Below are 57671 nucleotides of genomic sequence, written 5' to 3'. Positions count from 1 at the left end.
CCTGCTTTTCGATGAGCCGACCAACCACCTCGATCTGGAATCGATCACCGCCCTGAACAACAGTCTGATCAGCTTTCCTGAAGTGATCCTGTTTACCTCCCATGACCATAAGTTTGTCGCGACAACCGCCACCCGTATTGTTGAACTGACCCCGAACGGGGTTATCGACCGGGTCATGAGCTTTGACGAATATCTCGACAATCCGGACATCGCCGCCCTGCGGGCCAGGCTGTGCCAGGGTGTTGTCGATTTAAAATTATAGGTGATTATTCAGTACCTAGGGAAACTTAAAAGAAAAAGCCTGCAATGGGTATGCTTGAACGCTGCGAAAATTGTTTGAGCGAAGCGAGTTCTTTTCGCAAGAGAAAACATACCCATTGATAGGCGCTCGTTATACTTAAGCTGAATAGTTACAATTATAGAAGGAAATCACGCGTGGCCCTGCCCTGGAAAACCCTTGATCATGTTTTGACCGAGAGCGGTGAAACCCTCGAACTGCGGCAACGCGGCACCGGGGATTTTCTCATCACCATTGGTAACCAGATCCTGATGAACAGCAAAGCCCAACGCTCGGAAATCGCCCTGGGCACGCTCGGCTGTCAGGGCCTGCAGCAGCACCCCGCTCCGAAAGTGCTGGTCGGCGGGCTGGGGATGGCCATCACCCTGCGCGCCGTGCTCGATCAGCTTCCCGCTACGGCACAGGTGATTGTCGCGGAGTTGAACCCCATCGTTCACACTTGGTGTCTCGGCCCGCTGGCTGAATTAACCGCTGCCGCGACCGCCGACCCGCGGGTTGAGGTGGTGATCAGCGATGTTGCCGAGCTGATTCGCCGGTCTCCGGCAGCCACTTTTGATGCCGTCATCCTCGATCTCTATCGTGGCCCTCATCCCCGCACCGATGGTTGCAATGATCCGCTCTACGGCAGCCACGCGATTGAACGCACCCGCACCTCCTTAAAGCCGGGGGGAACCCTGGCCGTCTGGGGAGAAAATCCCGATAGCGCCTTCGCACAGCGTCTTGCTGCTGCCGGGTTTTCTGTCCGGGTTGAGCGCCCCGGTAAAGGTGGTTATCGCCATGCCGTCTGGGTGGCCCGAAAAAAAGGATAACCAGTGGAAATATTTGATTTGAATGGACGCCCCTTTGTCGAACTCTGCGATCTGCTTAAGTTGACGGGAGCATGTGCGAGTGGCGGCAGCGCCAAACTGGCGGTCGCCGCCGGAGAAGTGAAGGTTGACGGCCAGGTCGAGCTACGTAAACGCTGTAAAATCCGCACCGGTTGTATCGTTGAATATGGCACAGAGCGGCTAAAAGTTGTTTAGCTTCCTGCGTTTCCGTCCTTAAAAAAACCGTATCTGTTCAGCACCGGATCTTCGGATCCGATGTCAAGGGACGCGATTGTTTCCCGTTGGGTCATCCATAACCGCTTGTTGTCGCCATTCATGGCGACAAACATCCCTGCCACAGGACCCCTGACCCTGCGCAAGGATAGTGCTGAATAGTTACAAAAAACCATCATAACGGGTGAAAGATCAGGGCCGCTGAATTGATACAGTGGCGCTTGCCCGTCGGCAGGGGCCCGTCATTAAACACATGCCCCAGGTGGGATTCACAGCGACGGCAGATCAGCTCGTTACGGGTCATGAACAGACGCCGGTCGAGGCGGGTAGCGACATTTTCCGGCGCAACGGCTTGATAATAACTCGGCCAGCCACTGCCGGAATCGTATTTGTGGTCGGAGTGGTAAAGGTCATTGCCACAACCGGCGCAGCGGTAAATTCCGCGCTCCTTGTTCTCGAGCAGGGCTCCAGTAAAGGCGCGTTCGGTTCCCTCTTCGCGCAGAACCTTATACTGCTGTGGCGTCAGCAGCAGCTTCCATTCAGCCTCGTTGCGGATCATTTTTTCCACCTCGATATAGGCACTCTTTTCAACGGAAAAAAGCCTGACGGTTGAACTGCTGGTGTCCATTGTTTTATCCTTTGGCGGTTGTTGTGAAAACCCCTGTGTTGCTAACCACAGTATCCCCAACTGCGACACCAGTAGCGTCAACAGCTGTCGTCTGGTCATAGAAATGTTCATGGACCAAGTCCTTTGCGTAATAATTGACCTTTGTGGTCATATTATCCTGCACCAATTCACTTAAATGCAAGTCATCAAATAAAAGTGGCCTCCCCGGAATTAATATTAAAAATAATGACCTCTGTTCCTGAACTGTGTTAGTTCCTGTCAAAACCCCGTCCGGCAAGGAGAGAGCCATGCCACCCAAATGTAAAGTGATCGCTTCGTTGGCTGCCGTCCTGTTGTTTTTGTTCACCCTGAGCTCAACCGCTGTTGCTGATGAGTTGCTGTCGATCAAGGCAGGCTATCAGTTCCTTAGTCTGAAAGGCTCTATCGCCGGAAACGGTAACGATAGCGGCCAGAAAATCGACGTTCGCCGCGACCTTGATTTGGACGATAGTACGGATTTCACCGGAGAGGTTGCCCTGAACATGGGAAAATCCCGCCTTTCTTTCAATTATCTGCCCATCAGTTTTTCCGGCACGGGTACCCTCAAGGTTGCGAAGAAGTTCAATGAGAATACGTTTGCTGCGAATGATCGGGTAAAAAGTGAACTGGATATCGCTCTTTACGATATCGGTTACACCTATTTTCCGGTCAATCTGGACGATCTGCCAACCAGGCTGCAACTTGGTTTGGAACTGGCAGTCAAAGTTGTCGATGCCGAAGTCATGTTGAGGAATCTTGGGTCAACAGGGAATGGACTGGTATTTGAGGAGAAGGCATCTGCTCTGGCACCCATACCGACCATCGGGCTGCGCGCACGTGCCGCTTTGGCCGATTTTATTGGCCTGGTTGGGCGGGTTGGCTACATGGAATACGATCGGAATTATTTTCTTGATGCCGAAGCGCAAGTAGAGTTTTCACCCCTGCCGATGATGGGTATTTACGCCGGTTATCGTTATTTTGATCTGAAGATTGATGAGAGTGACCTGCTCGTGGAAACAGAATTTTCCGGTCCTTTTGGTGGGTTGCTGGTGCGTTTCTGATCCAGTTTGATGCGATTATTGCTTTGTATGGCGCGGCCACTCCAACTCGTTTTGGGGCGGCCGTTTTGCATCCGTCAGCCATTATCCGTTATGCTGTAGCCGTTGGAGGTTGTTGTCTGAATAACCGAGCGTAGCAAAAAGGATCCGATGATGGCGGCAAAAGTGATTCCGATAAAAAAATCGCAAGTGCAGGTAGCAGATATTATTGATGAGGCACTGGCGAAGCATCCACCCGATCAGAACCCGGAAGTGATCAATTGTTTGAAAACAGAACTTGAAAAAATTATCGAAACGTATTTTATTGAGGATGTCCCCGAATTGTCGCTGAAACTGCCTTCTGATTTGACCCAGCATCAGTTCGATGAGATTAAAAAAGGCCTGGGCCAGTTATTCGGTAGTTATAATCAACAGATGCTCGAACGGTCCAGTTTGATTTTTCGCGATCTCTACCAGGCTAAACTGGAAATTTGCCAGTTGAGACATCAGCACCAGAGCACGGATAACTGAGTAGATCTACCCTGTTGATCCCCTTGCCTTGTTGACGGAAAGAAACCATGCCCACTGCTTTTGATCTGATTGTTCTCGGTGCCGGTACCACCGCTTTTGCCGGTGCACGTATTGCCGCCGCTGCCGGTAAAAAAGTTCTCATGCTTGAGCAATCACACCTGGGCGGCACCTGTGTCAACTGGGGGTGTATCCCCAGTAAAACCCTGATTCATAAGGCGGAGATGTATCATGGCGCGCGCAAAGGGGAAAGCTGGGGTCTGAATCTGCAGGCTGGCTCCCCCCATTGTGGGACCCTGATGCCGTTAAAACAGAAGGCGGTTGTTACGGTGCGTGAAACCCACTATCAGCGTGAGGTGGATCAATCACCCAATATTAAGGTCATCAAGGCACGGGGGCATTTTGTTTCTCCACATGAAATTGAGGCCGGTGGTAACACCTATACGGCTCCGCACATTTTGATTGCCAGCGGTGGTGAACCTCGCGTTGTGCCGATTCCCGGTCTTGATACCGTCACTTTTCTCACCAGCTACAATGCCCTGCATCTTCCCTGTTTTCCCCAATCGATTGTCATTCTCGGTGGTGGTGTCATTGCTCTGGAGATGGGGCAGATGTTTGCCCGCTTCGGTACCCGGGTCACCATCCTCGAGCGTGGTCCGCGGCTGTTGGCTGAGTTTGACCTGCGCCTGACCGAGCAGTTCCGCATGATGCTCGAGCAGGAAGGAGTCGAGATTCTCTGCAATGTCGAAGCTCAGCGGATCGAGAAACACGGCGATAGCACCTGCATTTTTGCCTTGCTGAACGGCGCCGAAGTGGGTTTTTTCGCAGAGCGACTGATGCTCGCCATCGGCACCCAGCCAGTCACTAAAAATCTCGGGCTGGAGGAGATTGGCGTGGAAACCGATGCGGGTGGATTTATTACAGTTGATCGCCAATTGCGTACCAGTGTGCCGGGTATCTGGGCCGCCGGCGACGTGACCGGACCGCCGATGATTGCGCCGGCCGGTGCGCGGGAAGCCCAGATCGCCGTTAAAAATATGCTGGATCCGAGTGGTAACCATTCCATCGACCATCGTTTTTCACCAATGGCCGTGTTTGTCGACCCTGAATTTGCCACCGTCGGTCTCACCAAAACCCAGGCCGAAGCACAGGGCTACACAGTGGTAACAACCTACGTTGACCTGGAGCGGGTACCCAAGGCCCATGTCATGGGAGAAATGCTCGGCGGCGTACTGCTCACCGCTGAACAGGGATCAGGCAAGATTCTAGGTGTGCAGATGCTCTGCCCGCGCGCGGCGGACATCATCCACGAAGCGACTCTGGCGATCCGTTTCGGTCTGTCCGTGGTTGATTTAAGTACAACGGTGCATGTTTACCCGAGCATCAGTGATGGCCTGCGTCAGGCAGCGCGTGATAATGCCCAGGTGCAGGGATTGCTCTAAAGCAGCATGTTATCACAAGCGGAGCTTCACTCCCCCTCTCTGCTTTATTTAATCGGGTGTTCGCGCCACCTGATCCTTTCTCCATTTGCCAACTCATGTTATAAAGTCACAGATTTTGTTCGGCAATTCTGACTGACAATGAGGCTTCATGATTCGACGTTTTTCCAGGTTTCTCAGCAATCTGAAAATTCGCTGGAAAATGCTGGTGGTTATTCTGCCTTTAGTGATCGTGCCGATTTTTCTGCTTGGTGCCATTATCGGTTACGTCGCCACTCGTCAGGCTTATGAAGGGCTGACTGAAGTCAGTCGCGCTGACCTCGACCATATGGCAAGCTTTACCCTCGATCTGCTGGAAAATCATCACCGCCAGTTTGAAGTGTATCGTGACGACAAGAAGAAAATCGTCGAACAGGAGATGAAAAGCCTGGTTGAACTGGCCTTTGGTGTTATCAATGAGCAGCAGCGCCGGCAGAAGATTGGCCAGATCGACCTCGCGTCGGCGCAACAGGCAGTGAGGAACAGTTTCAAGGAAGTGAGTATCGGCACCAGTGGTTATCTGTTTGCTATGACCGGCGGCGGCACCCTGACCGTTCATCCTGCGCGCGAAGGAGAAGATATCAGTGATGTGCAGGATGAAAACGGCTGGTTTTTTATCCGTGATATGAAACGGCGCGCCCTGGCGAGTGAGCCGGGGGATGTTCTCTACACCATCTATCCCTGGTACAATGAATTGCTTGGTGACCGGCGTCCGCGCCGCAAGATTGTCGCTTTTCGTTATTGTCATGCCTGGGATTGGATAGTCGCTGCCGGTGGCTATCTGGATGAGACCTATGATGATCCGATCTTTGAGCAGGGCGCTCTGAAGCTGTTGGGCGAGCAGATCAAAAGTAAAAAGGTTGGTCAGACCGGCTACATCTACGCCATGACCGGTGACGGCACCCTGACCATTCATCCGGATGCCGAAGGGGAAAATCTCCTTGCCGCCACGGATGCGGAAGGTCGGGCTTTTATTGCCGAAATGACGCAGCAGCGCGACGGCTGGATTCGCTACCCATGGCACGGCCCGCAGGATAAAAAAGCTCGGATGAAAATCGTCCGTTACCGTTATTTTGAACCTTGGGACTGGATTATCGCCGTCGGCAGCTATGAGGACGAATTCTATCGTACTGCCAACGATCTCAAGTGGCGGATTGCCTTGCATGTACTGCTACTGCCGTTGATTATCGGCCTTGTCGCCACTGCCTTGCTCGCCCTGGCCGCCAAGGTTCTGACCGATCCGATCCAGCGCATGATCAGTGTGATTCGCAGGGTACGTCAGGGGCGGCTCGATGAGCAGATGCCGGTGGAAAGTCAGGATGAACTCGGGGAGCTGGCTATCGCTTTTAACCGCATGACCCGCATGCTGCGTAAAAATAAGGAGATGGAAGCAGCCCTGGCGCAGCAGGGGAAAATGGCATCCCTCGGGGTGTTATCATCGGGTGTTGCCCACGAAATCAACAACCCTTTGGGAGTGATTCTTGGTTATGCCGGTTATCTCGAAAAAAAGATTTCTGAAGATGATCCCAACTACAATTTTATTCACGAGATCAAAAGGGAAAGTAAGCGCTGCAAAAAGATTGTGCAGGATCTGCTCAGCTATTCCCGTACCCCCAAACCGGCTCTGGAGCCGACCGATATCAATCGTCTGCTGCGCCAGATAATCGATTTTGCCGGAAACCATATCGATATGAACCATGTCAGCATTGTTCAGGATTTCGCCGAGCATCTGCCGATGATTGCAGCTGATGGTGATCAGTTGCGCCAGGTCGCCATTAACCTGCTGCTTAATGCCGGAGCGGCTTCGCAACCGGGAAAACAGATCAGGGTGTCAACCCGCCTCGAAGATGGCCAATATATCCGGATTGAGTTTGCTGATCAGGGGGAAGGGATCAGCGAGTTGAATCTGGACAAGATTTTTGAACCATTTTTTACCACCAAAGCGCGCGGAACCGGCTTAGGGCTGGCAATTACCAAGCAGATCATCGACATGCACCAGGGACAGGTTGCCATCGATTCGGAGCTTGGCAAAGGCACCCGGGTGATTATCCGCCTGCCGCTGGTGCGTGAGGAATATTGATATGATACGTCAGGGGAATTAGGAATGTCGGTAAAACAGATCATGATTATCGATAATGAGGAAGGGCTGTGCCGCATGATGGCAGCCGTGTTGATGGATGACGGCCATGCTGTGCGCACCTTCACTGATCCCCTCGAGGCGGTTGAGATGTTCCGTCCCGGGGTTTGGGATCTGGTTATCAGCGACATCAAGATGCCGGGCATTGATGGCCTCGAAGTGTTGCAGCGGATCAAGGCCCGGGAACCCGATACCCCGGTTATTATGATTACCGCCTTTGCCACCGTCGATATGTCGATTCAGGCCCTGCGTAGGGGGGCCTATGATATGCTGACCAAGCCCTTTGAGCCGGATGAGCTGCTGTTCCGGGTACGCAACGCCCTTAAGCATAACCAACTGCTCAGCGAGAATGAGCAGTTGCGCCAGGAGCTTGCCGGCAAGTTCAATTTTGACAAGATCATCGGAACCTCGACGATTCTTCAGCAGTTGCTTGAGAAGGTGAAAAAGGTCGCAGTGCGTGATACCTCGGCCCTGATTACCGGTGAATCGGGCACCGGCAAGGAGTTGATTGCCCAGGCGATTCATTACAATTCGCCGCGCAAGGACAAACCCTTTATTGCCATTAACTGCGGCGCTATTCCCGACTCAGTGATGGAGAGTGAGCTGTTCGGTCACAAAAAAGGGGCCTTTACCGGTGCTGATGCCGACAAGGAAGGACTGTTAAAGGCCGCCGACGGGGGCACCTTATTCCTCGATGAAATCGGCAATTTACCTCTCAATGTCCAGAAAACCCTGCTGCGCTTTCTGCAGGAGCAGGAATTCCGGCGCATCGGCGATACCACCCCGACGCGGGTGGATGTCAGACTCATCTCCGCAACCAATTCCGATCTGGAAAAAGAGGTGCAAAAGGGCACCTTTCGCGAGGATCTGTTCTATCGCCTTAACGTTATCAATCTGCACCTGCCGCCCCTGCGCCAACGCAAGCCCGATATTCTGCTCCTTGCCTCCTACTTAATCCGTGAACAGAACCGCAAGTTTGGCACCAATATCAGCGGATTGTCGGCAGAGGCACAGCAGGCAGCCAGTGCGTACAACTGGCCAGGCAATATCCGTCAACTGAAAAATGTTATCGAGGCCTGTATTACCATTGAAACTGAGCAGCAGATCAGTCTGGCCACCCTGTCACAATTTATCGATATTGAAGAGGGAACCGCAGGCGGTGATGATTACAACAATGCCCTGGCACGCTTTGAAATCGACTATCTGCGGCAGTTGCTCAATGCTGCCGGGGGAAATATTGAAGAGGTGGCCGCCAAGGCGGGGATGAATATGGCGACGATTTATCGCAAGATGAAAAAATACGGATTACGCAAGGAGGATCTGATAGGCGACAAGAGCCGCTAATCCTCACAGACTATTCATCGGATCAGCCGAACCCAAACATCTCAAAAAAGGTTACACCCACCGGTTTCATAATCCACAGCCCCAGGGCACACATGATCAGCACAACCATCACCCAGTTGAGAATCTGGGTACGTCGTGCCCAGTCCGGCTCCGGGCGGGGTTTGCCGTTGACGTCTTTGCGCTCTTCTTTGACATGATTGCGTGCCATACCGCGCAGCAAACGTCCTGATGACAGAAAAATCACCGCCGAAACGACAAACTGGGGCATGACATCGGTGCTGACAGCACCTGATGCCACAAGAACGGCATAGTAGGCCAGAGCAACCAGCCCCAATAGTGTCATTTGTTGTGCAGGACTCATTCTACCCCGTTATGCTCATAAATATGCTATTTGCCGCCGGTGAAAAAGAAATCAATAGCAGATGAGATCGTTACAAAAAAATATCTCAAAACATCGTTTGAGGCAAGAGCGTCATTCACTCTCCTCCTGCCACTAGTCGTTCCAATGCCCTAAAGGGAGGATTTCCCGTCCGATGTTTTTATTGATAGTTTGAGCAACGGCGATATACAGAGCAGTCAGCGCAGCGATAAGGCCGCATAGGCAACCGAGGAATAAAAAGATCTGATCGTCCCTTAAGTGGTTCATCGATAGGGCCAGCAAAGAGCACATGAAGGTACCGTACAGGGTTTGCACCGCGATGCTGCGGCGAAAACTGCCAAGAAACAGAATAGCGGCAAACAAAGCCCACAGGCTTAAATAAGAAAACATGGTAATGGCATTAGGATGACGACCGATCCCCATTTCCGGGAAGATTTCATAACTGATCAGCGATAGCCAGAAAAACCCGAAGGGGAGCAGTGTTGCCGCCGCGCGCGGGTGCCCCTGTTGTTGGCTGAGTAAGCCATAGGTGAGTTGAATCACACCACCACACATCAGCAGGATGCCGCTTAACAGCACCGGTGGACTGTAGGGTCCCAACAGGCTGAACAGGTAGATCAGCAGAGAAACAGCCAGAGCCAGGAGGGCCGGACCCGGCAGTTCGTGCTGAATAGCCTGGGGCGATGGTGCCATCATGTTGTCTCCACTCAAAGGCAAGACAGCCCTATTCTCAAGAGGGCTGTCCAATTATTCTTGTTTCCCGACTCGAAAATTGCATTAGTGATCATCCGGGTATTCCGGATGATCACTAATGAGCACCAAGAAGCGTGATGACTAATCCCGTACTTTTTCCAGAACCAGATCTTCTTCCTCGATAAACACCGGTTCGGTGACAGGTACGGCCACTTTTTGTGGGCGCAGGGACGTGGCCATCATGGCTCCGACCAGCAGTAGCACTCCAGCGACCATGAAGGAGCTTTCCATGCCACCATACTTGGCATTGAGAATCGAGGAAGCTTTGACCAGAACAAAGGCACCGATGCCCCAGGAAGAAAAGAGAATACCGTAGTTCATACCGTAATTTTTGGATCCCCAGAAATCCTTGGCAAAGGAGGGGAACAGGGACAGGTTGGAACCATAGTTGAAACCGATAAAGGTTGCCAGAAGGGTCACCAGCAAAGCTCCGGAACCGGAACTTGAGACAATCGGAATAGCGGCAAACATCAGGACCGCCTGGAAAGCCAGCATCAAAGTCAGGGTGGTGGCGCGGCCAAACTTGTCTGACATGAGGCCGGCAACAATTCGACCGGCAGCGTTACCGAGGGCCATGACGGCGACGGCGATAAAGGCCATTTCACCCATGCTCTGCTTGGCGATGCCGGCGATGCTGCCGATGACCATCAGGCCGGCACCGGCACCGATGAAGAAGGTCAGCCACAGGGTGTAAAAACGCCCTTCTTTGAGTATCTGAGCCGGCCCCACATCTGCCGCCACAGCAGCCGGAGGAACTTTGGTGGTGTTTGCTGCGTCTTTCTGGGGAGCGGCTGAAAAACCTGCCGGTGGGTTGGTGAGCAGCATCGACATGCCACAGACAGAGATGATAAAGGCGATGCCAAGAATCATCATGGTGCTATGCAGGCCATATTGACTTAGCAAGTATTGAGACAGGGGCGCGAGGTAAACCGGTGCAATACCGAAACCGGAGACGACGATACCGGCAATCATCCCGGTTTTGGCCGGCGAAAACCACTTCAGCGCCGGGGGTGTAGCGGCCGAGTAACCGAAGCCGATGCCGAGACCGGCCAGCACCCCGAAACCAAAGATCCAGCCCCAGTAGCTTGAAGTCAGGGAGCAGACAATAAATCCGGCACCGACCAGCAGGCCACCGAGGATGGCCGTCATCCGTGGACCAACCTTGTCCTGCATCTTGCCGCCAAGTATCATCGATAAGGCAAAGGCCAGACAGGCGGTAGCATAGGGGTCGCCGGATCCGGCGAACATGTTGTCGATTTCACCCTTGAGCATACTGTAAGTGTAAAGAATGCCCAGGGCCAGGTTGATTCCGAGTCCAGCCAGGACGACTTGAAAGCCGCGGTTCTTGATCGGTTGGGTTTGCATCTCTTCTCTCTCCTTGGGTGTTATCACATTAGAATGCTGAATGGATATGACACGATTTAGGCGATGGAACAAAGGCCATTTGTTGCCGAATTTGATGGTCAGGGGGTGGTGAGCTTTTGCGTTGGTTGCGGTTTGCGCCGGTTCGGCATGACAGTAAGCCGTTTGCATGGTGGCAGGGGGCTGTGGTGTTCTGTCGTACAGTCCTGCATGTGTCAGCACATCCGGATAGCGTTCCGTCAGGCGCGGAAACTTTTCACACTCCCGGTATCTACTCGAACAGTAATGGGACATGGCAACAACGTCGTAAGGGGAAATATAGTCTTCGCCGACATCACAGAACTTTTGGTCTTGGTCGAAGTATGGGCAGATTGCCATGGCAGTTCTCCTGGGTGTGTGATTGGATGTCCTTGTTTAAGGCAACCTACGTGCCAATCTGTGAAAATAAAAAAACGATGTTATAACAGGAGGTTGTAGCGTTTTTTCCGGCTGCGTGAAAAAGGCTCCTAAACGAATTTTTCGCAGATTTGCAAGTTTTTTCAGGAATAGAAGGGGGTTCTTTTTATGCTGAAAAGAAAAAAGGTTATATTTTTAAATATTTGAAATTATTGAAAAATTTAAAAATATTGAATTTTCAAGTCGTGCAATAAAAACACTGGTTTGTATTCGTGAAGCTCCTTGACCAGTTTTTTGCAAAATTGCAAATTTGTGGGGCTGGTCACGACGCCGATATTTACGTAGACTGATAAGTCGTATGTTTGTCCAACACGGATTCTCAAGGAGATTCAAGATATGCCAACACTCGATCAGATCATGACCCGCGGTGGCGACAAAGGGCAGACCAGCCTGGTTGATGGCACGCGGGTATCTAAGGCATCACAGCGGGTAAAAACCTACGGTACCGTCGATGAGCTGAATTCAGTGCTGGGGTTGGTTCGTTGTGAGGAGTTGCCGGCAGGGATCAGGGACAAGCTGCTGCGCCTGCAGAATGAACTGTTTAATCTGGGTGGTGAGCTGGCAACCCCGGCTGACAGTGAGCAAGCCGCACGGATTCCCAATGTGCATCAGGGGCAGATCGATTGCCTTGAGACCTGGCTTGAAGAGGATCGGGCAAAATTGACACCGGCACAAAACTTTGTGTTGCCCGGTGGTACCCGCGCTGCTGCCCTGCTGCACTTGGCGCGGACCGTGACCCGGCGTTGCGAGCGCGAACTGGTCTGCCTGGCAGAGATGGAAGATATCAATCCACTGTGCCTGGGCTTTCTCAACCGTCTTTCCGATCTGTGTTTTGTCTGGGCGCGGTTGAGTAATGATAACGGCAACACTGATATCTTCTGGCAACCGGGGGAGCATCGATGACGCAGCTATTATGAATCTGGTGTTGCTGGAGGATGAGGATTTTATTGATGATGACCACGTCAGGCTAGGTGGCCGGCGCTTCGATCACATTACTACCTGGTTGGGCAAGGACAGCGGCGACAGCTTGCGCGTTGGACGGATTAATGGCCGCCTTGGCCGGGGGGTGATCAGCGCCATTACTTGTGATTCCCTGACGGTCGAGGTCCATCTTGAAGAAGATCCACCGCTGCCCCTGCCGGTGACACTGCTTCTGGCATTGCCGCGGCCGAAAATGTTGCGCCGTCTATTGCGCGGGATCAGCAGCATGGGGGTCAAGTCCCTTTATCTGATTAATAGCTACCGGGTTGATAAAAATTACTGGAGAAGCCCTTTGCTGCATCCTGAAAAGATCAGGGAACAGCTTTGTCTCGGCCTCGAGCAGGGGCGCGACACAGTGCTACCACAAGTGGTTTTGTGCCCGCGCTTTCGCCCCTTTGTTGAGGACGACCTGCCTGCTATCAGTGCCGTCACCACTAACCTGGTGGCCCATCCGGGCGATGGTTGCATCTTTCCCCACCAACCGCAGCTTCCTGCCTGCCTGGCGGTTGGCCCGGAGGGAGGGTTTATCCCCTATGAGATCGATAAGTTGAGGGAAGCCAATTTTATCGCGGCGCATCTTGGAAAACGGATTTTAACTGTGGAGACAGCGGTGCCGGCGCTGTTGTCGCGTTTTATCAACTGAATTTGATATGTTTTTGTATCTGTTCAGCACCGGATCGGGGGTCCTATGTCAAGGGACGCGATTGTTTCCCGTTGGGTCATCCATGACCGCTTGTTGTCGCCATCCATGGCGACAAACACCCTTGTCACAGGCCCCTCGACCCTGCGCAAGGGCATAGCTGAATAGCTACATATTTTTTTCGATCAATGGGGCTGGTAGCATGATCAGCAGCCCATCAACCAATGGAATGTGATGATGATATTAGAAGAATGGGGCTGGTCGACAGATTTTGCAGAAGCCTTTGCCTTTTGGAATGATGGTCATCATGTGCCGGCACGGGTGATCCGTGGGGAGAAAAATTACTTCCGGGTGCTTTCCTCGGTTGGCGAATTGACTGTCCGTTTTACCGGAAAAATCCGCCATCATGCCGGTGGTCGCCCGGATCTGCCGGTGGTCGGTGACTGGGTAGTAATTGCCCCACAAGGGCAGCAGCGTGGCACCATTGTTGCCCTGCTTCCGCGCCGCAATTCATTTTCGCGCAACATCTCCGGCCGGCGCAAAGGCAAGGAGCAGCGCGCCGAGGAACAGGTCATCGCTGCCAATATCGATCTGGTCATCATCGTCAGTGGTCTCGATCAGGATTATAACCTGCGCCGTATCGAACGTTACCTGACCCTGGTCAGCAGCAGTGGCGCCGCTGCGGTGTTGATTCTCAATAAAGCGGACCTGCACCCTGACCCCGAAGCTTGTGTGAAAGAGGTCACACGTATTGCCGGCACGACTCCAGTGTTTGTCTGCTCGGCGCTGGAGCCGCTCCAGTTGCTGCCGCTGCAGCACTATCTGAAACCGGGTCAAACTGTGGCGCTGCTCGGTTCCTCCGGAGTTGGGAAGTCAACGATCGTCAATGGTTTGCTCGGAGAGGATCGTCAGAAAATCGCCGCGGTCAGTAGTTCCGACGGCAAAGGGCGTCACACCACCACCCATCGTGAACTGTTTCTGCTGCCACAAGGGGGGATTTTGATGGACAATCCCGGCATGCGTGAATTGCACCTGTGGGGGGAGAGTAACGACCTCGAGGAGTCTTTTGCCGATATTCTCACCCTGGCACAGGGGTGCCGCTTTCGCAATTGCAGCCATGACCATGAGCCGGGTTGCGCCGTTCAACAGGCGACCGCTGCCGGAGCTCTTGACCGTGACCGTCTGGCCAACTATCTCAAATTAAAGCATGAGTTGCAGGCACTGCAGAAGTCGAGGGCCTCATAATTACCAGACAGGAGCTTCTCCCTGCCGTTTTTTATCCTCAACACTGCGGATTTTATCGGCCATGGTCTGTTCCCGATCGATGCGTGATCCAAGCTTGATGGTGGTACTGATGCGCGGGGCGCCGGCGGCGTGAATTTCCTCATGGCAACGCTTGATTGCTGCAAATACCTGATCGTAGTCGCCTTCAATATTGGTGCCATAAGCGTGCAGATTGATGTTTAATCCCGCTTCTTCGAGGATTTTCTGACAGCGTGCGATATAGCTGGAAACAGAGACCCCCACCCCCAGGGGGACAACACAGAGATCGACAATCACCTTCATGATATGGGGCTCCTTTTCTTGGTCGGGTTTGTGCTTTGATACTGACAGTATAGCTATCCCCTGAAGCGCTGACCAGCACCTGAAGTGGCAAAAAGCACACGTAAGGTACCGAAAATCCCCCACCAGAAACAAAAATCTGTTATATTGGCCTGTTCTTGGCAGACTTAAATCACAGAAAAGTCATCGTTCATCAACCCTGACACAGATAAAAAGAGGTAGCAATGCAGAATTGGGGACAAGGTCCTTCCGGGGAAGACCTGGAAAAAAAGGTTATCGAAATAACCAATCGTTTCAAAGAGAAAATGCAACTGGATCCGAAAAAGAGCGCTCGACCCATTATCCTGATTGTGGCTGTGCTGGCGATCATTGTCGGTGCTTACAGTAGCATGTACGAGGTCAACACCGAAGAAACCGGTGTGGTGCTGCGATTTGGCAAGTTTGCAAGCTTCTCCGAGCCGGGGCTGCATTTCAAGGTACCTTTCGGCATCGATCAGGTTTATCTGGTGCCAACCGGCCGGGTACTCAGGGAAGAATTCGGCTTCCGCTCGATCGAACCGGGAGCGCGTCCTGCCCTGTCCAGCCGCGGCCTGGAAGAGGAATCCCTGACCTTGACCGGTGATCTTAACGTGACCGACATCAAATGGATTGTCCAGTATCAGATTCGCGATCCCTATAAATATGTGTTCACGATTCAGGACCCCATCGGCACGATACGGGATCTCTCCGAAGCCATGGTACGTAGAGCGGTAGGTAACGCCAACGTTACACAAGTCCTGACTACGGAAAGGGTCTCTCTGGCGGCAATCATTGAAAAAACCTTGCAGGAGACCCTTGATCTTTACGATGTTGGTATCCGTATTGTCACCGTTCGTTTCCAGGACGTTACTCCGCCGGATCCGGTCAAAGGGGCCTTTAACGAAGTCAATGAAGCTGAGCAGCAAAAGGAAAGTATGATTTTCCAGGCCCGCGCCCAGTATAACCAGGAAGTCCCCCGGGCTCGCGGTGAAGCACAACGGGCCCTTCAGGAGGCTCAGGGTTACGCCGTTGAACGGATTAACCGCGCCAGTGGTGAAACCAATCGCTTTCTGGCCCTGCTGGCCCAATATCAGCAGGCACCGGAAGTTACCCGCCAGCGCATCTTCATCGAAACCATGGAAGCCGTCCTACCCCAACTCGATGAAACTTACATCATGGACGATATCAACGGTGGCGCCCTCCCTTTGCTGCCACTGCGTAAAAATATGGAAGGAGCCCCTCGATGAAAAACGGATTGCTCATAGTCATCGTTCTGGCCGTCATTCTCATCGGTCAGGACGCTTTTTATACAGTGAATGAAGCCGAACAGGTGGTTGTAACCCAGTTCGGCGCCCCGGTAAGCACCATTACCAACGCAGGTCTGCACTTCAAACTTCCGTTTGTACAGAATGTCAATCGCTTTGAGAGCCGGATCCTGAACTGGGACGGAACGCCTAACCAGATACCAACCAAGGATATGCGCTTTATCTGGGTCGATACGACCGCGCGCTGGCGCATCTCCGATCCCCTCGAATTTTACCGGACAGTAGCCAATATCCGCGGTGGCCTGAGCCGGTTGGACAATATCATCGACTCGGTTGTCCGCGATGCGGTCTCCAGTCATTTGCTCGCTGAACTGGTACGCGGCAGTGACTACAAGGCGGAGGCAGATGAGGCTTTTGAGGTTGATGGGCGGGAAATCACTGTGGAAGAAATGACCGGCCGCGAGACCATTATTAGAGGCGTTCTTGAGCGCGCCAGCGCCAGCACCCCAGCCTACGGTATCGAATTGATCGATGTGCAGATCAAGCGCATCAACTACGTTGAGCAGGTCCGCCAGCGGGTTTATGAGCGGATGATCAACGAAAGGAATCAGGTCGCTTCCCGCTATCGTTCCGAAGGTGAAGGGGAAAAAGCCAATATTCTCGGTGAAATGGATCTTGAACTTCAGCGGATTCGCTCCGAGGCTCATCGTAAGGTGCTGGAAATGCGCGGTAATGCCGACGCCGAAGCAGCCGCTATTTACGCTCAGGCCTACTCCAAAGACGCCGAGCTGTACGCGTTTTTACGGACCATGGAGTCCTACCAGAAAACCCTGACCAAAAATGGTAAACTGGTGATCTCCGCTGATTCCGATTACTATAAATACCTGCGTACGCGCGATGCCGGTTTTTAGCCTGTATCCTCATTAACACCACCCTAAAGCGCCGCCGTATCAGCCTTTGCTGGTCGGCGGCGTTTTTTTAGAGATCGCCCCCCTGTTGTTGCACAAAGTCACAAATAATCTTCTGTTTATTGAAATAGTCAGGAAAATTCCATGCCTGAAATGATTGTCACCGCCACCGAGTCCGGATTGCCGCTGGAGGTTTTTCTCCAGCAGCGGATTGCTGCCGCTCCGGTGGCCTATCTGCGCAAATTGCTCAACGACGGTAAATTCCGCAGGCCTGACAATGTTGTAACGGGAAATGAGTCCCTGGTTGCAGGTGAACGCATTCTGCTGCCTGACAGCCGGCGTCTGATGGATCTGCTCGTGCAGAGTGAAAAAATGTCGGTATCGGTTCTCTACGAAAGCGAGCAGCTGCTGATTCTTGACAAGCCGTCCGGCTTGGCGACCCATGCCGGACAGGGACACGAGGAGGATAACCTCACCGCCCGGGTGGCCGATTTGCTCAAACGCCGCGGGGAACATTTCATCGCGGCCCCGATTCAACGCCTTGATCGTGAAACCTCCGGGGTCGTGCTGTTCGGCAAGGGAAAAAAGAGCTGTTCGATCCTGGGCAAAATGATGATGAGCGCACCGGTTGGAAAAATCTACCTGGCGTTGGTGAAAGGGAAAATAACCACTGCCGGCACCTTGATCGATGATATCCCGGCCAAGGGGAAGAGTAAAACAGCGGTCACCAGTTATCAGCTAGTGGCCGCAAATGACAGCGCATCCTTGCTGCAGATCGAACTCGGCACCGGACGCCAGCATCAGATTCGCCGTCAGTTTCAACAGATCGGTCATCCCCTCTATGGCGATAGCCGTTACCGTGGTCCCTGTCCCGATAATCTGTCCCGGCTGTTCCTGCATTGCCGGCAGCTGGCATTTGTCGATCCCTTCACCGACACCCCTGTGAAAATCACATCACCCTTGCCGCAAAACCTCAGAGCTTTTCTTGAAGATCTGGGCGTTGAATTTTAGAAAGGCGGGACGCTCCTAAGGAGTTCAATAAAAAAGGGGTACCTGTTCGCACGTGATCTTGCCGAGCGACACATCTTTTCCGTTTGTTTAGACTGGTCAGCAAGAAACGTAGGGGTTGCAGGAAACTAGCACCCTCTGCCCGTCCTCGGCAGGTTGAGCCCCTGCAGCCATTCGTTGATCATGCCGAGGGCGCAACCGACGCCGGCAGCGACGGTAATGGCAGCAACGGCGCAGTTTTTCGAGCAGGCGCCGCACTCCATACAGGCGTCAAGGTCGGTAATCCGCGCTTTTCGATTCTCTATGGTAAAGACGCCGTGGGGGCAGACCTCCATGCAGCGGCCGCAGCCGATGCAGATCTTGCCGTCCAGGCGGAGTGTCACTACATTTTTCAGATACCGGAAATCTTTCATCACATTTTCTTTTCACCTATCGTAACTGTTCAGCACCGGATCTTCGGATTCTATGTCAAGGGACGCGATTGTTTCCCGTTGGGTCATCCATGACCGCTTGTTGTCGCCGTCCATGGCGACAAACACCCTTGCCACAGGATCCAAAGACCCTGCGCAAAGATAGCGCTGAATAGTTACCACCCATCAACAGCACACCATCACCTAAAGGAACGCCGCCCATAGCCAAAGAAGCGTCGCTCCGACAAGAGTTGCAATCATCGCCGGCAGGGCGATACGCATTTCCTTCTTGACCCCCGAGCGGGAGGTGAAGGGGGTGCTGCCGGTGAAATTGAGGGCGTAGAAGGAGCTGACGGCGGTGAGGGCGAGGAGTGTTCCGGCGCCGGCCGGGACCCCGATGTCCCCGCCGGCGAGAGCGAGCCAGACAAGCCCCCACCCCATCCCGCAGGTCGCCCCCTTGACGGCGAAGCTTGAGCCGGGAAGCCACGGCAGGAGAAGGGGTGTCGCGATCGTTCCCGCGGCTACTGCCCCGAGGAAGGCTGCTGCTGCTGTGAATCCGGCCGCCGCTTCGTTAAAGGCCGTTCCGACAAGGAAAAGAAGGGCGGTAATGAAGATGGTCGGTTTCAGGGCCAGGACGATCTCCACCGGGACGAGGACGAGGCGCTCGCGAAAGGTAAAGGTCAGCTCCCGCATGGCCGCAGTCGTCACCATGCCTTTGTCGAGGAATTCCGGCAGGTCTGTCGCCTGGATCGTTGCGAAGTGGACACGAAACCCGGTCCGGCGGGTCACCTCGTGGGCGGCGATGCCAGGGGCGGCGAGGATCGGCAACAGGAGCGTGCGGTGGTTGACCGCCTGCGTCAGATGTGCCGCGTCTATCCTGTGGATCAGTTCGTCAGTCCCGAACGTCCCTTTTCCGGCGGCGCACCAGACATTGATGCCGAAGGTCTCCAGGACCAGAATCCACACGTTGCGGCCGTGGAGAGCGCTGCGGACGATGTCGTAGCTCATCTTGTAGTTGGCCGTGACAATCACTGGATCGTCACTACCCGGAGAGCCGATGGCATAGAGGCCGGGTGGGGTCAGGTATGACATCCTTCCGATCCCCCAGCGGGCTTTCCAGGCGCCGAGGCGGTCACGGCAGCCAAGCTGGGTCGAAAGCAGTGGCACCTTTCCCGCTCCGGTTTGCAGCCAGCCAACAAAACCGGGTACCTTTTCACTGATTTCTCCGCCTCCGGCAGAGACCTGTGGGCCTCAGCAGGGAGGCCTGTCGGCAGAGACGGAGATCGGTTGGCAGGGAGAATCTGTTCCGGTTTCAGGATGCTGCATTTTTCAACTCCACCAAGGTTAATCGATAGTGTGAGCCGCGCCAAGGTTGCAGCAGCGACTGTACCTGAATTTATCGTTCCGATAGTCATTCTGGCGGCGAGAGCGACTAAGCCTGCGCCAGTTTAAACTCAATCAAGGACGTTATCCAGTAAATCACGTTTATCCCTGGAGTACAGGGGACAAAGAGTCAAATCTGAGCTGTTTATCCGCTGCGTTATCCTGCCATGCGTTCCGGTTCCTCGATCCAGGCCTGCTGCAGCGACAGGTGCCGCAGGAACTCGGCGGCAAACAGGAACTGCTCAGACTGAACCGGCACGTTAATCTGCTCGTCGCCACGCTGCACCGAAAGCGCATAGCCGCTCTTTTCGTTGCGCACCCAGCGCTCGACCGTCAAGCGCGTCTGGATTTCGCCATCGGGACCGGTAAAAGAGTGATTGAGGCTCTCCTGACCACCATCACCGACAATCCTGTGCATCTTGCTGAACAGGGCGAAGGCCTCAAAGGGTTCGACGATAAAGCGGACCGCGTTGCTGCCGCTCTCGAGGCGGAAGAAACGCAGCACGATCCGCCCTTCGGTCGGTCGACCTTCGCTGCGACGTTCATAGGGAGAGATGGAAACTCCGGCTTGCCTGGCATAAATGGTGATCTGTGGCATCTTGTACATAGAAACCCCTTCTGTTGTCGTTCGTTACAATAAGCTGAGTTGGACCTTTCACCCTGTTTTTCGGTCCAACCCCCGATACTGAATCGCTTCACTTAAGTGTATACGGTCGATCTGGTCGCTACCGGCCAGGTCGGCGATGGTGCGCGCGAGTTTGAGGATGCGCGTGTAGCTGCGCGCTGACAGACCGAGTTTGTCGGTAACCTGTTCCAGCAGGGCGTCGCCATGCGCGTCGAGTTTACAGAAGCGGCGGATATGGCGGGCCTGCATTTGGCTGTTAGCGTGGAGGCCAAAGGGGGCAAGGCGCTGGCGCTGGCGCCCGCGGGCCTGGTTGACGCGCTCACGGATGGCGCCACTTGTTTCGCCGGCGGCGACATCGGTGAGGTCTTTGTGGGTAACGCGGGGCACCTCGACATGGAGGTCAATGCGATCGAGCAGGGGACCGGAGAGTTTGCTGCGGTAGCGCTGCAGGAGCGGCGGGGTGCAGGTGCAGTCATGCACCGTGTCTCCCAAAAAGCCGCAGGGGCAGGGATTCATGGCGGCGACCAGCATAAAGTCCGCCGGATAGGTCAGGCTCAAGGCGGCGCGGCTGATGCTGACCTGCCCATCTTCCAACGGTTGGCGCAACATCTCCAGCACGTTCTTTTTGAACTCCGGGAATTCATCGAGGAACAAAATCCCCCGATGAGCCAGGGAAACCTCGCCGGGGCGCGGGTAAGCGCCACCGCCGATCAGTCCGGCATCGGAAATGGTATGATGAGGGGAACGGAACGGCCGTTGGCGCACCAGGGCATTGTTACGCGACAGTAGACCAGCAACGGAATGAATCTTGGTGGTTTCCAGGGCCTCCTCGAAAGAGAAATCGGGGAGGATGGTCGGCAAGCGCCGTGCCAGCATGGTCTTGCCGGATCCCGGTGGCCCACTCATCAGGATGTTGTGGGAGCCGGCCGCAGCAACTTCGAGGGCGCGTTTGACGTGCTCCTGGCCACGCACTTCGGCAAAATCTTCACAGTCGGTAGTCTGGGGAACGGTATCGGTGGCCGGGGACATGGCAAAGGGGGCGAACTCTTTTTCACCGTTGATCAGGCCGACAGCCTCGGCCAGATCGCGCACCGGATAGATAGCAGGCCCAGCGACGATGGCTCCTTCTTCGGCATTCTCCAGTGCCAGAATCAGCGCCTGATCGCCCCAGTCGCGGGCGACGACGGCAATCGGCAGAACGCCGCGCACCGGCTTGACCTGACCATCGAGGGACAGTTCGCCCAGAAGGATGAATTTTTTCAGACGTTCGGCATCGACAATGCCGGTGGCGGCCAGCAGACCGATGGCAATGGGGAGATCAAAAGCAGCACCGTCCTTGCGGATATCGGCGGGAGCAAGATTGATGGTGATGCGCCGCGCGGGAAACTCGTAACCGGAATTCTTGATGGCTGACTTAACCCGGTCCTTGCTCTCTTTGACGGCACCCTCAGGCAGGCCGACCGTGGCAAATTGCGGCAACCCCTGGGCAATATCGACTTCCACGGTAACCGGATAGGCATTAATGCCGATCAGGGCACCGGATGTGACTTTAGCGAGCATGTTCCCCCTCCTGCTCTTATGTCAGATTGCAAAAAAAACGCTCAGCGTATTGATAATCAGGACGCGTGATTGAGTTCGTAGATCAGTTTTTCCGCCATGATAGCAGCGACAGCACCATCGCCGACGGCAGTGGAAACCTGCTTGAGGACCGAGGTGCGGCAATCGCCGGCGGCATAGATTCCCGGAACATTGGTGATGGTATCTTCGCCGCAGCGGATGTAGCCATCTTCATCCAGGTGAAGCAGCCCTTTGACAAAATGGGTTGTAGGGGTAATCCCGATGGCAACGAACATGCCGTTTAACTCAACCTGACGGCAGGAACCGGTTTTCATATCGCACAAAACGGCTCCGGTAAGACCGCTGTTGTCGGATGTAAATTTTTCGACTACGGAGTTCCAGACCATTTCGATTTTGTCGTTGGCAAAAATGCGCTCCTGCAGAATTTTGGTGGCACGCAACTGGTCGCGGCGATGTACCATGTAGACCTTGCTGGCAAAACGGGTCAGGAATAAAGCTTCTTCTGCGGCGGTGTCGCCACCGCCGATCACGGCGATGGGTTGATTGCGGAAAAAAGCGCCGTCGCAGGTGGCACAATAGGAGACCCCTTTGCCGACCAGGGCTGCTTCGCCGTCGATTCCGAGTTTGCGCGGAATCACCCCGGTGGCGACGATCACTGCTTTGCAGGTTATTTCCTTGCCGTCAACCAGCAGGGTTTTGCTGGCGCCATTGTCAATGATCTTTTCGACGGTGCCATAAGCGGTTTCCAGGCCGAATTCAACGCAGTGCTCCTGAAAGCGCATCATCAGTTCCGGTCCTTCGATGCCGCCTGGGTAGCCGGGCCAGTTTTCCACCAGAGTGGTGGTCATCATCTGGCCACCAAGGATCATTTTTTCGATCATCAGGGATTTTAAACAAGCGCGCGATGCGTAGAGTCCGGCGGTCATTCCCGCCGGCCCGCCGCCGATAATAATGACATCGTAATCGGTGGTACTCATAATAATCTTTGACTCCTTGTCGGCGATTCCTTCATGCGCTACAGATTCGAATACTTGCATATCTGTGGTGAAAATGGAATACCTTGCAGCCGGACAAATCAGTTGAGTATGATGGGTTCTGCTCTTTAGTCGTTGAGATGACAAACGGTGGGAGGCAACAATTGAAGTTTATCCGGTTTATCCTGTGGGTGGTTGTGACCCTGATGCTGATTGTTGTTACCGATCAGTTGATGATAAGGCGCCAATTCTCCACCCCCGTGCTGACTGAAACCCAGGTGTTTTACTGTGATTTTCGTGCACGGTTACTGACCCTGGGACGCACTGATGGCCTTGATGACCGCATCGGCCGGACCATTGAAGCTGAAATGAAAACTTCCGCTGATGCATCGCGCTATCTTTACGTTGACGCTGCCGGTGTGCTGCATTTTGCCGATAGTTTCGATGAGATACCCCCAGCCTATCGCCAGGGTGCTCAGCGACTGGCTCAGTAGCCAGTGCTCATACCTGCTCTTCAGGGTGTGCCGTAAATATCGGCGCGTCGGTCATGCAAAATTTTGATTTGTTCACGGTAGGTGACCATCTCGTTGAAATCGCAATCGGCGATCAGTTCGGTATCCTCTTCTGCGGCTTCCGCGAGGATCGTTCCCAGTGGCGAGATGATGCGACTGAGGCCACAGAAATCCAGTTTTCCCTGGATCCGACAGCAGTTGGCTGCCGCCACAAAAAGTTGGTTTTCAATTGCCCTGGCACGTAACAGGATCTGCCAGTGTTCCCCCCGTGGTTTTGGCCATTCCGCCGGGACACAGATGATTTCGGCCCCTGTCAGGGCAAGCTTGCGGAAGAGCTCGGGAAAACGCAGATCGTAGCAGATGGCGACGCCGATTCTGCCCACAGAGGTGTCGACTGCCAGACTCTGGTTGCCGGCGCTTAAGTGTCTGTCCTCACCCATGGCGGAAAAAAGATGGAGCTTGCGATAGCTACCGACGACTTTTCCCTGATCAATGACATAGGCGGTATTATAGATTTTGCCGGCGCTCAATTCCGGCAGGCTGCCGACGCTGACCAGGCCCAATTCCGCGCACAGTTGTTGCATTTCCTTGACAATCTCGGGGGTGCGTTGGGCCAGGGTGGGAAGGTGGCGATAATCATAACCGGTGCTCCACATCTCAGGCAGCACGGCTAGTTGAACGCCGGCGGCAGCGACCCGACGCAGGGCGGAAGCGGCCTGTTTGCGGTTGCTGTCGATATCTCCCAAATCGATGTTGAACTGAATAGCGGCGCAGCGCAGCTGTGTCATGAAGCGGTCTCCCTGGTTCAAGTAAAAAAGCGTTCTATTGTTTGCATTTAAATTGAAAAGAAGTAACGCCCCAATTCCCTGCCACTATTTACTGGAAACAGCTGTTGTAGGCTATTTTTCGCCATATTGGCATCACGATATAGTAGCGTTTTACAAACAGTGGTTTCGATAATTCTTGCTTTTGCGGGCCGAATTGAATACCTTTTTGGACGGTATTTTTTTATACCATTGAATTGCCCTTGGTAACAAATGCAAAACCCGACAGGAAGAACTAATGAATCTTGCATTGATCCCTTTGCTCCCCTTGTTGGGAGCCGTCATTCCCTCCCTGTTTCGCAGCCGCAACCTCAATGCCCTCACTGCTGGAGCGATAGCCGGTGTCTCGATGCTGTTGCTGTTGCTCCAGGCTCCGGCAGTGTTTAACGGCGCGATGCCGCTGGCGAGTTGGAGCTGGATCTCCGCGATCGGCCTGAATTTCGCGTTTCGCGTCAGCGGTTTCGGTTTCATGTTTGCTTTTTTGATTCTCGGCATCGGCTTGCTGATTGTCATCTACGCGCGCTTTTATCTTTCAGCCGACGACCCGATGGGGCGTTTTTATACCTATCTGTTGTTGTTCATGGGGTCGATGCTGGGGATCGTCTTGTCGGAAAACATCATCCTGCTGATGATGTTCTGGGAATTGACCAGTATCAGCTCGTTTCTGCTGATCGGCTTCTGGAGCTACCGTACCGATGCCCGTGAAGGGGCACGTCAGGCTCTGGTGATTACCGGCGGCGGCGGTTTGGCAATGATCGCCGGGTTTCTTCTGCTCGGTCATATCGTCGGTAGTTTTGAGCTGACAACCATTCTGGCTTCGAAAGAGATTATTCATGCCCATCACCTTTATCCAATCACCCTTATTCTGATCCTGCTCGGCGCCTTTACCAAGTCGGCACAGTTTCCCTTCCAGTTCTGGCTGCCTCACGCCATGGCGGCACCGACGCCGGTGAGTGCTTATCTTCATTCAGCAACCATGGTCAAGGCCGGAGTGTTTCTGCTGGCACTACTGTTTCCGGTACTATCAGGCAGTTCCCTGTGGTTTTATATTGTGACGCCCGTTGGTCTGATCACATTTATGTTTGCCGCTTACATGGCCATGTTCAAAGATGATCTTAAGGGACTGCTGGCCTATTCCACCGTCAGTCATCTTGGCCTGATCACCCTGCTGCTCGGACTTGGCAGTCCGCTGGCGGCCTTTACTGCGGTGTTTCATATCCTCAACCACGCCGCCTTTAAGGCTGGCCTGTTCATGCTCGCCGGGATTATTGATCACGAAACCGGCACCCGCGACATGAAGCGCCTGTCGGGACTGTGGAAATACATGCCGATTACCGGCACCCTGACCATGATCGGCAGTGCATCCATGGCTGGAGTTCCTCTGTTTAACGGCTTTTTGAGCAAGGAAATGTTCCTTGCCGAAACCCTGGAGCCCAACCTGTTCGGTGCCTTCAGTTGGATCGTACCGTTGGGTGCTACCCTGGCGGCAATTTTTGCCGTGGCTTACTCGATCCGCATGGTGCATGACGTTTTTTTCAAGGAGCCCTTCACCAATCTGCCGAAAAAGCCCCATGAGCCACCCCACGGCATGCGTCTGCCGGCTGAAATTCTGATGACCATCTGTGTTCTGGTCGGCCTGTTCCCCATGACCCTGGCGGCGCCCATGGTCAATGTGGCCGCCGGCAGCATCCTCGGCGCAGCGACCCCCGACTACCACATTGCCATCTGGCATGGTCTCAACATGGCGCTGGCCTTGAGTGTCATCGCCCTGGTTGGTGGGTCGATTTTCTACCTGCAGCGTTTGCGTCTGTTTGATTCCCATCGCTGGTGCATGCGCTATTGTGACGGCAAGGCTAATTTCGAAGCTTTTATCAGTGGCGTGGTGCAGGGCGGCAGACAGATCACCGCTTATATGGAAAACGGTTCGCTGCAGCGTTACATTGCTTTGCTGGTAGGGGCTGTGATCGTGCTGGGAGCAAGTCCGTTTTTTGGCTCGAGTGCGCCTTTTATTGGCCCCCTGGCCATGGCTTCCGTAGATCCGGTGACTTTGATCATGGGGTTGGCACTGATCTTTTGTAGCGTGGCAACGGTAGTGAATCACCGCAATCGAATCCTGTCGATCATCATGCTTGGTACGGTGGGGCTGATCGTTTCCCTGTCCTTTATCCGCTTTTCAGCGCCGGATCTGGCCCTGACCCAGATTTCCGTCGAGGTGGTCACCATTATTCTGCTGATGATGGCGTTGCATCTGCTGCCACGCACCACCCCGGTAGAATCGACCAGCACCCGGCGCGGCCGCGATATCGTTCTGTCAGTGGCAGCGGGTGGTGGTTGTACCGCACTGATGATGGCCGTGCTGACCCGCCCCTATGATACGATTGCCGGATATTTTCTCGAAAACAGCAAGCCCGGTGGCGGTGGCACCAATGTGGTCAACGTCATTCTCGTTGACTTCCGCGGTTTTGATACCTTGGGTGAGATTACCGTGCTGGTGATTGCCGGACTTGTTATCTACGCCCTGCTGCATGATTTTGATTTGACCGCGCCTAAGACGGACGCGTTGGGACGCCCCTGGGTACAGGATCGTTTCCCGATGATTCTGACGCAGATCACGCGGCCGTTGATGCCGTTGTCGTTGCTGTTTGCCGTCTATATTTTTCTGCGCGGGCACAATGAGCCGGGCGGCGGTTTTATTGCCGGACTGATCGTCGCTTCGGTGTTGATCCTCCAGTACATTTCCAGCGGGATTGTCTGGACGCGCCCGCGCCTGACCGTCGATAACCACATCATCATGGCTTGGGGATTGGTTATTGCCGTCTTGACCGGGGTCGGCAGCTGGGTGGTCGGTTACCCGTTTTTGACCAGCAGCTTCACTTACCTGACCTGGCCACTGGTCGGCAAGTTTGAGATCGCCAGTGCCATCGCCTTTGACCTCGGTGTGTTCCTGGCGGTGGTCGGTTCGGTCATGCTGGTGCTGGTGAAGTTGGGATCGATGAATTCGACCGATGCTGAAATTGTGTCCACCAGCGCGCAAAAAGACCAAGAAGAACAAAAAGGAGAACACTAAATGGAGCTGCTGTTTACATCCTGTATGGGCGTGATGATTGCCTGTGGTGTTTATCTGATGCTTCGCGCACGAACCTTTCCCTTTGTGCTCGGACTGACATTGCTCGGCTATGCCGTTAACATGTTTCTGTTTGTCAGCGGCCGACTCAAAACCAACCTGCCGGCGGTGATTTCCCCTGTGCAGTTGCAATATACCGACCCTTTGCCTCAGGCCCTGGTTCTGACCGCCATAGTTATCGGTTTTGCGATGGTTGCTTTTGTCGTGGTACTGGCACTAAAAGCCAGCGGCGAATTAGGCACCGATCACGTTGACGGCCATAAGGAGAACAACTCATGAATCATCTGATCGTTGCTCCCCTGGTGCTGCCGTTGTTGATGGGAGCAATCATTGTCCTGGCAGTTAACCGCAGTATTTCCTTGCACCGCACCCTGGGGCTGATCAGTTCTGCGCTAGTCACCCTGATTACCGGACTGCTCCTGTATCAGGCCATAAACGGGCCGATCCAGATGTATGTTCTGGGTAACTGGAGTCCACCTTTTGGAATCATCATGGTGCTGGATCGCTTGAGTGCGATGATGATTTTTATTACCTCATTGCTGGCGTTTCTTTGTCTGCTGTATGCGGTGAAAGGCACCGATGAGCAGGGGAAAAACTTTCACGCCCTGTTCCAGTTTCAGCTGCTTGGCATCAACGGTGCCTTTCTGACCGGCGACATCTTCAACCTGTTCGTCTTTTTTGAGGTCATGCTGCTTTCGTCTTATGGTCTGGTGTTGCATGGCGGCGGAGCCCGCCGTACCAAGGCCGGTATGCATTACGTCATGCTCAATCTGGTTGGTTCCAGCGTTTTTCTGATTGGAGTCGGTATTCTTTACGGCTTGATTGGTTCTTTGAATATGGCGGACATGGCGGTGCGACTTGCTCATGCGCCGGCTGACAATGCGGCCTTGCTGCAGGCCGGAGGCTTGATTTTGTTCGGCGTTTTTGCCCTCAAAGCGGCGCTGCTCCCTCTCTATTTCTGGTTGCCCAACGCCTATGGCTTTACCAGCGCGCCGGTTGCCGCCTTGTTTGCGGTGATGACCAAGGTTGGGGTTTACGTTATCCTGCGTGTCTATACGTTGATTTTTGGCGAGCATGGCGGCGTCGCGGCCAATGTTCTTGAACCGTGGCTGATACCTGTCGCGCTGTTGACCCTGATCGCCGGATCCATCGGTGTTGTCGCCAGTCGAGATCTGCGTCAGACAATCGCCTACATGGTCGTGGCTTCGGTCGGCACCCTGCTGGCGGTGATCGGCACCTTCAGTGTCGATGCCGTTGCTGCGGCTATTGTCTATCTGCCACATACCACTTTTATGACCGCCGCCATGTTTCTTGTTGCTGATATGATCCGCCAGCAACGCCTTGGTGTCGGTGCGGCCTTGATCCCGGATCGACCGGTTGGCCAGGAGCGGTTACTGGGGCTGTTGTTTCTCGGTGCCGCAGTGGCTATCGGGGGCTTGCCGCCATTAAGCGGCTTTACCGCCAAGGTGATGATGTTGATGGGGGTACAGTCCCATGCGGCAGCGCCCTGGATCTGGTCACTGGTGCTGATTAGTGGGCTGATGGGCTTGATCGCTCTCGGGCGGGCTGGTAGCCTGATCTTCTGGAAGACGATCCCGCTTGACGATACGGGTGTCGGCGCCTACACCAAGGCACCCCATGCTGATATTCCCCGTTTTGATGCCGGTTATGTGTTCCCGGCCCTGGCGCTACTCGCCATCAGTCCGGTGCTGGTGCTCTTTGGCGGTCCCTTAAGTGATTTTGGTTACGCGGTCGCGGCGCAGATCAGTCAGCCAATACATTATATTGAAGCAGTACTTGGCAGTGATGCCGTTGCTGCACTGCTGTCAGCAGGAGGTCACTAATGCAAGGCAATCGCTGGATTCCCCATCCGTTAATGACCATTGCACTGATTGTTCTGTGGCTGCTGCTCAATAATACTTTCTCCTTTGGTCACATTCTTCTTGGCACCCTGCTCGGGATCATGATCCCCTGGTTTACCAATCGCTTCTGGCCGGAGCGGCCACGGATTTGTAAACGGCGACTGTTTCTGAAGTTTTTCTTCGTCACCTTTCTGTACGATGTGGTTGTCGCCAACCTTAACGTGGTGCGCCTGATTCTGCAGCCCGATATTTCCAAACTGCAGCCAAAATTTATTGAGGTGCCCCTTGATACCGATGATCCGATGGTCATTTCCCTTCTCGCCAACGTTATTTCCATGACCCCGGGAACCGTATCGACGGAGATCAGCGCCGATAAAAAGACCCTGATTGTTCACGGTCTCGATGTGCCTGATGAACAGGCCGCTGTTGCCGAGATCAAGTCGCGTTATGAAGCCACCCTCAAGGAGATCTTCACATGCTGAATATCGCCCTGATTATTGCATTTGTTTTTATAACCCTGGCCCAGTTGCTGAACCTCTATCGGCTGTTCAAGGGGCCGAGCTTGCCGGATCGGATTCTGGCACTGGACACCATGTATATCAACGCGCTGGCGCTGTTTGTGCTGCTGGGGATCTTTTTTGATACCACTACCTATTTTGAGGCAGCGCTGATTATTGCCGTCATGGGCTTTATCAGTACCGTAGCGACCAGCAAGTACCTGATGCGCGGCGATATCGTTGAATAAATCAAGGAGTATGACATGATTGTTGTCGAGATTCTCGTCTCTTTCTTTTTGATTCTCGGAGCCTTTTTCGCCCTTGCCGGCTCCATCGGCCTGTTTCGCCTGCGGGATTTTTTCACCCGTCTGCATGGACCCACCAAGGCAACCACCCTGGGGGTTGGCAGTATCGTCATTGCCTCGGCCATCTACTTCAGCTTCCTAAAAGAGGGTTTAAGTCTGCATGAAGTATTGATCACCCTGTTTCTGTTTATCACTGCGCCGGTCAGTGCGCATTTTCTCGCCAAGGCAGCGCGTCATCAACGCCTGCATCAAGATAAGGATCATGCTGACGGTTGATGATGAAAATTGGCATAAACGTAAAAAGGCTGCATACAGTGATGTGTACAGCCTTTTTACGTTATCGCAGGGCAGGATGATTATTGTTTCGGGCGAGCTGAGTTCTGTTGCCATTGGGCTTTCATTTTGCGGTAGCGTTGATTGAGCCAGAGAATCATCAGAACAATAAAGACGATACCGCCGATGGTCAGCCAGGGGTTGTCGCGATCAAGATAGCGGTTGATCAGGGTGGCTCCGAAATACATCAGGGAGCAGCCGACCGCACTTCCGGTAACGACACCCATTAAGGTGCCGATGCGGGACATTCCCAGCAGCCGGCCAAAAATAGAGCCACCGACACTGCCGGTAGCCGCCAGTGGAAAGACGCAGAAGGCAACAATGCCGGCAAAAGTTGCGCTTTTCATCCACGGATTGCTGGCGAGAATAAATTTGCCGTCTTCCTGCAATTCTTTGAGTTTTTCACCGAGCAGGGGCAAGCGGTACAAGAAGCCGATGTGGAAAGCGAGCAGGCAGGCCACCATCACATCCATATAGAACACCAGAAAGGCGAGTTCTCCGGAAGAGAAAAAGCGTGCAGCTTGTTGTACTGCTTCCTGCATCGCTTCGTCGACAGCGCCGCTAGCCTCGGTACTTGAGCCGGAACTGCCACCTAAGATAACAAAGCGACCAAAAAAGAAAAAAACAGCTGTCGCTGTTAGCAGCAGGGCTTTTACAAAGCTCCAACCGTGTTGTAAATAAAACAGGACCAACAGCGTTAAGGACAGGGCAAAAGGGCCGATCAGGGTAAAAAACCAGACAAAACCCAGTTGGCTGTGGCCCTCAACAAGGTAGTCTGGATTGCCTCCTGGTGCTGACGATTGGTCGTGTTGTTCAGGTTTTTCGTTCAAAACTCTTTTGTCCTGAGTAAAATGGGCGCGGAGCCGATCCCTTTGTGCTATGGATAATATGGAATTTGGTTATTCACTTTGCTCCATTCATAACGGTTCAACAATCTGGACCAATGCGACTTGCTGACAGCCCGGATCCTGCAGCTTCGCGCCGGATGACAAAGACATAAGTCTGGCAGAAAAAATAACCTGCCGTCATTCTGTGTGCAGCGAAGGGATGTCGCAGAATCCATATCCTGTTTTCTGCTTTACTGGAGTCAAATAGATAGCCAGACGATGAAATCTAACTTATCCGTGCAGGGCTGTTCAAGTATGATCGGTAGTAGGGATGACGATTTTTTATGGCGTGGTTTGATATAACATATCTGGTGCATTTTTAATCTGTCAGCGAGGTGCTAGTGAGCCGTGAGTTCTCTCTATTTCCACATTCCTTTCTGCCGCCGGCGCTGTCGCTATTGCGATTTTTTTTCGACAACGACCAGTGATGTGGAGCGTGACAACTATGTCGACCTGCTGTGTCGACATCTTGAACTGATCCATTGTGACGAGTTGGCCGATAGTGAATTGCAGACCATCTACTTTGGCGGTGGCACGCCGTCGTTATTGACAGCGGAGCAGTTGCATCTGCTGCTGACAGCCAGTCGCGCCCGCTTTGGTTTGAGCGCCGAAGCGGAAATCACCCTCGAGGTTAATCCCGGAACCTTTGGCGGGAAGTACCTTCAGCAGGTCCGTCAAACCGGGATAAATCGTTTATCTATCGGTATTCAATCTTTTAACGACCAGCAACTACGGCAGCTGGGGCGCTGTCATAATGCTGATCAGGCCCGCGCTGCCGTAACTGGCGCCCGCGCTGCCGGGTTTGACAACATCAGCCTCGATCTGATGTTCGCCCTGCCGGGGCAGGATACTGACGATCTGGATCGGGAAATAGACCAGTTGTTGCAGCAGGAACCTGAACATATATCGGTTTATGGGTTGACCGTTGAAGCGGGAACCGAGTTTGAACGTTGGCAGCAGCAGGGCCTGATCACTGCGGTTGACGAGGATGAATATGCCAGACAGTACGAATTGCTGCGCGCACGCTTTAGCGCAGCAGGATACGAACACTACGAGGTGTCCAACTTTGCTCGTCCCGGTTGGCATTGCCAGCATAATCAGCGCTATTGGCAGCGCCGCAGCTGTCTGGCCATTGGTGCCGGGGCTCACAGCTTTGTCGAGTCCGGTTACGGTGAGCGCCGGCATGTTCCAGCCGATCTGGCGCGCTATCGTCAGTTGCTGACAGCAGGGGTCGACCCGGCTGAACGGCTTGAGAGTTTCAACCGCCGGGGAGCAATGATCGAGACGCTTTATCTCGCCCTGCGCACCAGCGCCGGTGTTGATCCGGTTGCCTTTGAGGAGCGTTTTGGTGAATCCTTGCAGCGTGCTTTTCCCACCGCCATGGCCCGGTTGCAGGCGTCATTGGTGTGCTCTGGTGAGCGGATTATGCTGCCACCACAGCACTGGCTGATTTATGATCATCTGATCAAGGCCTTTTTTTAAAGAACGCCCTGGCTGCTACTGAATGGTCGTCACCCCGTTGCCCGGTTAGATCTTGACAAAGGGTATAAGCGTTGCTAGTCTGCGTTATTAGCACTCGAGCTGGTTGAGTGCTAACGTGATTGAGTCAGCAGGATCATGGAGTCGTGTCGATGGCTGAATTGAATGAGCGCAGCCAGAATATCCTGGAAGCGATCGTCAAGGATTATATTGCTTCAGCGGAACCGGTAGGCAGTCGTGCCATTACCCGCCGGCATGATTTTAATCTGTCGCCGGCATCGGTGCGCAATGTCATGGCCGATCTCGAAGAGATGGGTCTGCTCTGTTCACCCCACACTTCGGCCGGACGGATTCCGACGGAAAAGGGATTTCAGTACTACATTGATACCCTGTTACAGGTACGTGACTTAAGCGATAAGGAAAAGAAGCAGCTGCGCAACAGCTATCGTTTTTCCGGCATGAAAATGGAAGACATCATGCAGGAGGTCGGGCGGATTCTGTCCGGCCTGTCCAAATATGCGGGGCTGGTGATGGTGCCGAAATTTGCCTCGACGGTCTTTCGCCAGATTGAATTTGTGCGTCTGTCCCACGGACGCCTGCTGGTAATCTATGTCTCTGAAACCGGATTGGTGCAGAACAAGGTGATTTCCGCTGATGTGGACATCGATCAGCGTCAGCTGGAAAAGATCAGTAACTATCTCAATCGCGAGCTGGGCGGTCTGACCATTCATCAGGTGCGCGAAAAGCTGAAAAAAGAGATGCAGGAAGAAATGAGTCTCTACGATCAGCTGCGCAAAAAAGCCTTGAGTTTGTCTTTTGCTGCGCTGCAGGACGAGGTTGAGGATCAGCTTTTTGTTGCCGGCACATCACTGATGCTTGAGCAACCGGAGTTTTCATCGCCGGAACAGATGCGCCGCCTGATTCAGACCTTTGAAAGTAAAAAAATTCTGATAGACTTGCTCGATCGTAGTCAGTCGGCCCAGGGGGTGCAGATCTTTATCGGCAGTGACGTCGATTTGAAGGGCTGCAGTCTGATTTCTGCGAACTTTTCCAATCGTAAGGGGGCGATAGGAGCCTTGGGAGTTGTCGGACCGATGCGTATGGACTATTCCCAGGTTGTGCCGATCGTTGATTTTACCGCCCAGCTGGTCAGTCGCGTACTTGATCGGGAAGCTGAGTAAGAAGAATATATGCAACTATTCAGTTGCTATCCTTCGCGCAGGGCCGGGGATCCTATGGCAAGGGTGTTTGTCGCCATGGACGGCGACAACAAGCGGTCATGGATGACCCAACGGGAAACAATCGCGTCCCTTGACATAGGATTCCCGACCCGGTGCTGAATAGATACGAATATATATCAAAAGGAGATGAGGTACTGTGGGCAAGAAGACCGACCAAAGTGCAACAGATCAGGTTGCAGACAATCCTGTCGAGGTTGTTCATCCGGATGCTGAACCCCTCGCGGAAAATGCGGATTTAGAGCAGCAGTTGGCGCAAGCTCTCGAAGAGAAACAGCGGCTGCATGAACAGTATGTAAGAACCCTGGCCGACATGGACAATCTTCGTAAAAGAACAACCCGCGAAAAAGAAGAGATCGCCAAGTTTGCTAACGAGGGGCTTCTGCGCGATATTCTGCCGGTTATCGATAACCTCGAACGGGCCTTGGAACATTCCGACAAGGCGGCTGAAAGCGGCGGATTGCTTGAAGGAGTGCGCATGACCCTGACCCAGTTCACTCAGGTGCTCAGTCGTTTCGGCGTGGCACCGATTGATGCTGCCGGCAAGCCTTTTGATCCCGCTTTTCATCAGGCCATGGGGCAGCTCGAATCTGCTGACCATCCGGTTAACACGGTCATGGTTGAAATGCAGAAGGGTTATCAACTTAATGAACGTTTGCTGCGGCCAGCTTTTGTGCTGGTGGCCAAGTCGCTGACAGAAAAGCCTTCAGCAGCCGACGATGACAACAAAACTACCTGATATCAGGACAAAAAGCTCTAGGGAGGAAACAACATCATGGGTAAAGTTATTGGTATTGATTTAGGAACCACCAACTCCTGCGTTGCCATTATGGAAGGTGGCGAGCCGGTTGTTATTGCCAACTCGGAAGGATCACGCACCACTCCGTCCATGGTCGCATTCACCGAGTCGGGTGAGCGTCTGGTCGGCCAGCAGGCCAAGCGTCAGGCGGTCACCAATCCGGAGAATACGCTGTTTGCCATCAAGCGTCTGATCGGCCGCAAGTTCAGTTCAGAGGCCGTGCAAAAAGACATGAAAATCAGCCCCTTCGAAATTATTGAGGCGGACAATGGTGATGCCTGGGTGCAGGTGCGCGACAAAAAATACAGTGCCCAGGAAGTTTCTGCCATGGTGCTGCAGAAAATGAAGCAGACCGCTGAGGACTACCTCGGGGAAAAGGTCACCGATGCGGTCATTACTGTGCCGGCGTACTTTAACGATTCCCAGCGTCAGGCTACCAAGGATGCCGGTAAGATTGCCGGACTCAATGTGTTGCGCATCATCAACGAGCCAACCGCGGCGTCCCTGGCCTATGGCCTCGACAAAAAGCAAGAAATGACCATCGCCGTCTTTGACCTCGGCGGTGGTACCTTTGATGTGTCAATTCTCGATCTGGGCGATGGGGTCTTCGAGGTCAAGTCGACCAACGGCGATACCTTCCTGGGTGGTGAGGATTTTGACCAGTTGATCATCGACTATGTCGCCAATGAGTTCAAGAAAGATCAGGGCATCGATCTACGGAACGACAAGATGGCCCTGCAGCGCTTGAAGGAAGGCGCTGAAAAGGCCAAAATCGAGTTGTCTTCATCGATGGAGACCGACATTAACCTCCCCTTTATTACTGCCGATCAGTCGGGACCCAAACATCTGAACATTAAACTGTCGCGCTCCAAGCTCGAAAGTATCTGCAGCGGGCTGCTCGACAAGCTGGTTGGCCCCTGTAAAACGGCTCTGAAGGATGCCGGTCTGTCGGCCAGCGATATTCAGGAAGTTGTCCTGGTCGGTGGCATGACGCGCATGCCTGCGGTTCAGGAACGGGTCAAGGAAATATTTGGCAGAACGCCGAGCAAAGGGGTCAACCCGGATGAAGTGGTCGCCATTGGCGCGGCCATTCAGGGTGGGGTTCTGACCGGCGATGTCAAAGACGTCCTGCTTCTTGACGTGACTCCTTTGTCGCTGGGAATCGAGACCCTGGGTGGCGTTATGACCAAGCTGATCGAGAAAAATACGACGGTTCCATGCAAGAAGAGCCAGGTGTTTTCCACCGCTGCCGACAACCAGCCGGCGGTTTCGGTTCATGTCCTCCAGGGCGAACGAGAGATGGCCAATGACAACAAGACCATCGGTAACTTTGAACTGGTTGGTCTGCCGCCGGCACCGCGCGGCGTACCGCAGATTGAAGTAACCTTCGATATCGACGCCAACGGCATTCTCCACGTATCGGCCAAGGATCTGGGCACCGGCAAAGAACAGTCGATCCAGATCACCGCATCCAGTGGTTTGTCTGATGATGAAATTCAGCAGATGGTTAAGGATGCCGAGCTCCATGCCGGCGAAGACAAAAAGAAGCGTGAATTGATCGAAGCTCGTAACCAGGCGGATGGTCTTGCTTACACGACGGAAAAATCCCTGGCTGAGCATGGCGAAAAAGTTGACAGTGCCACCAAGGCAAAAATCCAGGAAGCCCTGGACGACCTGAAAAAGGCGATTGAAGGGGACGATGCTGAGCTTATCAAGAGCAAGAGCGAGACCCTCGCCCAGGCTTCTCACAAGCTTGCTGAAGTGATGTATTCCCAAGGTAAGGAAGATGCGGGCGCCGCCGGCAATGAAGGGGCGGCAGCTGAAAGCCCAGCCAAGGATGATGTGGTTGAAGCCGAATTCGAGGACCTTGACGAGAAGAAATAAACTGCTAACCGGGATCGGACGCCGACGTTGAAAACAACCATTCGGCGTCCGCCTTTTTTATGTCTGGATAATTATTTTGGCAAAACGTGATTATTACGAGATCCTTGAAGTCAACCGTAACGCCAGCGAAACGGAAATAAAAAAAGCTTACCGGCGGCTGGCGGTACAATACCACCCGGACAAAAACCCCGGCAATAAGGAAGCGGAAAACAAATTCAAGGAGCTTTCCGAAGCCTACGCGGTTCTGTCTGACCCTCAGAAACGGGCAACCTATGACCAGTTCGGTCACGCCGGCGTCAACGGCGCCGGAGGCTTCTCCGGGGGAGGTTTCGATTTTGGCGGCGCGCCTTTTGAGGACATTTTCGGCGACATTTTCGGCGATATTTTCGGCGGCTCGCGCCGCGGGGGACGGGGGCGGCGCGGCGACGACCTGCGCTACAACCTGACCATCAGCTTCGAAGAAGCGGCATTTGGTGCCGAGAAGAAACTGCAGTTGCCACGCAGTCAGCCATGTGACAGTTGTCAGGGCAGCGGTGCCCGTGCGGGTACCTCACCGCAGACCTGCTCGACCTGTCGCGGTGCCGGTCAGGTGCGCTATCAGCAGGGGTTCTTTACCATGACCCGCCCTTGCCCGGATTGTCATGGTGAGGGCAAAACCATTAAAGATCCGTGCCCCGATTGTAAAGGCAGTGGCCGGGTCAAGCAAAAACGCACCCTGCCCCTCAATGTCCCGGCCGGCGTGGAAAATGGCACCCGCCTCAAGCTTAGCGGCGAAGGAGAAATGGGTAGCCAGGGTGGTTCGCCCGGTGATCTGTACGTAGTGATCAGCGTCAAAAAACATCCGATCTTCGAACGCGATGGCCAGAATGTGATCTGTGAGGTGCCGATTTCTTTTGCCCAGGCCGCCCTTGGTTGCGACCTCGAGGTTCCCACCCTTGAAGGTCGTGTCAATCTCAAGGTTCCGACGGGCACCCAGAGCGGCAAGATTTTCAAGCTGTCGGGCAAAGGGATTGTCGCCCTGCAGGGCTATGGACGTGGCGATCAGCTGGTGGTGCTGCGGGTCGAGGTTCCCACCAGGCTCAACGCCCGCCAGAAGGAATTACTGGAAGAGTTTGCCAAGGCCGGCGGCGAAGAGATCCACCCCCAGGGGAAGGGTTTTTTTGATAAGGTGAAGGAGCTGTTCGACTGACATTTTCTGTTGGCGTGGTGTGATGATCAGGGAGTACCGATGAAGCGCATAGCTTTTGTGATTCTCTTGCTGTTTGGCCTGTGTTTGTCAGGGCTGTCACCGGTGGTCGCCGCTGCCGGTTTTGAGCGCGGGCAGGAGCTCTATCAGTTGGGGCGGCACGATCAGGCCCTGGCGGTACTGCGTGATCACATCCGCAATGCTCCTGAAAACCTTCAGACTGCCCGCGCCTATGCCCTGATCGGCAGAATTCTGACCGAACGGCAACAGTATCCCGATGTCATTCTCTACCTGCAGCGTACCCCTGCCGTATTGCGCAGTCCAGATATCGAGTTGCTCCATGGCAATGCCCTGGTTGCCACAGGCAACGTTGCCGAAGGGCTGCGTATGTTGCAACCCTTGATCGGCGAGACCCTGGCCGCGACAGATCAACAGCGTTTATTCCAGGCCCTCGTCACCGCTGCCCTGGCGCAAAACCAGTCATTGTTTGCCCTGTATTATCTGCAACAGGAGTTGGCTATCGGCGTTGACCCGCAGATGGTTTTTGCGCGCGCGCGGCAGCTGCTGCAGAATCATCTGTCTGATACCGAGTTGAACGAAGCGGTCTTCATGTGGCAGGGCACTGAAATCGGTCAGGATGCGCTGCTGCAACTCGCCCGACGTGCGCTGGCGCGGCAGAATCCGCAAGGGGCCAGAGGGCAGCTGGAAAAGCTGTTTGCGATTGGTGTTCCTTTCCCCTTCTGGCAGGAAGCAGAAGATCTGCTGCAACGCACACGGGAGGATGGTTGGCTCAACCGCAACACTGTTGGCGTGCTGCTCCCCCTGTCCGGGCCCTATGCCTCCTATGGCGAGTTGGTAAAAAATGGCCTTGAGCTGGCGCTTAAAGAACACAACAAGGCGCGTTTCCCCGTGCGTTTTATCTATCGTGATAGCGCTGGTAATGTGCCGGTTAAGCGCTTGGTCAGTGGACTGGCCAACGAAGACCGGGTGATCGGCATCATTGGTCCATTGCTCAGTGCCGATGCTCTGGAAGCGGCGCGCGAAGCACAACGTCAGATGGTGCCACTGCTGGCGCTGGCGCAGACCGAAGGGTTACCCCAGGTTGGCAACTTTATTTTTCGCGATACGGTCACCGCCGAGCAGCAGGTCAAGGCGCTGGTGAGTTATGCCATGGCTGATCAGCGGATCAGTTTTTCGGTATTGCGCCCGCAAAATCGTATCGGTCAACAGATGACGCAACTGTTCGAAACGCTGGTGCGCCGCAGCGGCGGCGAACTGGTTGATGTTGTCAGTTACCCGGAGGGAACCACCGATTTTCGTGACCAGATTGAGAACTTGCTCTGGTCGAATCGCAGTCGTCCTATTGCCGAAGAAAAAAGTGGCGGGATGCAACCTCCCGAATACCCCTTGCCCCCCTTCCATGCCCTGTTTATCCCCGATTTTGCTGAGAATGTCAGCCTGATTGCACCGCAGTTGATGTTTTATGGAATCAAGGATGTGCTGCTGCTCGGTATCAACGGCTGGTATTCACCGGAGTTGATTAACCGTGCCGGGCGTTTTCTTGATAATGCGGTCTTTGTCGAAGCCTTTTATGCCGATAGCCGCAACCCCGAGGTACGGAGTTTTGTCGAGCTGTTTCGCAGCGCCTATCGAGAGGAACCAAGTATTCTCGAGGCTCAGGCCTTTGATGCAGCCAGCCTGCTGCTGGCAACGATTGATCGCCCCGAAGTGGGTAATCGTGACGATCTGCGGATCGCGCTGCTGCATCTGGATAACATCCGTGGGGTGACCGGTACCAGAGGCTTTGATCTGGAAGGGGAGGCGATTAAAGAGCTGAATCTGCTTGGGGTGCAGCGCGGTCGTTTGGTGCAAAGGCTGTAGGGCTTGGCGGTTTATGGGGTTCAGGGTGAATGTTGTAACAATTCAAGGGCGCGTGAGCGCCAGGACAATACGCCGATCTGGGTGTGCATCCTCTTGGCGAGCGGCGGAAAGTCGCTACGGATGACATGTGCAGCAAAATCAGCAAGAAAACGCGATTTCAGTTCAGCGCGGGCGCGATCCATGCCGATTCCCTCGTAAGGAACCGAAGTAAACAGCAAAAAGCCATCGTCGGGTATCCGGCCGGCGCGCATATTTCCCTCGATAATCCCTGCTGCCTTGCGGATCGGGTCGGCCAGATCCGGGCTGTAAGGACCGATAATCAATGCCAGATTCGGCGTATGCAGAAAATCGAAACCGCGCCCCAGACAGATCATCCACTCCCGATGTTCAATATCCAGCAGTCGACAGGTGGTGCGTACCTGGGCAATACGTTTGATGTTCCCCTGCAACAGGGGCAACAGGTCGTGCTGCATCTGTTCTGACATGTCCGGGAACATGGAGCTTAATTTGTGTTCAAGTGATGGGATATCGGCAATCGACAGGGTCGACAGGTCAAGGAGTTCGTCATCCGCGCCGTGCAGGATCAGGGCATCTTCATCCGTCTCATAGCCACACAGCAGCGGGTAGATGGTGCCGTGGCGGGCACCAAAAATATATTCTGTCTGCTGTTTGATCTGCCGGCAATGGGCGAGGGCAGCGGCGGTGTTGCAGTCGAAACCGCCACAGCCACGACTATCATCGCCACGGGAAAAGTGATAGGTGATAAAAATCAGGATCTGACGACCGGCACCCAGCATGCGGTGGACGTCTGCCGCCAGAACTTCCCCCAGGTGCGGCCAGCCGAGGTCAAACATGCCGCCAAGGTTACGAAAGGGCTGGATGATGCCGGGAGGAGTGCCGGTAGCGAATGGTATGTTGATGCGCCCATCCATGCATTTCAGCACCATGATGGCCGTGGGATACTTGGCCACATAGAATTCCCGCGCCAGGCTGGCATCCGGGCTGCGAAACTCAGTGGTATGACGCCGGGCGAGCTCGTCTAACCAGGCGATGCGCTCGACGATCGGTTGTTGATGGATAGACATGTTTATCTCGCATCCGGGGAAACCGGGCTAGCTGGATTTTTTCGTTTCTGCCGGTGGACTGTAGCGTTCAACAAGGATCTCGAATTCGCCCGTCAGTTGATTGTAACAGCGCAACTGGCCGGTGCCGATATTGTAGTACCAGCCGTGCAGGCTCAGTTGGCCACGGTTGACCCGTTCACGGACCCAGGGGAAACTCATCAGGTTTTTCAACGAAACGAGGATCGCTTCCTTTTCGCAGGCCCGCAGTTGCTTTTCTTCCGGGGCATCGGCCAGGTCCTGTAGCACCTTGTCACGGGCAGAGACAGCGATGCTGACCCATTTGCCGATGAATTCGCCGGCGATCTCCCCCCTGGCGCTGCTCATCAAGGCGTTGATGCCGCCGCATTGGGAATGCCCGAGAACGATAATGTCAGAAACATTGAGGTAACAGACAGCATATTCAATGGTTGAACTGACACCGTGGTAGTCATCGCCTTTCCCCTCGCTTTTAATGTAAGGGGGAACCAAGTTGGCGATATTGCGTAGAATAAACAGATCGCCGGGGGCACAGGCGGTCAACAGTGCCGGGTCGACCCGGGAATCGCAGCAGCCAATGAGCAGAGCTTGCGGCCTTTGGCCTGAGGCCAGGGAGGTTGCCAGTTCAGCATTTTCTCCAAAATGTTGCTTCTGAAAAACGCCAATACCATCGAGGAATTTAGTCACATCTGCCATTAATTGCTCTCCATTTTACTCATACAGGGCGCAATACTAACATAAAAAAACAGCTGGAACACCGTTTTTGCAAAGCCTCGATCAGGAAAAAACGGTCGAGGAACAATACCGGGGATAGTCGCCGGCAATGCAAATGGTTTCCTGTAAAGAAATTGTGCTATGATCCGTCGACTGCAGACAGATGACCAGTGCAGTTTGATCAGAAGCTTTAGGCCATTGCGCACACTAAAAATCAGGGGAGCAAGATGTCAAGTCGATTCGGACGATTATTCAATATCAGTACCTTTGGTGAGTCCCACTGTTACGGGGTCGGGGTCAGTGTCGATGGCGTGCCGCCGCGGATGCCATTGCGTGCGGCCGATATTCAGCGGCAGCTCGACCGCCGACGGCCTGGTGGCAACGTTCTGGGTACGGAGCGCAACGAAGCTGATCAGGTAATGATCCTCTCCGGGGTAGAAAACGGCCTGACCCTGGGTACCCCCATCGGTCTGCTGGTGAAGAACAAGGATCAACGTCCCGGGGATTATGGTTCCATGAGTGAAATTCCGCGGCCATCACACGCTGACTACACCTATCGGATGAAATACGGCATTCACGCCTCCAGTGGCGGTGGCCGCTCCAGTGCGCGAGAAACCATCGGCCGGGTTGCCGCTGGAGCTATTGCCGACAAGTTTCTGCGTGAGCAGTACGGTATCGAGATTATTGCCTGGGTCAGCCGTGTCGGCCGGCACGTTGCCGAAGCCATCAACATGGAGACGATCGAGCGTGATCAGGTTGATCTGAACGCCATCCGTTGCCCTGATCCGTTAGCGGCCGAGCAGATGACCAGTGAGATTGTCGCCGCCCGCGAGAGTAAGGATTCCGTCGGTGGGGTGATCACCTGTGTCTGTCGTAACTTGCCGGCCGGCCTTGGCGAGCCGGCTTTTGATCGCCTTGAAGCAGTGCTTGCCCATGCCATGCTATCGATTCCGGCGACCAAAGGTTTTGAAGTCGGTTCCGGTTTTGCCGGCGCCCAGCGGCGCGGCTCGGAGCATAATGATCCATTTGTTCGCAAAGGTGAACATCTTGGTACCCTGACCAACAACAGTGGCGGCGTGCAGGGGGGGATTTCCAATGGTGAACCGGTCTGGTTCCGGGTCGCCTTCAAGCCGCCGGCGACCATCGGCTTGTCTCAGCAGACCGTCGACTATGCCGGCAACCCGGTGATCCTCGAAGCCAAGGGGCGTCACGACCCTTGCGTCGTCCCCCGCGCAGTGCCGATTGTCGAAAGCATGGCGGCCCTGGTTCTGGCTGATCTGGCCCTGATCCAAAGAATGAGAAATTGATGGTTGACCCATGCATGACGTTTGCCGTTTTGTGTCCTTCCGGCGGGAGTTTTGATGATTATTGATTGGTACCCCGGTCATATGAAAAAGGCGCGGGCGCAGATTATCGACATTCTGCCGAAAGTTGATCTGGTCCTCGAGGTTCTTGATGCGCGCCTGCCGCTAAGCAGTTCCAACCCCCTTTTGGAACGTCTGCGCGGCACTAAACCCTGCATCAAGATTCTCAACAAGAAAGATCTGGCTGACCCGAATATTACCCGCTCCTGGCTGCGGCTACTGGAGAAACAGCAGCAGGTCAAGGCGCTGGCCCTGGAGGCTAAGGACCGACGTGACGTCGGCTTGATTCCCAACCTCTGCCGCAAGATTCTGGCAGGACGGGTCAGCGCCGGCAAACCGCTGCGAGTCATGGTCGTGGGAATCCCCAATGTCGGCAAGTCGACCCTGATCAATACCCTGGCCGGCAAAAAAATGGCGCGCGTCGGCGACAAACCGGCCATCACCACGACAACACAGCAGATTGATCTGCGCAACGGAATTCTGCTTCTCGATACCCCCGGCATCTTGTGGCCGGTGCTCGACAATCTGGGTGGAGCTTGCCGTCTGGCTGCCAGTGGTGCCCTCGGTGAAGCCGCCTTTGCGACCCTTGAGGTGGCCATTGCCACCTTGGCTTACTTGCGGGAACACTACCCGCAGCAATTAAAGAATCGCTATCAGCTAGATGACTTATCGGCAGCAGAGCTGACCATACTGGAGCAGATCGGCCGTGGTCGTGGCTGTCTGGTCAGCGGTGGCGATGTCGATCTGCACCGTGCAGCAGAACTGCTGCTGCGCGATCTGCGCGCAAATAAAATTGGCCGTATCAGCCTGGAGCGTCCTGCTGAAGAAGCAAGCGCTTTTGACCAACATCAGGAGTCCGAATGAAGCGCAACACTGCCTATCGCGATATTTTCGTCAGTGACCTGCCCTACGAAATTGGCATGGAAGAAATTAAACAGCTGTTTGCCCTGTGTGGTAGCGTGCAGTCAGTGCAGCTGGTGACCGATTCCAACGGCGAATTTAAGGGGCTTGCCTTTGTGCGCATGGCCAATGCCAAAGAAACCCAGGAAGCCATCAATACCCTCGATGGCACCTATCTGTCTGGCCGTTATATCAAGGTCAGCGAAGCACGTTCGAAAGAAGAGCGTAGTGGGGAGATTGCTGTGCAGCCGTTAAAAACCCGGCGCCGACGTTCTGTGCCGGGGCGTAAAAAGGTGCGTTAAGCAGCCTCAGCAGTTACTGTATATGTCTGCAAGGTGACCAATGAAAAACAGCAGGTACAGCCGGGAAAAATGGGATCAGCGCTGGCAGGAAAAATCAGCCTCAGCCATAGGTCAGCCGGATGACTGGCTGCTGCGGGTTCTTCCTTATCTTCCTGAAACGGGAGTTGCTCTTGATCTTGCTTGTGGCATGGGGCGCAACGCTCTGGGCCTGGCACAGGCCGGCTACCAGGTCACCGCTGTCGATTTTTCCCGGGTCGCCATTGGTGTGCTACGCAGAGCTGCGGCACGGGAAAATCTCCCGGTTGACGCTATTTGTGCCGATATTGAAGCAGCCGACTGGCGATTTCCACCACGACCTTACGATCTGGCGCTGCAGTTTTATTATCTCCATCGCCCGTTATTACCGCTATTGCAGAATACCGTGGGCCCAGGGGGTTATGTTGTTATTCGGACTTTCAGCCAGGCTGGTGAGGAGCGCTTCGGATCAGTCAACAGAGAGATTTCCCTGATGCCCGGAGAGCTGCTCAAATGGTTTTCCAGCTGGGAGGTGCTGCTCTATGAGGAAGGTCTCGAGCCGTCACGCAAGGGGGGATCGTTGGTGGGTCTGTTGGCGCGCAAGCAACTCTGAGGTGTTGATACCTGAACCTGGAGGCGACATAGATGCCTGAAGAAGCAACCTTCTTTTTGCCGGTGCGGGATTACTGTCATCGACACCTGATTACCTGCAGTGTCCATGATTCGGTGATGACGGCCGCGCAGGTGATGCGCGAACGCAAGATCTCCAGTTTGATTGCCTGCGACGAAAACGGCCAGCCGGTCGGCATCATGACCGATCGTGATCTGCGCAGCAAGGTGGTCGCGGATGGCCTTGAGCCACGCAGCCTCAAGGTCAGTGCCATTATGACCTCACCGGTGATCTCGGTCAGGGAAGATGACACTCTGTTCGAAGTGCTCTACCGTATGTCCCGCCATCGTATCCATCGTATCGGTGTTGTTGATGAGAATAACGCTTTGGTCGGATTCATCAATGAGTCTGACATTATCCGCCTGCAGAACCGCTCCCCGCAACATTTGTTAAAATCCATCGACGAAGCCGGCGGTACGGAAGATTTGCGCAAAATTAACGCCGAAAGTGAGCAGTTGATTGTTTTTCTCAGTCGCAACGGCGTCGGCACCACCAATCTGGTGCAGCTGATTGCCCTGATTAACGATCAGTTGACCGATCGTTTGATCCAGCTACTTAAACACAAGCGATTTTACGAAATAGAAAAAAACAGCACCTTCATGGTGCTTGGCAGTGAGGGGCGCCGCGAACAGACCCTTAAAACCGACCAGGATAATGCCATCATCTATGCAGATGACGTGACAGATCAGCAATTAGCCGAGATCAAGGCTTTTTCCGAGGCCCTGATTGAGTCATTAATTGATATCGGCGTGCCGGAATGTCCTGGTGGTATCATGGCGCGTAACGATTTCTGGCGCCGCAGCTTGAATGACTGGAAACGGGTTGTAAATGACTGGATCGACCGCCCGAAGAGTGAAAATATCCTTAATTTCGGGATGCTTTCTGATATGCGCGGTCTTTGCGGAGATCGTCGTCTGGAGCGGGAACTGCGCCACTTTATTTTGGAAAAGGCTCAGAACAACAGCATTTTTATGGCGCGCATGGCGCAGAATGTGGTCAATTTTTCTCAACCCCTGGGCTGGTTCGGGCGGGTCAAGGTTGAACGCAAAGGGGAACATGCCGGCGAGATTGACCTCAAAAAAGCGGGTATTTTTACTATTACCGAAGGGGTGAAAACCCTGGCGTTGAGTGTTGGAATTTTTGGTGGCAGTACTCTGGAAAAACTGACTCAGCTAAAGATCCGAGGGGTTCTCGACAAGGGGCAGGCTGCTGATGTTGAAGCCGCCTTTTCCCTGCTGACGGGGATGCGCCTGCGCATTCAGATCGAGGCCGCGGCGGCCGGTAAGGACATCACCAACTTTGTCGCACCTGCAACCCTGGACAGGGTGGAAATGGGGCGCCTTAAACAGGCTCTTGAGGTGGTGATGGTTTTTATCGCAACCCTTAAGCAGCACTTTCGGCTGGATATGATGCGAAACTAAAAAAGCTCAGAACCATCCGTTGATAGTGATCAGTGGGCGAAATGAACTGACGTATCTGTCGCCTGAGACAGAAATCCCGCGGTGAGTTAATGGTGTGCTGCCTATCTATTGGTCATGGTGAGCCAGGATTTCCTGATGAGTAGAATTCAGTCTGTCAGACGCTGCACGATTCATTCAGTAGCGCTGTCGGCAGCGTTATTTTTGATCTTGTTGGTCTTGCTGGCTGGTTGCACCACGTCGCCGCAGCGGGATAAATCTGCAGTTGATGAGTTTGACCTTATTGCGGATCTGTTGGTCAGATCGACCAGCGTAGAGCCGGCAACGATGGGCGCAGAAGAATTGCGACGCATGGGCTACGCGGTACAGGTTGGGGCATTTTCCGTTCTTGAGAATGCTGTAGGGCTGGAAGCGTCACTGGCTCGCCGGGGCATTGATGCCTATTACTTCCGCGACGAATCGGGACTCTACAAGGTGCAGTTCGGTAATCACGCGACCTATGAGGCAGCGCGCGCCGAGGCGCAGCGATTTCAGCAACAGAGTCTGATCGACAGTTTTTTTATCGTTGTGCCGGATCAATACAGCATCGCCAGAATTCAGCGCAGTGGGCGTGGAGATGTGCGCGCGGAACTGGTCAGAACAGCACGGCGCTTTCTCGGGGTCCCTTATCGTTGGGGCGGAGAGGACAAGGGTGGGTTCGACTGCAGCGGCCTGACCATGGTCAGCTATCGCCTCAACGGGCTCGATCTGCCGCGCAATTCACGTGCCCAGTTTGATGCCGGCCGGGCGGTGACGCGGCAGTCGCTGCAACCGGGGGATCTGGTTTTTTTTGCTACCCAGGGCGGTCGGCGGGTAACCCATGTGGGGTTATATGTCGGCAACGGTGATTTTATTCACGCTCCTCGAGCCGGTCAGACGGTACGGATTGCCAGCCTTGCCAACAGTTATTTCAATAATGCCTATGTCGGAGCGCGAACTTATTTATAGGTCGTGTTCGTCCGCAAGCCATCAGGGTTCAGAGGGTCTCGAGTGAAAAGAAAAGCAGGGCCACTTTCACCGGTAAAGGTCGTGCTGCTTTTGTGTGGAGCCGAAGTCCTCAGTATGACCGGATTTGCCACTTATCCGGCGCTGCTGCCGTTGTTTCGCCATGAATGGGGGCTAAGTGCGTCCGAAGCCGGACTGATCAGCGGTGTTTTTTTTGCCGGTTATATGGTGGCAACACCCATATTGGTGGGTCTGACCGATCGCCTCGATACCCGGCGCATCTATCTGGTGGCGACCCTGCTTGCTGCGCTTGGCAGTGTTGGGTTTGCTTTTTTTGCCACCGGGCTTTATTCTGCAATGCTGTTTCAGGCGCTGGTGGGTGCCGGGCTGGCGGGAACCTATATGCCGGGACTGCGCTTGTTGACCGATCATTTTCACGGCACCGTACCCAGTCGCGGGGTGGCTTTTTATACGGCCACCTTCGGTATCGGCACCACCGTTTCCCTGCTGCTGGCCGGCGTGCTCGAGCAGCCGGGGTGGTTCTGGGCCTTTTTTGCCGCCGGTATTGGGCCGATTGCTGCCGGCGTTCTGGTGTTTGTCAGCTTTCCAGCAAAAACTCCCGTCGCTGTCGATGCCCCACGCGGGCTGTTATTCGATTTTCGACCCATTCTGAACAACCGTGAAGCGATGGGTTATATCCTTGGCTATGCTGCCCATTGTTGGGAGCTGTTCGGGTTGCGCTCCTGGTTGCCGGCTTTTTTTGCCTTCAGTATTGGACTCAGTGGCAGTAGTGGTGGGGTATTGCTGGGCGCTGCAGCGTTGGCGGCGTGGATCAATCTGCTCGGCCCGGCCGCCAGTATTTTAGGTAACGAGGCCGCTATTCACAGAGGACGCAGAAGGATCATTGCTCTGACCATGGCTGGATCAGGGCTTCTTGCCTGTCTGGTTGGTTTCAGCGCGCCACTGCCGCTGATGATGGTTTTTATCATCACCGCGATCTACTTCCTGCTGATCATGGGGGATTCTGCCGCTTTAACCGCCGGGCTTGTCGCTTCGGTGCCGGCGGAACGCAGGGGGGCGGCCATGGCCCTGCATTCCCTGCTCGGCTTCGGTGCCGGATTTCTCGCTCCCTTAACCTTTGGGCTGGTGCTTGACCTGGCCGGTGGCAGTGATCGCGTCATGTCCTGGGGGCTGGCTTTTGCTGCCCTGGGTTTCTGGTCACTGGTGACAGTGATCGTTCATCTGATGCGTAACGAAAAAGTGCAATCTGTGCCGGACCAATCAATCTCAGGGTAATGGAGTCATCAATGAACAATGTGCCGGCAACCAAAAAAGAGATTGTTGGCTGGGCCATGTTCGATTTTGCCAACCAGGGCTACACCCTGCTGATTATTACTGTTATCTACGGCGATCTCTTTACCCGCATCATTGTTGGCGATGCTGCCGGTGATTATCGACTGGGCAATCTGCTCTGGAGTTTAGCCCTGGCTGCCAGCTATGCTCTGGTCGTCCTGACAGCTCCGGTGTTTGGTGCGATTATGGATTTTTCCGCCACTCGCAAAAAGTTTCTATTCGCCAGCTACCTGCTGACGGTGATCACGACCTCCCTGCTGTATTTTGTCGCTCCCGGCTATATCCTGCCGGCCATGGTGTTACTGATCATTTCAAATTACGCCTATTCCATCGGCGAATCTTTTATCGCCAGCTTTCTGACCGATCTGGGCAAGCCGGAAGACCTCGGCAAAATATCAGGTTTCGGCTGGGCCCTTGGTTATGTCGGTGGCCTGCTGGCGACGGCGGTCGCCCTGCTGTTTCTCGGCGAAGTCAGTATAGAGAATTTTGCGCGGATCCGCTGGGTTGGCCCTTTCGCTGGTGTTTTTTTTCTGCTGGCGGCGATCCCCACCTTCATCTGGCTTAAAGAGCGCGGACGTGGACGCCGGCTTGCCAATCTGCGTCAATATCTGTTCCTGGGATTTCGCCGGGTAGGACGAACCTGTGTGCAGTTAAAACAGTTGCGCGACCTGGCGGTGTTGTTTATGTCGATCTTTTTCGCCATGTGCGGCATCTACATTATTATCGCGTTTACCTTTATTTATGGCGCACAGGTCATTGGTTGGGATGAGACGGTACGAGTACTGATGTTTGTTATCGTGCAGATTACCGCCACCCTGGGTGCCCTTGGTTTCGGGTTGATGCAGGATCGCATCGGGGCCAAGATTACCTATGCCATGACACTATTGTTATGGGTTCTTGCCATTATCCTGATCTACCTGACCCCGAATCTGGCAGACTGGGCTGTTATACAGTTCGGCTGGAACTGGCAGGCGCAGTATGTTTTTCTCGCTGTTGGCTGTATAGCCGGCACCTGCCTGGGTTCAACCCAGTCTGCCGGTCGTGCTCTGGTGGGGCTTTTGTCTCCGCGCGACCAGGCGGCTGAGCTGTTTGGCTTCTGGGGGGTATTCAGCAAGGCGGCGGCGATCGTCGGGCTGGTCGGTATAGGCCTGCTGCAGGTGGCCTTTGGCCTGCAAGCCGCTATCCTTTTTTGCGGATTGTTGTTTGCGGCGGCTTTTATCGTTGTCCTGGCATTGAACGAGGAGCGGGGCAGGGCACAAGCTGTTCGATCAGCGAAATGATTTGCCCCCCCCCCTTGTGTGATTGCGCCAGTAAAGGGATTGAAACAGTCAGAGCGAATTTGTTAATCGCCTTGCCGATTGTGACACGGCCTATGAATCTTACACCGGCGCGATTCTGCGTCCCGCGCAGCTCAAACTGGAATGCGTTGTGGACGGTCCCCTTTGCGACATGGCCGAAGAGTTTATTGCTAACGCCTGGGCTGCCATTAAGGCCTGATGTAACTATTCACTGCTGTCCTTGCGCAGGGTCGGGGTTCCTGTGGCAAGGGTGTTTGTCGCCATGGATGGCGACCACAAGCGGTCATGGCTGACCCAACGGGAAACAATCGCGTCCCTTGACATAGGATCCGAGGAGCCGGTGCTGAACAGATACCGCCTGATTTTTTTTCTTTTCCCTTTAGCAGCACCGATGCCTATCTGCTAGACTTCCCAACAGAACACATCTGTTTTTTTTGTTTCCACCTGAGCAATGATCCTATTCGCCTTGGTAGGCGTGGGTGTCGTTGACAGCGCGGAGTTTCTCATATGACCTATGATCAGGGTCTGTTGTTTGCTATCGCCATCACCACCGTTGTGTTCTTTCTGTGGGGGCGCTGGCGTCATGATGTGGTCGCTCTCGGCGCCCTGCTGGCGTGTGTCTTTGCTGGCCTGGTTCCGTCAGGAGACGCCTTTGCCGGTGTCGGCCATCCGGCGGTCATCACCGTCGCCTGCGTGTTGATCCTAAGCTCCGGATTGCAAAGCACCGGCGCGGTAGATGCCCTGGTGCAGCGGGTCATGCCCAAAACCGGTGGAATATTGTTGAGTCTTATCGCACTGGTCGGTCTGGGTGCCCTGTTGTCGGCGTTTATGAACAATGTCGGTGCCATGGCGCTGCTCATGCCGATTGCTGTGCAGGTCGCCAAAAAACATGGGTTGCCGGCAGGCAAGGTGCTGATGCCCCTCGCTTTTGGCACCATTCTCGGTGGCATGATGACCCTGATCGGTACTCCCCCGAACATGATCGTTTCCGGTTTCCGTGCGGATATCGGCAGCGGCCACTTTGGCATGTTCTCCTTTTTGCCGGTGGGTGGGGTTGTCGCCGCTGCCGGTGTGCTGTTCCTCCTGCTTGTCGGCTGGCGTCTGGTGCCGGGACGCGAAGCAGCGGGAGCCGCCGGCTTTGAAACCGGGAACTACCTGACTGAAGCGCGGGTTTTAGACAAAGGAAAAGCGGTTGGTAAAAACCTGCGCGAAATTGAAGAAGCTCTTGGGGACGTTGATGCCCAGGTGGTTGGTCTGGTCCGCAATGAACTGCGTATTACTGCTCCCAATCCCACGCGCGCTGTTAAAGCTGACGATATATTGATTATTGAGGCGGATCCGGATGCCTTATCGGCCGCTTTGACCGCTCTGGATTTGACCCTTGAAGAACAAGTCCCGCTGACAGTTGCTGAGGATAATCAGGAAGAAAGCCCTGCTGACACAACAGCAACAGTTTATGACAGCAAGGAGTCCGATCATGAGGGCTCAAAGGATACCACGGATAAGCAGGTTGATATTCAGGAGCTTGTTGTCATGCCGGGTACTTCTCTGATTGGCCGGACCGCCAGTAATATCCGTCTGCGTAGCCAATATGGCATCAACTTGCTGGCTATTTCCAGACAGGGCAAACGCTCGATCAAGAGACTGCGCATCACACCGATTCACGCCGGAGATGTGCTGCTGATGCAGGGGAACCCAAGTTCCCTTGCCGGCTTTGCCTCGACCTTTGGCTGTGTTCCCCTAGCGCAGCGGTCCATCAGCCTTCCCGATAAACGCCACGCGCTGCTGGCATCGGTGATTATGGCGTTGGCGATTGGTGCCGCAGCATTGGGCCTGGCTCCTGCTGCCATCAGTTTTGCGACCGGAGTTCTGGTTTTTACGCTGCTGCGCATTGTACCGGCTAGAAAGGTCTATGAAAGTGTTGACTGGTCGATCATCGTGCTGCTTGGTGCCCTTATCCCTGTCGCCGGCGCCATGGCAACCACCGGCGCGGCAGACATGCTGGCCCGAACCCTTCTGGAAAACGTCGCTCAAGGACAGCCGATCCTGGCGCTGGCAATGATTCTGGTATTGACTATGACCCTGTCGGATTTTATGAATAATGCTGCTACCGCTGCTGTCATGTGTCCACTGGCCATCAGTCTGGCGATGGAGTTGCAGGTCAATCCGGACAGTTTTTTGATGGCGGTTGCGATTGGCGCCTCCTGCGCCTTTCTGACACCCATCGGTCATCAGAACAATACCTTGATTCTCGGCCCTGGAGGGTTTCGCTTTGGGGATTACTGGCGACTGGGATTGCCAATGGAAATACTGGTTGTTGGCGTCAGTCTGCCTGGCCTGCTCTGGGTATGGCCCCTCTAGCAAGCGTAACCACAGCAATGCAATGTAGAATAAATAATTTTTTCTTGACACAAAGAATAGTGTTTACTATTGTGTTTGTCATAGGTGATGTTTATTTCTTTTGTCGCTATTCGGTCTCGAAGTAGAAATCGTATCGACATAAAACCCTGTAAAACCCTGGGAGAACAAGATGAGCCAAATCTACACAGACAATTCCCTGAGTATTGGTGGCACCCCGCTTGTACGCCTTAACCGTATTGTCCCCGGCAAAGCCACCGTCTATGCCAAGATCGAGGGGCGCAATCCGGCCTATAGCGTCAAATGCCGAATCGGCGCCTCAATGATCTGGGATGCCGAAAAGAGTGGAAAGTTGCGACCGGGTTGTGAAATTGTTGAGCCGACCAGTGGCAATACCGGTATTGCCCTGGCCTTTGTCGCTGCTGCGCGGGGAATTCCTGTTACCCTGACCATGCCGGAAACCATGAGTCTCGAACGCCGCAAGGTGCTCAGGGCTTTTGGTGCCAATCTGGTGTTGACTCCCGGCAATAAGGGGATGGGGGGAGCAATTGCGGCGGCGGAAGAAATGGCGGCAAGTGATCCCGACAAATATGTTTTACTGCACCAGTTCAAAAATCCAGCCAATCCGGCGATTCACGAACAGACTACCGGACCGGAGATCTGGGAAGCGACCGGTGGTAAGGTTGATATCTTTGTTGCCGGGGTGGGAACCGGTGGTACTATTACTGGTGTCTCGCGCTATTTCAAAAAAACCCGTGGCCAGATGTTGCACTCGGTTGCGGTCGAGCCGACCGATAGTCCGGTTATTACGCAACAACTGGCCGGCCAAAGCCTGCAGCCGGGACCCCACAAGATCCAGGGAATCGGTGCCGGTTTTATTCCCGATACCCTAGATCTGGATATGGTTGACCAGGTTGAGCAGGTCAGCAATGAAGAGGCCATTGACTACGCCCAGCGCCTGGCCCGGGAAGAAGGAATTCTCGCCGGAATTTCCTGCGGGGCGGCGGTTGCTGCTGCGGCCAGGTTAGCCGCTCTGCCGGAATCGGAGGGTAAAACCATCGTGGTGATTCTGCCCGATTCGGGTGAGCGCTATCTGTCGAGTGTTCTATTTGAAGGCATTGTATAAATTGCTGGTATTTGTTCAGCACCGACTCTTCGGATCTTATGTCAAGGGACGCGATTGTTTCCCGTTGGGTCATCCCTGACCGCTTGTTGTCGCCGTCCATGGCGACAAACACCCTTGCCACAGGAACCCCGGCCCTGCGCAAGGACAGCAGTGAATAGTTACAATTGTTGTAACGCCTGTCGGTGGTTTGACCCCGGCAACATCTCATCAAGAGTGGTGGAGGGACAGGCCCTGAGAAACCACAGCAACCGGTTTGTTACCAGCGAACGGTGGGTGCTAAATCCTGCCCTGACGCCTGTCAGGGGAAGATGAGAAAGTGACCCGGTTTCGCGCTTTGATAGAAGGGACCCTTTCTCAAGATTAGAGAAGGGGTCTTTTTGCGCAAAGGAGTGTAAGCATGAGTAGTCAGCTTAATTTTTCGGCGCTCAGCCGTACCGTTCAGATCGGAACCGGTGTCGATGAGGGAACCGGAGCCGTGAGCTTTCCGATTTACCCTAGTGCCACCTATCGCCACCCGGGGGTCGGCCAAAGTACCGGCTATGATTATACCCGTTCAGGCAATCCAACACGTGCGGTGCTGGAAGAAGCGCTGGCAGACCTTGAGGGCGGGGCACGTGGGTTGGCCTTTTCGTCGGGAATGGCGTCCCTGACGACCCTGTTTTTGCATTTTTCCGCAGGTGATCATCTGATCGTTTCTGAGGATCTTTACGGCGGTACCTACCGGGTGCTGGATCAGGTGTTTGGCAAATTTGGCCTGCAGGTCAGCTATGTCGATACCACGGTGGTGGCGGCAGTGGCAGCAGCACTACGGCCGGAGACCAAGGCGCTGCTGGTAGAGAGCCCGGGTAATCCGCTGCTGGGCATCGCCGATCTGGCAGCGCTGGGAACCCTGTGTCGTGAGCGCAAACTGTTATTTGTCGTCGACAACACCTTTCTGACCCCGGTGTTGCAACGCCCTTTTGACTATGGTGCCGATATAGTCGTCCATTCGGCGACCAAGTATCTGGGTGGCCACAGCGACCTCTGTGCCGGGGTGCTGGTTGCCCGTACCCCGGAGCTGGGCGAACGCCTTTATTTTCTTCAAAATTCTACCGGGGCGGTGTTGCCTCCCCAGGATTGCTGGTTGTTGATGCGCTCTCTCAAAACCCTGCATCTGCGGCTGGAGCGCCATTGTCGCAGCGCCGCTGTCGTTGCCGAATGGCTTGCCCGTCATCCCCGCGTGGCCAAGGTGTTTTATCCGGGGTTGCCTGACCATCCGGGCCATGCCCTGGCGGCTACACAAATGCACGGCTATGGCGGGATGCTGTCCTTCAGGGTCGACGATGCAGCGCTTGCTCGTCAGGTGTTGGAGCGGCTGCAATTGATTTCCTTTGCCGAAAGCCTTGGTGGGGTGGAAACCCTGATGACCCTGCCGGCGGTTCAGACCCATGCCGATATTCCCGCCGCGGATCGACAGCGACTGGGGATCGATGAGGCACTGCTGCGCCTGTCGGTAGGATTGGAAGACCCGCAGGATATTATTGCCGATCTGGAGCAGGCGTTGGCTAGCTGATGGGTTGTTAATGTGATATCAACCTATTTGTTTGATTGTTCACCTTGTGGGAGTATTAGATGACCCTATCTGACAAGCGCATTGCTACCTTACTGGTTCATCAGGGGCAGGATCGCGATCCGGCCACCGGTGCCTCAACCGTCCCCATCTATCAGGCTTCAACCTATCATCACCCCGGTGGTGTCGGGCAGGAATTTGATTACGCCCGCAGTGGCAACCCCAGTCGCCAACAGGTTGAAGAGGCGATTTCCCTGCTCGAGGGCGGGGTACGGGGTTTTGCCTTTGCCTCGGGAATGGCAGCCATCGGCAGCGCTCTGTCCCTGCTCGAAGTCGGCGATCACCTGATTGCACCGGACGATCTCTACGGCGGCAGCTATCGCTACCTGACGACGCAACTGCCGCGCCAGGGGATTGAGGTTAGCCTGGTCGATCAGTCAGATCGCGCCCAAGTGGCCGCAGCTATCCGTCCCACCACCCGGGCGCTGTTTCTGGAAACCCCCTCAAATCCCCTGTTCAAGATCACCGATCTGCGCGCCATGGTTGACCTGGCGCGTGAGCATCGCTTGCTGACTCTGCTCGACAATACCTTCATGACCCCACTGTTGCAGCGCCCCCTTGATCTGGGTATCGATGTGACGATCCATAGTGCCACCAAGTTTCTCGGCGGTCACAGCGATATCCTCGCTGGATTGGTCGCGGTTGGTGACAAGGAGATTGCCGGTCGGATCAAGCGTTTTCAAAATTCATTTGGTGCGGTACTCGGGCCGTTCGACAGTTTTCTGCTGTCACGCGGGATCAAGACCCTCAAGCTGCGCCTTGAAGCCTCTCAGGCCAATGCCCTGGAATTAGCGACGCGGCTGGTCCGGCATCCCTCGGTAGCGCGGGTCATCTATCCCGGTCTGGTCGATTTTGCCGGGCGTGAGCGCCATTTTTCCCAGGCCAGCGGTGCCGGTGCGGTGCTCTCCTTTGAATTGAAGAATGCCGCTGCAGTAACGCCCCTGCTCGAACGCGTGCGTCTGCCGATTGTTGCGCCCAGTTTGGGTGGGGTCGAAACGATTCTAACTCACTGCTGGAGCATGTCTCATGCAGCGATTCCGGCAGCGATTAAAGAACAGATGGGGATCAATCAAGGACTGCTACGCATTTCTGCCGGTATTGAAGATGTGGAGGATCTGTGGGAAGACCTGGAACAGGGTTTGCGCGGCTGCTGAAGCGACTGGGTGCCGGCGCCGGACTGCCGGCGCTAGAGATTGACTTTTTAAAGGAATATTAATAGCCTGGCCCCGATAGCTGGGTGTAGAATTACTCCGGTACCGGGATGGCGTTCATGCGAAAACTGGCAAACCTGTTTCTGATCCTCTTTGTCGCCTCAGCGGTTTCCGGTATTTTTTATGTGTTGGCGCAGCACTACGGGCTGCTTCCCTTTACCGCCCAGTTTCACCGCATTCTCTGGGGTGCCTGCCTGATCAGTGGTTTTCTTGTTTACATCGGTTTTGGTTTCAACCGTCATTTGCCCAAGCGGGTGCTGATTCCTCTGTTGCTGTGGTTATTCTGGAGCCAGGTGTCCTACTGGCCGCTGGACCATTTTTCCCTGGGCTGGGGGCAACTGGCGGCCTACGTTGCGCAACTGGTTTTTGGCGTCATGGTCCTTAAAGTCAATTCTCTGTTAAACAACAAGAGTCTGCTGCTGGTTCCTGCGCAGTTTTCAGGCCCGTCCTTCAGCGTTGCGACGCTGGTCAAATTTTCACTGATCAGCCTGATTGTCCTGCCGATTACCCTGTTGTTGGTAGTTTTTTCACTTCTCAGTGGTGTGCTTGATCGCAGTACCGGTGGCTTTGTCCAGTTGCGTCCCGATGGCATCTACATGCAGGAGAAGGTTTATCATCTTGATGGCAAGGATATTCGCTTGGCAGGAATGATTCATCTCGGGCACGGGAGTTACTACAGCGATCTGATTGCCTCAATCCCCACCGAGCGCACCCTGATTCTGGCTGAAGGGGTCAGTGACGATACCGGCTTGATGCGCGAACGGTTCAGTTACGGCAATATTGCCGGCAACCTTGGCCTGTCGAGTCAGGAGCAGTTTCATTTCGCCGGCCGCCGCATCGGTCTGGCTGAGCTGAGCCAGCCTTACCGTGAACGCCATGATGGCCCGCATATCCTCGACGCCGACATTGATCTGCAGCAGTTTGATCCCCGCAGCGTCGAAGTGCTAAATGCCCTGGCCCGATATTTTTTGAATGCCGAGTCCCTGTGGCAGGGATATCTGCAGTTTAATCGCTGGGCCGAGGAAAACATCACCGTTGATACTAATCGCGTGTTGATGAACGATCTGATCGACAAACGCAACCAGGCAGTGGTCGATCTGCTTCCCCAGGCGTTAGAACGCTACGATGTGGTGGTCATTCCCTGGGGTGCGTTGCATATGAAAGGGATTGAGGTGGCGGTGCGTGCGGCCGATTTTTATCTCCATGATACCTATCTGCGCCGCAGCATCAGTTTTTTTGATCTGCCTTACAATCGTATTATCAGCCACTTTCGCAGCAATGAGTGAAAATAGTAAGGATATCGATATTCACCCGGTGGCGGCGTTGATGCCCGCCAGATAACCGGTTGACCAGCAGAGCTGGAGATTGAACCCTCCGGTCGGACCATCAAGGTCGATCATCTCCCCGGCAAAATACAGATTGTTGATGATTTTTGAGCGCATCGTGCGCATGTCGATATCAGCAAGACTGACCCCCCCTGATGTAATGATCGCACGCTCCGGCGTATCGAGACCCGTGACCTTGAGGCGCCAGTTTTTAAACAGGCTGCCCAGGCGTTGCCGCTCTTGTTTGGTGATGGAATGGCATTTTTTATCCACTGGAATTTCACTTAACAGTACAAATAGTG

General features: G+C 54.3%; 55 protein-coding genes and 1 riboswitch (1 of these 56 running past the window's edge). Of the genes, 40 read left to right on the top strand and 15 right to left on the bottom strand.

Going from position 1 to position 57671, the window contains the following annotated elements; translation table 11 throughout:
- The 3 genes from AC6F7T_RS12345 to AC6F7T_RS12335 all read left to right on the top strand — a co-directional run.
- Positions 1-262, top strand: the end of a protein-coding gene (locus tag AC6F7T_RS12345; protein ID WP_500719273.1) for an ATP-binding cassette domain-containing protein. It extends 1373 nt beyond the left edge of the window; only the last 262 of its 1635 coding nucleotides appear in the window; the start codon falls outside the window, past its left edge; its stop codon occupies positions 260-262.
- A 173-nt stretch (positions 263-435) separates the two neighbouring features.
- Positions 436-1107: a spermine/spermidine synthase domain-containing protein gene (locus AC6F7T_RS12340; protein ID WP_500719272.1), complete on the top strand. Its 672-nt coding sequence runs from the start codon at positions 436-438 to the stop codon at positions 1105-1107.
- 3 nt (positions 1108-1110) lie between these two features.
- Positions 1111-1320, top strand: coding sequence for an RNA-binding S4 domain-containing protein (locus AC6F7T_RS12335; protein ID WP_500719270.1), 210 nt, complete (start codon positions 1111-1113; stop codon positions 1318-1320).
- 193 nt (positions 1321-1513) lie between these two features.
- On the opposite strand, the gene msrB is transcribed toward AC6F7T_RS12335, so the two are convergent.
- On the bottom strand, positions 1514-2077 hold the full coding sequence (gene msrB, locus AC6F7T_RS12330; protein ID WP_500719269.1) for a peptide-methionine (R)-S-oxide reductase MsrB: 564 nt from the start codon (positions 2075-2077) through the stop codon (positions 1514-1516).
- A 176-nt stretch (positions 2078-2253) separates the two neighbouring features.
- Here msrB and AC6F7T_RS12325 point away from each other — a divergent pair, with 176 nt between their 5' ends.
- The 5 genes from AC6F7T_RS12325 to AC6F7T_RS12305 all read left to right on the top strand — a co-directional run bounded on the left by AC6F7T_RS12325 (position 2254) and on the right by AC6F7T_RS12305 (position 8508).
- Positions 2254-3045 (top strand): porin family protein, encoded by a 792-nt coding sequence (locus tag AC6F7T_RS12325; RefSeq protein WP_500719268.1) that lies wholly within the window; start codon positions 2254-2256, stop codon positions 3043-3045.
- Positions 3046-3192: 147 nt separating this feature from the next.
- Positions 3193-3552, top strand: coding sequence for a hypothetical protein (locus AC6F7T_RS12320; protein WP_500719266.1), 360 nt, complete (start codon positions 3193-3195; stop codon positions 3550-3552).
- 47 nt (positions 3553-3599) lie between these two features.
- The gene (locus AC6F7T_RS12315; protein ID WP_500719265.1) at positions 3600-4991 is read left to right on the top strand and encodes an FAD-dependent oxidoreductase; all 1392 of its coding nucleotides are present in this window, start codon (positions 3600-3602) and stop codon (positions 4989-4991) included.
- Positions 4992-5139: 148 nt separating this feature from the next.
- Positions 5140-7107, top strand: a complete 1968-nt coding sequence (locus AC6F7T_RS12310; RefSeq protein ID WP_500719263.1) for a cache domain-containing protein — start codon at positions 5140-5142, stop codon at positions 7105-7107.
- Positions 7108-7131: 24 nt separating this feature from the next.
- Complete coding sequence (locus tag AC6F7T_RS12305) at positions 7132-8508, top strand: sigma 54-interacting transcriptional regulator (RefSeq protein ID WP_500719261.1); 1377 nt, start codon at positions 7132-7134, stop codon at positions 8506-8508.
- A gap of 22 nt (positions 8509-8530) precedes the next feature.
- Here AC6F7T_RS12305 and AC6F7T_RS12300 read toward each other — a convergent pair whose 3' ends face one another.
- The 3 genes from AC6F7T_RS12300 to AC6F7T_RS12290 form a co-directional block, all read right to left on the bottom strand.
- Positions 8531-8851, bottom strand: a complete 321-nt coding sequence (locus tag AC6F7T_RS12300; protein ID WP_500719259.1) for a hypothetical protein — start codon at positions 8849-8851, stop codon at positions 8531-8533.
- Positions 8852-9001: 150 nt separating this feature from the next.
- Positions 9002-9583, bottom strand: a complete 582-nt coding sequence (locus tag AC6F7T_RS12295) for an acetate uptake transporter (RefSeq protein WP_500719258.1) — start codon at positions 9581-9583, stop codon at positions 9002-9004.
- A gap of 138 nt (positions 9584-9721) precedes the next feature.
- Complete coding sequence (locus AC6F7T_RS12290; RefSeq protein WP_500719256.1) at positions 9722-11380, bottom strand: L-lactate MFS transporter; 1659 nt, start codon at positions 11378-11380, stop codon at positions 9722-9724.
- Between the two features lie 414 nt (positions 11381-11794).
- On the opposite strand from AC6F7T_RS12290, the gene AC6F7T_RS12285 reads away from it, so the two are divergent.
- The 3 genes from AC6F7T_RS12285 to rsgA all read left to right on the top strand — a co-directional run bounded on the left by AC6F7T_RS12285 (position 11795) and on the right by rsgA (position 14324).
- Positions 11795-12361, top strand: coding sequence for a cob(I)yrinic acid a,c-diamide adenosyltransferase (locus tag AC6F7T_RS12285; protein ID WP_500719254.1), 567 nt, complete (start codon positions 11795-11797; stop codon positions 12359-12361).
- Between the two features lie 10 nt (positions 12362-12371).
- The gene (locus tag AC6F7T_RS12280; RefSeq protein ID WP_500719253.1) at positions 12372-13082 is read left to right on the top strand and encodes a 16S rRNA (uracil(1498)-N(3))-methyltransferase; all 711 of its coding nucleotides are present in this window, start codon (positions 12372-12374) and stop codon (positions 13080-13082) included.
- 231 nt (positions 13083-13313) lie between these two features.
- The gene (gene rsgA, locus AC6F7T_RS12275; RefSeq protein WP_500719251.1) at positions 13314-14324 is read left to right on the top strand and encodes a ribosome small subunit-dependent GTPase A; all 1011 of its coding nucleotides are present in this window, start codon (positions 13314-13316) and stop codon (positions 14322-14324) included.
- Here the strand turns inward: rsgA and AC6F7T_RS12270 are convergent, their stop codons facing one another.
- Complete coding sequence (locus AC6F7T_RS12270; protein WP_500719250.1) at positions 14325-14645, bottom strand: MTH1187 family thiamine-binding protein; 321 nt, start codon at positions 14643-14645, stop codon at positions 14325-14327.
- Between the two features lie 221 nt (positions 14646-14866).
- Here AC6F7T_RS12270 and hflK point away from each other — a divergent pair, with 221 nt between their 5' ends.
- The 3 genes from hflK (at position 14867) to AC6F7T_RS12255 (ending at position 17844) form a co-directional block, all read left to right on the top strand.
- The gene (gene hflK / locus AC6F7T_RS12265; protein WP_500719248.1) at positions 14867-15907 is read left to right on the top strand and encodes an FtsH protease activity modulator HflK; all 1041 of its coding nucleotides are present in this window, start codon (positions 14867-14869) and stop codon (positions 15905-15907) included.
- Complete coding sequence (hflC, locus tag AC6F7T_RS12260) at positions 15904-16836, top strand: protease modulator HflC (RefSeq protein ID WP_500719247.1); 933 nt, start codon at positions 15904-15906, stop codon at positions 16834-16836. Before hflK ends, hflC begins: the two co-directional genes overlap by 4 nt.
- Positions 16837-16977: 141 nt before the next feature.
- Positions 16978-17844 carry a pseudouridine synthase gene (locus tag AC6F7T_RS12255; protein WP_500719245.1) on the top strand — a complete coding sequence of 289 codons (867 nt, stop codon included), beginning with the start codon at positions 16978-16980 and terminating at the stop codon, positions 17842-17844.
- Between the two features lie 125 nt (positions 17845-17969).
- On the opposite strand, the gene hgcB is transcribed toward AC6F7T_RS12255, so the two are convergent.
- From hgcB to trxB, 5 genes are all read right to left on the bottom strand, one after another.
- On the bottom strand, positions 17970-18254 hold the full coding sequence (gene hgcB / locus AC6F7T_RS12250) for a mercury methylation ferredoxin HgcB (RefSeq protein WP_500719244.1): 285 nt from the start codon (positions 18252-18254) through the stop codon (positions 17970-17972).
- A 201-nt stretch (positions 18255-18455) separates the two neighbouring features.
- The gene (gene hgcA / locus AC6F7T_RS12245; protein ID WP_500719242.1) at positions 18456-19577 is read right to left on the bottom strand and encodes a mercury methylation corrinoid protein HgcA; all 1122 of its coding nucleotides are present in this window, start codon (positions 19575-19577) and stop codon (positions 18456-18458) included.
- Between the two features lie 214 nt (positions 19578-19791).
- Positions 19792-20241 (bottom strand): hypothetical protein, encoded by a 450-nt coding sequence (locus tag AC6F7T_RS12240; protein WP_500719241.1) that lies wholly within the window; start codon positions 20239-20241, stop codon positions 19792-19794.
- 48 nt (positions 20242-20289) lie between these two features.
- On the bottom strand, positions 20290-21819 hold the full coding sequence (locus tag AC6F7T_RS12235; RefSeq protein WP_500719239.1) for a YifB family Mg chelatase-like AAA ATPase: 1530 nt from the start codon (positions 21817-21819) through the stop codon (positions 20290-20292).
- Positions 21820-21875: 56 nt separating this feature from the next.
- Positions 21876-22814, bottom strand: coding sequence for a thioredoxin-disulfide reductase (gene trxB, locus AC6F7T_RS12230; RefSeq protein ID WP_500719238.1), 939 nt, complete (start codon positions 22812-22814; stop codon positions 21876-21878).
- 161 nt (positions 22815-22975) lie between these two features.
- On the opposite strand from trxB, the gene AC6F7T_RS12225 reads away from it, so the two are divergent.
- Positions 22976-23305 carry a hypothetical protein gene (locus AC6F7T_RS12225; RefSeq protein WP_500719236.1) on the top strand — a complete coding sequence of 110 codons (330 nt, stop codon included), beginning with the start codon at positions 22976-22978 and terminating at the stop codon, positions 23303-23305.
- Between the two features lie 20 nt (positions 23306-23325).
- Here the strand turns inward: AC6F7T_RS12225 and AC6F7T_RS12220 are convergent, their stop codons facing one another.
- Positions 23326-24111 carry a nitrilase-related carbon-nitrogen hydrolase gene (locus tag AC6F7T_RS12220; protein ID WP_500719235.1) on the bottom strand — a complete coding sequence of 262 codons (786 nt, stop codon included), beginning with the start codon at positions 24109-24111 and terminating at the stop codon, positions 23326-23328.
- A gap of 274 nt (positions 24112-24385) precedes the next feature.
- Here AC6F7T_RS12220 and AC6F7T_RS12215 point away from each other — a divergent pair, with 274 nt between their 5' ends.
- Genes AC6F7T_RS12215 through AC6F7T_RS12190 form a run of 6 tightly spaced genes read left to right on the top strand, consistent with a single transcriptional unit; the run spans position 24386 to position 30211 of the window.
- Positions 24386-27214: a monovalent cation/H+ antiporter subunit A gene (locus tag AC6F7T_RS12215; RefSeq protein WP_500719233.1), complete on the top strand. Its 2829-nt coding sequence runs from the start codon at positions 24386-24388 to the stop codon at positions 27212-27214.
- On the top strand, positions 27215-27550 hold the full coding sequence (locus tag AC6F7T_RS12210; RefSeq protein WP_500719231.1) for a Na+/H+ antiporter subunit C: 336 nt from the start codon (positions 27215-27217) through the stop codon (positions 27548-27550).
- A complete protein-coding gene (locus AC6F7T_RS12205; RefSeq protein WP_500719230.1) occupies positions 27547-29115 on the top strand; it encodes a monovalent cation/H+ antiporter subunit D in 1569 nt (522 codons plus the stop codon). Before AC6F7T_RS12210 ends, AC6F7T_RS12205 begins: the two co-directional genes overlap by 4 nt.
- Complete coding sequence (locus tag AC6F7T_RS12200) at positions 29115-29615, top strand: Na+/H+ antiporter subunit E (protein WP_500719228.1); 501 nt, start codon at positions 29115-29117, stop codon at positions 29613-29615. The genes AC6F7T_RS12205 and AC6F7T_RS12200 overlap by 1 nt, the downstream gene beginning before the upstream one ends.
- The gene (locus tag AC6F7T_RS12195; protein WP_500719226.1) at positions 29609-29878 is read left to right on the top strand and encodes a K+/H+ antiporter subunit F; all 270 of its coding nucleotides are present in this window, start codon (positions 29609-29611) and stop codon (positions 29876-29878) included. The genes AC6F7T_RS12200 and AC6F7T_RS12195 overlap by 7 nt, the downstream gene beginning before the upstream one ends.
- Before the next feature lie 15 nt (positions 29879-29893).
- On the top strand, positions 29894-30211 hold the full coding sequence (locus AC6F7T_RS12190; RefSeq protein WP_500719224.1) for a Na+/H+ antiporter subunit G: 318 nt from the start codon (positions 29894-29896) through the stop codon (positions 30209-30211).
- Positions 30212-30291: 80 nt separating this feature from the next.
- Here AC6F7T_RS12190 and AC6F7T_RS12185 read toward each other — a convergent pair whose 3' ends face one another.
- On the bottom strand, positions 30292-31098 hold the full coding sequence (locus AC6F7T_RS12185) for a hypothetical protein (RefSeq protein WP_500719223.1): 807 nt from the start codon (positions 31096-31098) through the stop codon (positions 30292-30294).
- A 405-nt stretch (positions 31099-31503) separates the two neighbouring features.
- On the opposite strand from AC6F7T_RS12185, the gene hemW reads away from it, so the two are divergent.
- The 6 genes from hemW (at position 31504) to AC6F7T_RS12155 (ending at position 39622) form a co-directional block, all read left to right on the top strand.
- Entirely contained in the window at positions 31504-32637 is a 1134-nt protein-coding gene (gene hemW / locus AC6F7T_RS12180; RefSeq protein ID WP_500719221.1) for a radical SAM family heme chaperone HemW, read from the top strand.
- Between the two features lie 149 nt (positions 32638-32786).
- On the top strand, positions 32787-33815 hold the full coding sequence (gene hrcA / locus AC6F7T_RS12175) for a heat-inducible transcriptional repressor HrcA (protein WP_500719220.1): 1029 nt from the start codon (positions 32787-32789) through the stop codon (positions 33813-33815).
- A gap of 196 nt (positions 33816-34011) precedes the next feature.
- Entirely contained in the window at positions 34012-34611 is a 600-nt protein-coding gene (gene grpE / locus AC6F7T_RS12170; protein WP_500719218.1) for a nucleotide exchange factor GrpE, read from the top strand.
- A gap of 36 nt (positions 34612-34647) precedes the next feature.
- Entirely contained in the window at positions 34648-36555 is a 1908-nt protein-coding gene (gene dnaK, locus AC6F7T_RS12165; RefSeq protein ID WP_500719217.1) for a molecular chaperone DnaK, read from the top strand.
- Between the two features lie 70 nt (positions 36556-36625).
- Positions 36626-37744: a molecular chaperone DnaJ gene (gene dnaJ, locus AC6F7T_RS12160; protein WP_500719279.1), complete on the top strand. Its 1119-nt coding sequence runs from the start codon at positions 36626-36628 to the stop codon at positions 37742-37744.
- 39 nt (positions 37745-37783) lie between these two features.
- Positions 37784-39622, top strand: coding sequence for a penicillin-binding protein activator (locus AC6F7T_RS12155; RefSeq protein WP_500719215.1), 1839 nt, complete (start codon positions 37784-37786; stop codon positions 39620-39622).
- A gap of 20 nt (positions 39623-39642) precedes the next feature.
- Here the strand turns inward: AC6F7T_RS12155 and AC6F7T_RS12150 are convergent, their stop codons facing one another.
- The gene (locus AC6F7T_RS12150; RefSeq protein WP_500719214.1) at positions 39643-40707 is read right to left on the bottom strand and encodes a hypothetical protein; all 1065 of its coding nucleotides are present in this window, start codon (positions 40705-40707) and stop codon (positions 39643-39645) included.
- Positions 40708-40734: 27 nt separating this feature from the next.
- Positions 40735-41418, bottom strand: a complete 684-nt coding sequence (locus AC6F7T_RS12145) for a carbonic anhydrase (protein ID WP_500719213.1) — start codon at positions 41416-41418, stop codon at positions 40735-40737.
- 245 nt (positions 41419-41663) lie between these two features.
- Here AC6F7T_RS12145 and aroC point away from each other — a divergent pair, with 245 nt between their 5' ends.
- The 13 genes from aroC (at position 41664) to AC6F7T_RS12080 (ending at position 57330) form a co-directional block, all read left to right on the top strand.
- Entirely contained in the window at positions 41664-42743 is a 1080-nt protein-coding gene (aroC, locus tag AC6F7T_RS12140) for a chorismate synthase (protein ID WP_500719211.1), read from the top strand.
- Between the two features lie 54 nt (positions 42744-42797).
- Positions 42798-43664, top strand: a complete 867-nt coding sequence (ylqF, locus tag AC6F7T_RS12135) for a ribosome biogenesis GTPase YlqF (RefSeq protein WP_500719210.1) — start codon at positions 42798-42800, stop codon at positions 43662-43664.
- Positions 43661-44002, top strand: a complete 342-nt coding sequence (locus tag AC6F7T_RS12130) for an RNA recognition motif domain-containing protein (RefSeq protein ID WP_500719208.1) — start codon at positions 43661-43663, stop codon at positions 44000-44002. Before ylqF ends, AC6F7T_RS12130 begins: the two co-directional genes overlap by 4 nt.
- 40 nt (positions 44003-44042) lie before the next feature.
- Positions 44043-44630 (top strand): methyltransferase domain-containing protein, encoded by a 588-nt coding sequence (locus AC6F7T_RS12125; RefSeq protein ID WP_500719206.1) that lies wholly within the window; start codon positions 44043-44045, stop codon positions 44628-44630.
- Positions 44631-44662: 32 nt separating this feature from the next.
- Positions 44663-46108: a putative nucleotidyltransferase substrate binding domain-containing protein gene (locus AC6F7T_RS12120; protein ID WP_500719204.1), complete on the top strand. Its 1446-nt coding sequence runs from the start codon at positions 44663-44665 to the stop codon at positions 46106-46108.
- Between the two features lie 135 nt (positions 46109-46243).
- Positions 46244-47092: an NlpC/P60 family protein gene (locus AC6F7T_RS12115; RefSeq protein ID WP_500719202.1), complete on the top strand. Its 849-nt coding sequence runs from the start codon at positions 46244-46246 to the stop codon at positions 47090-47092.
- A 42-nt stretch (positions 47093-47134) separates the two neighbouring features.
- Positions 47135-48385, top strand: coding sequence for an MFS transporter (locus tag AC6F7T_RS12110; protein WP_500719200.1), 1251 nt, complete (start codon positions 47135-47137; stop codon positions 48383-48385).
- 11 nt (positions 48386-48396) lie between these two features.
- A complete protein-coding gene (locus AC6F7T_RS12105) occupies positions 48397-49722 on the top strand; it encodes an MFS transporter (protein ID WP_500719198.1) in 1326 nt (441 codons plus the stop codon).
- Positions 49723-50247: 525 nt separating this feature from the next.
- Positions 50248-52101: an SLC13 family permease gene (locus AC6F7T_RS12100; protein WP_500719197.1), complete on the top strand. Its 1854-nt coding sequence runs from the start codon at positions 50248-50250 to the stop codon at positions 52099-52101.
- Positions 52102-52270: 169 nt separating this feature from the next.
- Positions 52271-53224 carry a cysteine synthase A gene (gene cysK, locus AC6F7T_RS12095; RefSeq protein WP_500719196.1) on the top strand — a complete coding sequence of 318 codons (954 nt, stop codon included), beginning with the start codon at positions 52271-52273 and terminating at the stop codon, positions 53222-53224.
- 201 nt (positions 53225-53425) lie between these two features.
- Positions 53426-53539, top strand: a riboswitch (SAM riboswitch).
- A gap of 82 nt (positions 53540-53621) precedes the next feature.
- On the top strand, positions 53622-54776 hold the full coding sequence (locus AC6F7T_RS12090; RefSeq protein WP_500719194.1) for an aminotransferase class I/II-fold pyridoxal phosphate-dependent enzyme: 1155 nt from the start codon (positions 53622-53624) through the stop codon (positions 54774-54776).
- 59 nt (positions 54777-54835) lie between these two features.
- On the top strand, positions 54836-55987 hold the full coding sequence (locus AC6F7T_RS12085; RefSeq protein ID WP_500719193.1) for a PLP-dependent transferase: 1152 nt from the start codon (positions 54836-54838) through the stop codon (positions 55985-55987).
- A gap of 116 nt (positions 55988-56103) precedes the next feature.
- The gene (locus AC6F7T_RS12080; protein ID WP_500719192.1) at positions 56104-57330 is read left to right on the top strand and encodes a hypothetical protein; all 1227 of its coding nucleotides are present in this window, start codon (positions 56104-56106) and stop codon (positions 57328-57330) included.
- A gap of 21 nt (positions 57331-57351) precedes the next feature.
- On the opposite strand, the gene AC6F7T_RS12075 is transcribed toward AC6F7T_RS12080, so the two are convergent.
- Positions 57352-57671, bottom strand: a 320-nt coding sequence (locus AC6F7T_RS12075) for an NAD(P)/FAD-dependent oxidoreductase (RefSeq protein ID WP_500719190.1), incomplete at its 5' end; no start/stop codon positions are given.

This window comes from Pelovirga sp., assembly GCF_059864205.1.
Note: the sequence above shows the minus strand (reverse complement) of the source record. Positions and strands in the feature narration are given on the sequence as shown.

What these genes read in the sequence shown, in the direction of transcription:
- AC6F7T_RS12155 (WP_500719215.1), top strand. Translation starts at nt 37,784, where the DNA reads ATGAAGCGCATAGCTTTTGTGATTCTCTTGCTGTTTGGCCTGTGTTTG.
- AC6F7T_RS12190 (WP_500719224.1), top strand. Translation starts at nt 29,894, where the DNA reads ATGATTGTTGTCGAGATTCTCGTCTCTTTCTTTTTGATTCTCGGAGCC.
- AC6F7T_RS12105 (WP_500719198.1), top strand. Translation starts at nt 48,397, where the DNA reads ATGAACAATGTGCCGGCAACCAAAAAAGAGATTGTTGGCTGGGCCATG.
- AC6F7T_RS12120 (WP_500719204.1), top strand. Translation starts at nt 44,663, where the DNA reads ATGCCTGAAGAAGCAACCTTCTTTTTGCCGGTGCGGGATTACTGTCAT.
- AC6F7T_RS12300 (WP_500719259.1), bottom strand. Translation starts at nt 8,851, where the DNA reads ATGACACTATTGGGGCTGGTTGCTCTGGCCTACTATGCCGTTCTTGTG.
- AC6F7T_RS12145 (WP_500719213.1), bottom strand. Translation starts at nt 41,418, where the DNA reads ATGGCAGATGTGACTAAATTCCTCGATGGTATTGGCGTTTTTCAGAAG.
- ylqF (WP_500719210.1), top strand. Translation starts at nt 42,798, where the DNA reads ATGATTATTGATTGGTACCCCGGTCATATGAAAAAGGCGCGGGCGCAG.
- aroC (WP_500719211.1), top strand. Translation starts at nt 41,664, where the DNA reads ATGTCAAGTCGATTCGGACGATTATTCAATATCAGTACCTTTGGTGAG.
- AC6F7T_RS12085 (WP_500719193.1), top strand. Translation starts at nt 54,836, where the DNA reads ATGACCCTATCTGACAAGCGCATTGCTACCTTACTGGTTCATCAGGGG.
- AC6F7T_RS12295 (WP_500719258.1), bottom strand. Translation starts at nt 9,583, where the DNA reads ATGATGGCACCATCGCCCCAGGCTATTCAGCACGAACTGCCGGGTCCG.
- AC6F7T_RS12305 (WP_500719261.1), top strand. Translation starts at nt 7,132, where the DNA reads ATGTCGGTAAAACAGATCATGATTATCGATAATGAGGAAGGGCTGTGC.
- AC6F7T_RS12090 (WP_500719194.1), top strand. Translation starts at nt 53,622, where the DNA reads ATGAGTAGTCAGCTTAATTTTTCGGCGCTCAGCCGTACCGTTCAGATC.
- cysK (WP_500719196.1), top strand. Translation starts at nt 52,271, where the DNA reads ATGAGCCAAATCTACACAGACAATTCCCTGAGTATTGGTGGCACCCCG.
- AC6F7T_RS12215 (WP_500719233.1), top strand. Translation starts at nt 24,386, where the DNA reads ATGAATCTTGCATTGATCCCTTTGCTCCCCTTGTTGGGAGCCGTCATT.
- AC6F7T_RS12270 (WP_500719250.1), bottom strand. Translation starts at nt 14,645, where the DNA reads ATGAAGGTGATTGTCGATCTCTGTGTTGTCCCCCTGGGGGTGGGGGTC.
- AC6F7T_RS12115 (WP_500719202.1), top strand. Translation starts at nt 46,244, where the DNA reads ATGAGTAGAATTCAGTCTGTCAGACGCTGCACGATTCATTCAGTAGCG.
- AC6F7T_RS12290 (WP_500719256.1), bottom strand. Translation starts at nt 11,380, where the DNA reads ATGGCAATCTGCCCATACTTCGACCAAGACCAAAAGTTCTGTGATGTC.
- AC6F7T_RS12150 (WP_500719214.1), bottom strand. Translation starts at nt 40,707, where the DNA reads ATGTCTATCCATCAACAACCGATCGTCGAGCGCATCGCCTGGTTAGAC.
- hgcB (WP_500719244.1), bottom strand. Translation starts at nt 18,254, where the DNA reads ATGAAAGATTTCCGGTATCTGAAAAATGTAGTGACACTCCGCCTGGAC.
- hflC (WP_500719247.1), top strand. Translation starts at nt 15,904, where the DNA reads ATGAAAAACGGATTGCTCATAGTCATCGTTCTGGCCGTCATTCTCATC.
- AC6F7T_RS12325 (WP_500719268.1), top strand. Translation starts at nt 2,254, where the DNA reads ATGCCACCCAAATGTAAAGTGATCGCTTCGTTGGCTGCCGTCCTGTTG.
- AC6F7T_RS12205 (WP_500719230.1), top strand. Translation starts at nt 27,547, where the DNA reads ATGAATCATCTGATCGTTGCTCCCCTGGTGCTGCCGTTGTTGATGGGA.
- trxB (WP_500719238.1), bottom strand. Translation starts at nt 22,814, where the DNA reads ATGAGTACCACCGATTACGATGTCATTATTATCGGCGGCGGGCCGGCG.
- AC6F7T_RS12125 (WP_500719206.1), top strand. Translation starts at nt 44,043, where the DNA reads ATGAAAAACAGCAGGTACAGCCGGGAAAAATGGGATCAGCGCTGGCAG.
- msrB (WP_500719269.1), bottom strand. Translation starts at nt 2,077, where the DNA reads ATGAACATTTCTATGACCAGACGACAGCTGTTGACGCTACTGGTGTCG.
- AC6F7T_RS12100 (WP_500719197.1), top strand. Translation starts at nt 50,248, where the DNA reads ATGACCTATGATCAGGGTCTGTTGTTTGCTATCGCCATCACCACCGTT.
- AC6F7T_RS12235 (WP_500719239.1), bottom strand. Translation starts at nt 21,819, where the DNA reads ATGCTCGCTAAAGTCACATCCGGTGCCCTGATCGGCATTAATGCCTAT.
- hflK (WP_500719248.1), top strand. Translation starts at nt 14,867, where the DNA reads ATGCAGAATTGGGGACAAGGTCCTTCCGGGGAAGACCTGGAAAAAAAG.
- dnaK (WP_500719217.1), top strand. Translation starts at nt 34,648, where the DNA reads ATGGGTAAAGTTATTGGTATTGATTTAGGAACCACCAACTCCTGCGTT.
- AC6F7T_RS12240 (WP_500719241.1), bottom strand. Translation starts at nt 20,241, where the DNA reads ATGTACAAGATGCCACAGATCACCATTTATGCCAGGCAAGCCGGAGTT.
- hrcA (WP_500719220.1), top strand. Translation starts at nt 32,787, where the DNA reads ATGGCTGAATTGAATGAGCGCAGCCAGAATATCCTGGAAGCGATCGTC.
- AC6F7T_RS12210 (WP_500719231.1), top strand. Translation starts at nt 27,215, where the DNA reads ATGGAGCTGCTGTTTACATCCTGTATGGGCGTGATGATTGCCTGTGGT.
- AC6F7T_RS12220 (WP_500719235.1), bottom strand. Translation starts at nt 24,111, where the DNA reads ATGACACAGCTGCGCTGCGCCGCTATTCAGTTCAACATCGATTTGGGA.
- AC6F7T_RS12285 (WP_500719254.1), top strand. Translation starts at nt 11,795, where the DNA reads ATGCCAACACTCGATCAGATCATGACCCGCGGTGGCGACAAAGGGCAG.
- AC6F7T_RS12130 (WP_500719208.1), top strand. Translation starts at nt 43,661, where the DNA reads ATGAAGCGCAACACTGCCTATCGCGATATTTTCGTCAGTGACCTGCCC.
- rsgA (WP_500719251.1), top strand. Translation starts at nt 13,314, where the DNA reads ATGATGATATTAGAAGAATGGGGCTGGTCGACAGATTTTGCAGAAGCC.
- AC6F7T_RS12280 (WP_500719253.1), top strand. Translation starts at nt 12,372, where the DNA reads ATGAATCTGGTGTTGCTGGAGGATGAGGATTTTATTGATGATGACCAC.
- AC6F7T_RS12310 (WP_500719263.1), top strand. Translation starts at nt 5,140, where the DNA reads ATGATTCGACGTTTTTCCAGGTTTCTCAGCAATCTGAAAATTCGCTGG.
- AC6F7T_RS12255 (WP_500719245.1), top strand. Translation starts at nt 16,978, where the DNA reads ATGCCTGAAATGATTGTCACCGCCACCGAGTCCGGATTGCCGCTGGAG.
- AC6F7T_RS12080 (WP_500719192.1), top strand. Translation starts at nt 56,104, where the DNA reads ATGCGAAAACTGGCAAACCTGTTTCTGATCCTCTTTGTCGCCTCAGCG.
- AC6F7T_RS12315 (WP_500719265.1), top strand. Translation starts at nt 3,600, where the DNA reads ATGCCCACTGCTTTTGATCTGATTGTTCTCGGTGCCGGTACCACCGCT.
- AC6F7T_RS12320 (WP_500719266.1), top strand. Translation starts at nt 3,193, where the DNA reads ATGATGGCGGCAAAAGTGATTCCGATAAAAAAATCGCAAGTGCAGGTA.
- AC6F7T_RS12195 (WP_500719226.1), top strand. Translation starts at nt 29,609, where the DNA reads ATGCTGAATATCGCCCTGATTATTGCATTTGTTTTTATAACCCTGGCC.
- AC6F7T_RS12200 (WP_500719228.1), top strand. Translation starts at nt 29,115, where the DNA reads ATGCAAGGCAATCGCTGGATTCCCCATCCGTTAATGACCATTGCACTG.